A 52,370-nucleotide genomic window follows, 5' to 3' on the forward strand; every position below is an offset into this window, starting at 1 on the left:
GAACCCGCCAGCACCCGCCACCCCGGACCAGCAACGATCCGCTTCTATCCCGTAACCCGCCAACCAGCAAGATCAACTTAAGCTAAGTGGCATTGGGTGTCGCCCGGCCGTAGCCCAGGCATGTGATCAAGCCCGGGTAACCGCTCGGGCCTACGGCTGGCGCCACCCGGCCGTAGCCCAGGCATGTGATCAAGCCCGGGTAACCGCTCGGGCCTACGGCCGGCGCCGCCCGGCCGTAGCCCAGGCATGTGATCAAGCCCGGGTAACCGCTCTGGCCTACGGCTGGCGCCACCCGGCCGTAGCTCGTGCTAGCTACTAGCCGAAACATGCGTGCGCTGACCGCCCGTGCCAGCGGCTAACTGGGGGATGACGGGCTTCGCCTCACCGCGGGCGGGGCGGGAGTTGTCGCCTGCAGGACGGCTGCGGCCGCGGTCAGGGTGGCGGCCGCCGCGAAGATCAGGGTGGGGGAGGCGTGGGTCAGCGACCACGCGAAGGCGGCTCCCGCCGCTACCGGGACGGCTGCCTCCGCGAGCGCACTCAGGGCGGTCAGCGCGCCCTGCACGGTGCCCTGCTCGCCGGGGTGGATGGTGCGGGAGATCCAGGACTGGCCGGCCGCTCCGGCGATCGAGCCGAGGACGCCGATGGCCTGGCAAAGGTAGAGCGTCGGCGGGGTGGTGGCCATCGCGGTTCCGGCCAGGGCGGCCGCGGTGATCAGGGTACCGGTCACGGCGGCTCGCTTGTCGCCGAGGCGGTGGACGATCGGGCCGGCCGCGCGGTACTGGAAGAGCGCCCCGGCCAGTGCCCCGGCGGCCATCACCAGGCCGGCCTGGGTGGTGCTGAACCGGAACTGGTAGGCGAGGAAGAACGTCCACACCGACTGCTGCGTCATCCGGGCGACGTCGGAGCAGAGCCGCGCGTACGCGAGGCGCCCCAGCACGGGCCGCCGCAGAACGACGATGATCGCGCCGACGGGGTTGACGCCGCGCGGGAAAAGCCCGCTGCGCAGGAAGAGCACGCCGCGCGGGGAGAGCACACCGCGCGGGGAGAGCACGCCGCGCGAGGAGAGCACGCTGCGCGGGGAGGCCGCCGTGCCCGCGGAGGGCGGCCGCGACTCGGGCAGCACGAACCAGCCGTAGGCCGCGTCGGCGAACGACAGCCCGGCCGCGGCCAGGAACGGCAGGCGCACGTCGATCCCGCCGAGCAGGCCGCCGAGCACCGGCCCCGCGACGAACCCGAGGCCGGCCGCCGCCCCGATCCGGCCGTAGGCCCGGGCTCGCCCCTCCGGCGGGGTGACGTCGGCGACGTACGCGTTCACAACGGTGTTCGTGCCCGCGAAGGCGCCGGCCAGCGCGTGGAAGAGCAGCAGCGTCCACGGTTGCGGGCAGGCGGCGTGGGCCAGCCAGTCGACGCCCAGGCAGCCGAGCGAGACCAGCAGGACCGGGCGCCGGCCGTAGCGGTCGGCGAGCCGGCCGAGCAGCGGCGCGACGGCGAACTGCAGGACGCCGTAGGTCGAGCCGAGCAGCCCGGACCAGGTGACGGCGGTGACCGGATCGCCGGTGACAGCGGTCATCAGCGCGGGCAGGATCGGCACGATCAGGCCGAGGCCGAGCAGGTCGAGGAAGACGGTGACGAGCAGGAAGGAGAGGGCGGGCGCCCGGCGCATTGCGGCTCCTGAGGTGGGAAGGGGTGGAGCCCCTCCCGGCCCTCAGGCACGGAGGATCAGAATATCGGCGGCGTCAACCGGTTTTTCGCCCTTCGTTCACCGACTCCGTTGATCATCTTCGGGTGAGACTTGATGATCTTCGGGCGGGAGAGGTGGACTGGCCGTCCCTCGAGATGGCTCGCGGCCCGCGCGAGGAGATGCCGGCACTGTTGCGGCAGCTGTGCTCCGACGACTGGGACGAGCACTGGGCGGCCTACGAGGAGCTGAGCTTCCGGCTGCTCGCGGAGGGAACCGTCTACGAGGCCGCGGCGCACGTCGCGCCGTTCCTCCTGGAAATCGCCGCAGGCGGCGGCAGGCACGGGCCGACCGGGGCGTTCTCGATCCTGTCGGATCTGGTGTGCGGCGACGAGGAGCGCTGGTTCGCCCGGCCGCCGGACATCGCCGCGATGCGCGCCTTCCTGGCCCGTCTCGAGCGGATGAGCCCGGACGACTACCGCGATCACCTGCTGTCGAAGGCCGCCGAGGCGCGCGACGACAGTGAGCGCCGGGCGCTGGAGTTCCGGGTGCGGCTGGCCGGCCTCGACCGGCACCGGGCGTCGCTACGCTGGTGGATCGACGCGATCGACGCGGTGAGCGTCGGGATCCCGTTCTACGTCGCGACGCTCGGCCACGATAGTTTCGCGATGCGGATCTGGGCGGTCAAGCTGCTCTCCTGGTTCGGCGACGAGGAGCCCGGGCACACGATCGCGGTGCGGGCGATTGCCGATGTGCTGGACCACGAGACCGACGAGCGGGTGCTGATGAACGCGGTCATGGCGGCCGGTGTCGCCGGCCGGGCCCAGGACCACGACCTGATCGATCGGGTATGGGTCTTCCTCGACCACCCGGAGCCCCCGGTCCGGAGCGCCGCCGCCCTGTCCTACGCCGCGCTCGTGCCGCGCCCCGGCCGCCGGGTGATCGAGCAGATCTACGACTGCCTGTTCGCCGGGCCGGAGGACCTCGACTGGTTCGTCTTCGCCTATCGGGACATGAGCGCGATGGCCGCATACACGGTGGGGCGCCTGGATCCGGAGAACGCGGACGACCGGGTCGCGGCCCTGGTCGTCCGATGGACGGCCGCCGGTCCGGACGACGACGAGCGCTTCGTCCGGGCGATCCTGACCGCGGCGTTCCCCGGCGGGCCGATCGCCGAGGGCGTCACCCTGGCCGATCTGGATCCGGCGGGACGGGCCGCGGTCGAGGCGATCCTGTCCAGCGGGCGAGCGGGCAGCATGCCGGTGAGGATGCTCCTGAGGGACTACAACGTCATCGGGTGAGCCGCTGGTGGGCCATCCACTGCCAGTAGCGGCGCTCGTTGCGGGCCACGTAGATCCACGACCAGTGGCCCGGGAACGGGTGACCGTTCCAGATCACGTGGTCGTAGAGCGTCACCCGGGCGCCCGGGATCACCTCGGCGGCGTGCACGGTGTTGGGCTGCGGCGGGACGGTGTCGTCGTCGAGCGACGTCACCAGCCAGGACGGGGTGCGGATGCCGGCCAGCTCCGAGTCCGAGATCAGCCCGGTGACGATGCCGCAGATCGGGATCGAGGAGGCGAACAGCCCCGGATAGGCCACTGTCATCTTCATCGACATGTAGCCGCCGTTGCTGCAGCCCACGACGTGGATCCGGCGCGGGTCGACCGGGCGCCGGCGGGCCACGTCGCGGATGATCTCGCGGATCAGCGGGGCGAACCGGTCGCCGTCCGCCATCCAGTACGAGAAGCTCTGCGGCGCCACCACGTACGCGTCGTCGAAGATCCGCTGGGCTTCCGGGGTGGCGAAGCCGAGCGCGCCCCGGTTGGCCCGCAGCGTGGTCTCGTTGTCGTAGTAGCCGTCCGGCAGGGACGCGCCCTCGCCGCCGCCGTGCAGCCAGACGACGAGGGGACGCCTGCCGCGGCCGCGCGGGGCGTACAGGCGATATTTCATCCCGGACGCGGATTCGTGGTAGCTGAACGCGTCCACCTCGGGATTCGACAACCGGCCCTGCGAGAACTGGGAGATCGTCACCGGATGTCCGCCGCGGAGCACAAGAGGCGTGTTCTGCGTGATGGTGTAGACGAGGTCGAGCCGGACATTGCGGCCCCGGCTGACCAGATAGCCGAGCGTGCCGCCGCCGACCTGGCCCTCGGCGTGCGCCAGCTCCAGGACGATGTTGCCGCGCCGGTCGAGGCGGGCCGCGGTGACCGTACGGTCCAGGTCGTACTCACTGAAGATCGGCTCGCCGGGCGCCAGCGGGCTGGTCGCCCGGGCGTGCACGCGGAACGTGCTGGTGGTGACGCTGGCCGGGTCGATGCCGCCGAGCCGGGCGGTCCGCAGCGTGACAGCGGTGACCTGCTCGCCACCGTCCAAGGTCTCCGCATTGAGATCAAAACCGACGGCTTCGGGTACGGGCGAAGCGCCGGCCAGGGCGGCGGATGCTCCGAAACCGGCGCCCAGCCCGGTGCTCAGGCCGGCACCCAGGCCGGCGCCGAGACCGGCGGTGAGAGCGCTGCGACGGCTGATCGGCATGATAACCCCCCGGGTGGCAAGGAATCGACGAACATCGCTGCCTGCAAGGTACTGTCGCCGAAACGGCCTCGCAACAGCCCGGAAATCACTTACGATCGCGGCCGGGGGGTATACGCAGATGTCGATTCGCCGCGCCGTCGCCGTGATCCTGTCCACCGTTCTCGCCGGTACCGCCGGAACCCTGGCGGCCCCGCCCGCGTACGCCGGCGGGGGTCAGCTGCCCGCCCGGCACGCGCTGCGCGGGCCGGTCACCGACGAGAACTTCTACTTCGTGATGGCCGACCGGTTCGCCAACGGGAGCGCCGCGAACGACCGGGGCGGGCTGCCGGACGACCCGCTGGTCAGCGGGTTCGACCCGACCCGCAAGGGCTTCTACAACGGCGGTGACCTGAAGGGCCTGCGGGACCGCATCGACTACATCCAGGACCTCGGCACCACCTCGATCTGGCTGACCCCGAGCTTCCAGAACAAGCCGGTGCAGCTGGAGGACGGGCCGTCAGCGGGGTACCACGGCTACTGGATCACCGACTTCACCCGGATCGACCCGCACCTGGGCAGCAACGAGGAGCTGCGGGCGCTGGTGGACGCGGCCCACGCGAAGGGCATGAAGGTCTACTTCGACATCATCACGAACCACACGGCCGACGTGATCGGCTATCAGGAGGGCGCGCGGCAGCCCTACGTCAGCAAGGACCAGGAGCCTTATCGGACGGCCGACGGGGCGCCCTTCGACGACCGCGACTACCCGAGGGTGTTCCCGCCACTGCAGTTCCCGTACACGCCGGTGCTCGACGAGTCCGAGAAGAACCTGAAGAACCCGGCGTGGCTCAACGACGTCACGCTCTACCACAACCGCGGCGACACGACGTTCACCGGCGAGAACTCCTACTACGGCGACTTCTTCGGCCTGGACGACCTGTTCACCGAGAACCCGCGGGTCGTCCGCGGGATGATCGACATCTACCAGACCTGGATCGCGGACTTCGGCATCGACGGGTTCCGCATCGACACGATGAAGCACGTCGACGACGTGTTCTGGCAGAAGTTCGGCCCCGAGGTGCTCTCCTTCGCCCGCGCGCAGGGCAAGCGCGAGTTCTTCATGTTCGGCGAGGTCTTCGACACCAGCCGCAGCTTCACCTCGCGGTACACCACGAGCAACCGGATGCAGGCGGTCCTCGACTTCCCGTTCCAGGCAGCGGCCCGCGACTTCGCGTCGCGCGGCCACGCGACGAGCGAGCTGGGGGAGTTCTTCGCCGGTGACGACTGGTACACCGACGCCGACTCCAACGTCTACGAGCTGCCCACCTTCCTCGGCAACCACGACATGGGCCGGATCGGCAACTTCGTGGTGACCGACAACCCGGGCGCCGGCGACGCCGAATGGCTGGCCCGGGACCGGCTCGCCCACGAGCTGATGTACTTCTCCCGCGGCAACCCGGTCGTCTACTACGGCGACGAGCAGGGCTTCACCGGTCCCGGCGGCGACCAGGACGCCCGGCAGACGATGTTCGCGAGCCGGGTGCCGGAGTACCTCGACGACGACCTGCTCGGCACGAGCGCCACCCACGCGCAGGACAACTACGTGGCGTCGCATCCGCTCTACCGGACGATCAGCGGGCTGGCCGAGCTGACCCGCCGGCATCCGGCGCTGCGCGACGGCGCCCACCAGCACCGGTACGCGTCAGCGGGTCCCGGCGTCTACGCGTTCTCCCGGATCGGCCGCGACCAGCAGCGCGAGTACGTGGTGGCGCTCAACAACAGCGAGCAGCCGGCCACCGCGGCGATCCCGACCTATGCCGATCGCCAGGCCTTCACCAGGGTGTACGGCACCGGAGCACAGCGGGCGGCCACGGCGAACGGCACGCTGACCGTGACGGTCCCGCCGCTGTCGGCCGTGGTCTACGCGTCGGCGGGCCGGATCCCGTACTCGACGAAGGCCCCCGCCGTCGCGCTCAGCGCGCCCGTCGCGGCGACCGAGACGCCCAGCCGGATCCAGGTCGGCGCCGACGTCGGCGGCTCGTCGTTCTACGAGGTCACGTTCTACGCCCGCAGCGGCGGCGGCGCCTGGACGCCGATCGGCACCGACGACACCGCGCCCTACCGGGTGTTCCACGACGTCGGCTCGCTGCCGGCCGGCGCGGAGGTGCAGTACCGGGCGGTCGTGCTGGACAACCGCGGGCACACCGCGACCAGCGCGCCGCGCGCCGCCCGCGTCCCGGCGCCGCGGCTGACGATCGAGGCCCCGGCCGAGGGCAGCAACGTGCGCGGCCGCCTCGAGGTGCGCGCGGTCGCCGACCCGGAACGCGGCACCCACGTGGTCCGGATCGACCGCAGCATCGCCGGCGGCGCGTGGACCCCGGTCGGCACCGACAGCTCGTCACCCGCGTACACCGCCGTCGACGATCTGACTGCCCTGAATCTGACAGCCGGCACGGCGATCCGGTACCGGGCGGTGCTGAACGGGCGAGCCGGGGAGGTGCGCACGGTCCGGTACGCCGGGCCGCCGGTGGAGATCGCCACCCTGCGCTACCAGCGGCCGGCCGGCGATTACGCCGGATGGGGCCTGCACCTGTGGGGCGACGGCGTGGACCCGGCGCTGCTGGCCCGCATCACCTGGGACAAGCCGATGCCGCCGACCCGGATCGGGGACGACTGGGCGGAGTACGACATCCCGCTCGCCGACGACACGAAGCCGGTCAACTTCATCATGCACCTGCCGAACGGCGACACCGTGCCGACCAGCCGGGAGCCGGGCGGCGACCGGTCGTTCCTGCCGATCGACAGTCCACAAGTGTGGATCAAGCAGGGGGATCCGGCCGTGTACACCAGCCCACCGACCGGAGGATGAAAGTGCCGGCGATGAACCCCTAAGGTCGGTGTGGTGACAGCGGACTACGGCCTGGGCATCGATCTCGGCACCACCCACACGGCGGCGGCCGTGAGCACCGGTGGGCACGTCGAGTCGGTCCGGCTGGGCGCGCGCCGGATGGAGATCCCGTCCGCGGTGTTCGTCAAGGACGACGGCGAGCTGCTCGTCGGCGAGGCCGCCGAGCGGCGCGGCCGGGACGAGCCCGGCCGGCTGGCCCGCGAGTTCAAACGGCGGCTCGGCGACTCGGTGCCCATCCTGGCCGGTGGGATGCCGTTCTCCGCGCACGCGCTCACCGGCAAGCTGCTGCGCTTCGTGCTCGACACCGTGACCCGCGGCCAGGGCGGGCCGCCCGCGCGGGTGGCGCTGACCTACCCGGCGTACTGGGGTCCGTACAAACGTGAGCAGCTGGACCAGGCGATCCGGCTCGCCGACGCGGGCCCGGTGCGGCTGCTCAGCGAGCCCGAGGCGGTGGCCCGCTGGCGCAACGTCGCGTCCGGGCAGACGGTGGCCGTCTACGACCTCGGCGGCAGCGGCTTCGACGTGGCCGTGCTGCGCCGCGAGGGTGACACGTTCACGCTGCTCGGCACGCCGGAAGGGGTCGACCAGCTCGGCGGCGGTGACTTCGACGCGGCCGTCTACGCCCATGTGCTCGGCGCCCTCGACGGGGTCGATCTCGGCGATCCGGAGACCGCGCCGGCGCTCGCCCGGCTGCGGCGGGACTGCGTGGAGGCCAAGGAGTCGCTGTCGTTCGACACCGAGGTGACGGTGGCGGTCGCGGTTCCGGGGCGGCACACCCGCGTGCGCATCAGCCGTTCGGTGTTCGAGGGCTTGATCGCGCTGCCGGTCCGCGACACCGCCGACGCGACCCGGCGGGCGCTGCGGTCGGCGGGCGTGACCGCGGACGATCTCAGCGGGATCCTGCTGGCCGGCGGGTCGTCGCGGATCCCGCTGGTCCGGCGCGTGCTGGCGGACGAGTTCGGCCCGCTGGTCGCCGCGGACGCGCATCCGGAGCTGAGTGTCGCGCTGGGCGCCGCCTCGATCAGCCGCCGTGCGCCGGCCGTCGCCGACTCCGCGGGTCCGGCTTCCGCGGGTCCGGCTTCCGCGGGCCCGGCTTCCGCGGGTACGGGGAAATCTCCCGTGGACGAGCCCTCCGAGGAGCATGTCGCGGCGTCGCGGGGGAGTGCGGCGACCGCCGGCGCGGCCTCGGAGATCTCCCGCCGCGAGTCGGCAGCCGTGGTGTCCAGCGGCGGCCCGCGCACCGAGACCGCCGCCACCGAGCCGGCCGGCGGCTCCCCGGGCGCGCCGGGCGCACCCGCGCTGGGTGCGACCACCGTGCCGGCCGGGTCAGGTGCGACGACGGTGCCGGCCGGGCCCGGTTCGCCGGTTCCGGGGGAGCCGGCCGCCGCGGCGCCGGATCGGCCGCGGTCGCCGGCTGAGCGTCTCGGGTTGTCGCTGCGGGGGCCGGAGAAGCTGGACTTCACCGACCTGCGCACGCCCGTCGACCCGTGGGCCGCCGCCGAGGCCGAGGCCGCTGCCCGTGCGGCGGAGCACCAGTTCGGCGGGGTGTCCGGGGACGCTGCTCCGGCCGTACCCTCGCAAGCGGTGGAGCCGGGCACGCAGTTCATCGCGGCTGCCCCGGGGGCGGATGCCGCGCCCGGCCGGCGCCCGCCGGTGCCGGCGATGGCCGGATTCGTGGTGATGATCGTGGTGTCCGCTGTCGCCGGGGTCGCGATCTCCTCGTCGCTGTCCGACGCGCGCGAGGGTGAGGCCGCCGGACCGGGCGGATCGGCGAGCGCCGCCGGACCGGGCGGGATCCCCGAGGCCAACCTGGTGATCCGCGTCGACACCGGCGGCCCGATGGGCTCGGCGAGCTGGCAACCGACGATCCAGACGCTGAACGCGGCCACCGGCAAGCGCGAGCCGCTGACCGGCACCGAGCCGGGCGACACCCTCCCGCGCTGGTCGAACGACCGCTCGATGATCGCGTTGACGCACCGGAACCCGGACCGGACCAACGAGATCTACGTGATGGACCGCGACGGTGGCAACCGCCGCAAGCTCGTCGGCGGCGTCACCGGCGGCCGGGTCGTGTGGTCGCCGGACAACCGGACGGTCGCCTACGTCAAGGTGCGCAACGGCGTCCCGCAGATCTTCACGATGCCGATCGACGGCGGCCCGGCCGAGCAGATCACCGTCTCGGCGAACGACAAGGACGACCCGGTCTGGACCCCCGACGGGAAGTCGATCATCTATTGGGCGAAGATCGACGGCGTCCGGTCCCTCTGGAAGATCTCGGTGAGCGGCGTCTCCGACAACCGCGCCGTCACGGACCCGGGCCTCGGCGACGCGGTGGACCCGGCGATCTCCCCGGACGGCAGCCTGATCCTGTTCACCCGCAAGATCGACGACAACTACGACATCTGGTCGGTCGAACCGGACGGCTCCAACGCCAAGCCGGTCACCAGCGACGCGACCCGCGAGATGGACCCGACCTGGTCGCCGGACGGGACGTGGCTGGCCTACGTGCGCGGCGACCTCAACCATCCGGCGGTGGTCATCGAGCGGGCCGACGGCGCCGACGAGCAGACGCTGACGACGAACGGCGCCCGCGAGGGCCACCCCTGCTGGTTCTGACCTCTCAGGCCTTCCGCCGCAGGGGTTCGCCGACCTCGTGCAGGTAGCGCAGCGCCTGGCGGTAGGACTCGATCAGGCCGGTCTCCGCGTAGGGGACGCCGAGCTCCGCGCAGTACGCCTGCACGATCGGCTTGGCCCGGCGCAGGTTCGGGGTGGGCATCGCCGGGAACAGGTGGTGCTCGATCTGGTGGTTCAGCCCGCCCAGTGCCGCGTCGATCAGCCGGCCGCCTGTCACATTGCGCGAGGTCAGCACCTGTTTGCGCAGGTAGTCCTCGGTGCCGTCGGGGTGCGGCATGCCTTTGTGGTTCGGGGCGAACGTCATGCCGAGGTAGACGCCGAAGACGCCCTGGTGCACGACGAAGAACGCGGCCGCCTGCCACGGGGTCAGCACCACCGCGAGCGCGCCCAGGTAGGCGACCGCGTGCAGCGCCAGCAGGCCGGCCTCCAGCCCGCGGCGTCGCATGCCCGGCCGGCGCAGCGCCTTCACGCTGGAGATGCGCAGGTCGAGGCTGAGCAGCGTCAGCAGCGGGAAGAAGAGGCCGGCCTGGTGGCGGTTCACGAACGCGCTCAGCCCGTGCCGCCCGAGCGCCGAGTGGGTGGCCCAGATCAGCACCTCGGGCTGCACGTCCGGGTCCAGGTCGTCGTGATTGGGGTTGTTGTGGTGGCGGGTGTGCTTCTCCTGCCACCAGCCGTAACTCATCCCCACCGCGACGTTGCCGGCGATCCGGCCGACCAGGCAGCTGTACCGGCGGGTCCGGAACACCTGGCCGTGCGCCACGTCGTGGGCGAGCAGGCCGACCTGGGTGAACGCGACACCCATCAGCGCGGCGACGGCGAGCTGCCACCACGACTCACCGAGGATCACGAACGCCACCCCGACGCCCGCGAAGAGCGCCGCCACCACCGTCATCCGTACGGCGTAGTAGGCCGGCCGCCGATCGAGGAGCCCCGCCTCGGCGATCCGCCGGTTCAGGGCGGCGAAGTCGCTGCCGGCCGCTCGGGGCCGTTTCATCGCGGACGTCATGATATGTGTGACTCCCTCGCGAGGCGCTCCTGCGTCACGAACGACGAGGACAGCTCGGAGGGTACGGGGTGAGCCCGCTCCGCACCCGGAGAACGCGAATTCGGGTCACGCGGCGGTGCGACGTCTCATCGGTAGTACCTCAGGGTGACCGGGCCGAGCAGGCCGTAGGCCTGGCGTGCGGCGATGCCGAAGACGGACGGGCTGGTGGTGCGCAGCCGGTTGAGCAGGGTGGTGGCGACCTCGACCTCGATGGTGTTGACGCCGCGGCGCAGGCGCAGGTCGGCGACCGGCGCCAGCACGTCGATCGGGGGCAGCCGGCGGCCGTTGAGCCGGACCCGGCAGGTGTCGACCACCTTGCCGAGGTCGAGCAGCGCGGTCGTCGGCGACGCCGCGGTGATCGTGGTGCGGTACCGGCCGATGCCGGAGACGTCGGCCAGTTCCGGGATGGCGGACCAGGGCACCAGCTCGGTGAGCGTCACCTGGTGCTTCGTCACGCCGCTGGGCTGCCAGTCCTCGACCTCCAGCTCCCACGGCGTCGTCACCGGAGCGACATCGGTGAACGTCCGGCTCGGCACCGGCACGCGACGCCGCTCGAAGGCGATGAGACGGGACTGGCCCGGCTGCAACGCGACACGGAGGCGGACCCGGTGACCGTCCCGCTCGTGGGCGATCCCCTCCCGGGCGCCCGTCCAGGCGTTGATGACGACCGGCACCGACGACCGGGACTCGGTGGTCAGCCACACGTCGTGGTCGATCGCCGGGATCACCCGGTTCTCGGCGTGCCGGGCGTTCGCCAGGTAGTAGTAGTCGTCGTCCCCGTCGACCCGGCGCACTGTCATCAGCGACGACCGCGCGTACTCGACGTCCCGCTTCACCCCGAGCTCCTCCAGGGCGGCCGGGATCCCGGTCTGGTCGGCGACGTTGCGGACGACCGGCAGGGCGAGCAGTTGCTGCAACAGGGGCTGCAACTCCGCGGGGTGCACGTCGGACCAGTTGCCGATCACGATGGTCGGCAGCCCTTTCCGGGCGAACGACAGGAGCTGCTGCGCGCCCCGTACCGACAGGGTGTGGTCCTTGCCCCGGAACGCGTCCCCGTCGAGGATCATCGCCTTGTAGCGCGGCGGGCCGAGCCGGCCGTCGCGGACCTTCGCGGCCGGCAGCGACAGCGACGCCTCGTCGGCGAAACCGTGCGTCCAGCCGATCGGGATGCCGTCGTTGGTGGCCCAGGGCGCGCCGATCCCGGTCGCGGTCCAGCCCTTCTGCCGGAAGAACACCAGGTCGGCGCGGGCGGTTCCGGTCTGGAGCACTTCCTGGGTACGGGCGAACCACCCGGACACGTCCCGGGCGTGCCGCCACGTCGGCTGACGCGGGCCCCACGCCTCCGCATAGCCGATGCCGTTGCCGTTGTAGGGCGAGAACGCCGCGAACCCCGGCCACGCCGCACCGGGCGCGTCCTTGTAGGCGAATCCGTGCAGGACCGCCTGGTTGACCCCGCCGGCGAACACGCTGCCCATCGTCTGCAGCACCTTGTTCCAGGTGGTGCTGTAGGCGCCGTTCGCGTAGGCGGCCGCCTCGCAGGAGAGCACCTTCTTCCCGGCCATGTCCCGGGCCGCGGCGAGCACCCGGTAATCGTCCAGGTTCTTGAAGCCGAGCGACTCGCTCTCCGCCACGTCGAGCAGGGTGGCGCTGCGGATCGCGTCGGTGGAGAGCCCGTACGGCTGGGCCCGCAGCTTCAGGCCGAGCGAGTGCGCGAAGTCGCGCAGCGGGATCAGGTGGTTCTCGTGGTACAGGTCGGAGAGCACCTGGTTGAACGCGTCCCGCGCGTGGTTGGTGGGATCGGCCGCGAACGAGTAGAGGTACTTGCCCTTGGGGTTGAGCAGGATCGGCAGCAGCGGCAGCAGGTCGGTGCCGGTGCGCTTCGCGAACTCGGCGGGCATGTCCGGCGTCCACAGCGTCCAGTCGGTCTCCAGTTCGAGGGAGTCCTCGAACAGGTCGCCGCCGGCGTCGCGCAGCAGCGTGCGGATGCTCCGGGTCAGGACCAGCTCGTTCCAGGCGTCGATGATCGCCGTGGTGCCGGCTCTGCTGAAGTGGTCGACCACGTAGGAGTCCGGGTCGGTGTGCGGGCCGCCCTCCGGTTCCTGCCCGGAGCCGCGGACCGTGTACGTGAAGAGCAACCAGTTACCCTCGCCGACGGTGACCTGCACCTGGCCGCCGACCGGGGTGATCGTCTGCACGGAGGCCGGGTCGAGCGTGGTGCCGGAGACCAGCCGGGCGATCTGCACCGCGAAAACGGAGGTGTCGACCGGCGCGGTGATGCCGCCGGTGAAGGGCGTGACGGTGTGCACCAGCTCCTTCGCGGCGGCCGGCGACTCCGGCGTGATGCCGGGGACAGCGGCGGGCCAGCTCGGGCCGACCGCGAGGTCGATGGTCACGCCGCGCTTCCTGGCCTGGCGCAGCGCGGCCTCGACGGCGTCGCGCCAGGGCCGCGTGCCCCAGCCGTGCCCGGCCGGATCGAGGTCGACGCCGCCGCGGATGCTGTGGTGCACGTCCTGGATCTCCATGCCGGCGAACCCCGCGTCGGCGATCTGGTCGATCTCGCGGGCGATCTCGACCGGGTCGACCAGGCCGTGCGGCCACCACCAGCGGAACTTGGCGCCGGCCTCGAACGGCTTCAGGGCGCCGGCCTGGTGAGCGGCGGCGGCCGAGGGCCAGGGGAGGGCCGCGGCGGCGGCGCCGGCGGCGCCGAGGGCGAGAACGGAACGGCGTTTCATCGGGTCTTCTCCAGGAGGGTCGCGGTGATGACTGCTTGCGGGCGCAGGGTGACCGGTCCGGCCCGGTCCGGCCCAGCCGGACGGGAGGATCTTGTTGCGGGAGTTGGCGAGGGTGTTGGTGAGGGTCTTGGTGACGCCGACGCTGATCGTGTTGACGCCGGGCTTCAGCGCGCTGGTGACGTCAACCGTGTAGGGGCGCGGCCGATCCACGCGTCGCCGTCGGTGCGCGGTGCGGTCGGCGCGCCGGTGATCGGGTGAGCGAGGGCCGGGGTGGGGACGGCGGTGGTCGGCAGAGCTGCGGCAGTGCGGGCGGGCAGGAGGGGGCGGGGCACGGCGGCTCCAAAGTGAAATCGTTTCAAAGCGCGGCGGCGGGGCGTGTGCTCTTGACGAATCGAAGCGTTTCGCCTAGGGCTGTTAATCAGCGACAATCGGGGGAGTTGCGAATGTGAAACGTTATAAACACGGCCGTGACGTCACGTTAATATGAGTCGTGGATCACGTCAATAGACGGTGGTGGGGCTGGGTGGGGCTGGCGGTGGGCGCTGGGGGGTCACAAGTCGGGAACCCGGCGTGCGGCGCCCGGCGTGCGGCGATGTCGTTGCGTGTCACGCTGGGTTCCGGCGGTGGCGGAGCGCTGTGGGGTTTGCGTGATTCTGCGGGGCCTGGAACGTCCGCCGGTTTCCGGTAAGCGCGACGTTTACCTCGGATGCCGGCACGCAGGGTGACAACGGTTCGCGCTGACGGGCGGCCCTGGCCCTGGTCGCCGTCGGGTAGCCCTCGGCGGCGATGATGCGCTCGGAGTGACGCGCACCGAGAAGTTTGCCGCGCCCCGGCCGCTCCGGGGTTCCCGGCTGCGCTCCGGCCCACCCCCGGCCGCGCTCCGGCCCACCCGCGGCCGCGCTCCGGCGGCTCCCGGCCGCGCCCCGGCCACCCGCGGCCGCGCTCCGGCCCACCCGCGATCTTGGCGACCTACGCACACGCTGGACACACGCGCAGGACGAGACCAACTCGCCAAGGTCGCGTGGGGGCGGGGAGGCGCGGCGGCGGGTCGGGGCGGCGCGGAGAGGCAGGGGACTATCGGGTGTAGATGGTGTTGAATGGCGGCCATGTCATGGGTTCAGCGGATCGTGGAAGTGACCCGTGCTCGCCCGGAACCGCGTGACATCGCCTGGGCCCCCGTCGATTCTGAGCTTGGCGTCGCCGTTCCGCCCGACTTCCGGGAATTGTGCGCGCTCTTCGGCGGCGGCTATTTCAACGGTTTTCTCCGGCTCCTGACCCCGACGGCCGTGGACAGCGTGCTCTATTGGTTCCGGATGCACCGGAAGAACCCGCAGTTCGACCACCTCTACGCGCCCTACGGCATGTACCACGGCCCCGCCCGCCAGGCCTGCTGCGCTGGGGCGACGACTTGACCGAGGGGGAGTACTACTGGCTGGCGGATGCGCGCGTCGACCCGTACACATGGCCGGTTGTTGCCCGCAAGGACAGCCTCGAGCCCTGGCACCGATATGACATCGGCGTCGCCGAGTTCCTTCACCGGATGCTCACCGAGCATGACTTCACGCCGTTCACCGTGGCCGGCACCGTGAGCACGCTATTCGTCCTGCCCGAGGGTGTGACGATCACGAGCCCCGAGGAATGGAACTTCTGGGCCGGCGGCGATTCCTCAACCGGGGGCTGAGCACGCCGATACGACTCGTCCGCATGATGGGGAGGGGTCACCACCGTGAGACGACGGCTTGTTCTGGGTCCGGTCCTGGCCACGCTGGCAGTCCTCGCCGGCGCGGTCCCGGCGGAAGCAGCCGCCGCAGTCCCGGCGGAAGCAGCCGCCGCAGTCCCGGCGAAGGCCACGGCAGCTGTCACGGCGAAAGCCGGAGCGACTGTAACGGCAGCTGTCACGGCGAAAGCGACGGCGGAAGCCGGCACCACCTGGTCGAAGGTGATGACCCGCAAGCTCACCCTCGAGACGGCGCACGCCACGCTCACCGCGCGACTGCCCGCCATGCGCAAGACCGTGACCACGCGAAATGCCACAGTCGTCGCGGCCCGCAAGGCCGAGGCCGCCGCCACCGCGGCCCTGACCCGCGCGACGAGCGCGGACCAGGTCGCCCGGTCGAAGCACGCCGCCGCGAAGACCGTGACGGTGGCGGCGCGCAAGGCGGTGAGCGCCGCGAAGAAACAGCGCCCCTACAGCGGCAACCGGGTCGCGAAGGCGCAGAAGGCATGGACGGCCGCCGACGCGCAGATGCGGTCCCGTGCGGCCGCCGCGCGGCGGAGCGCCACGGCGCTGTCGGCCGCCCGCACCGCGTCCGGCGGGGCGAAGCGCCAGGTGACCGCCGCCGTCACCGCGCACCAGACGGCCGTCACCGCTGTCGCCAACGCCGAGGCGTCGGTGAAGGCCTGGCCGAAGACCCGTTCCGCGCTGGCCGCGCAGGCGACCGCCCTCAGCGAGCAGGTGGTCACGCAGACACGCGCCAACTTCACCACGGCACAGACCACCCGGGTGTACGGGGTGACCGTCAACAAGATCGTGGCCGTCCCGTTCCAGCGGATGATCGACGACGCCGCGAAGGCCGGCATCAAGCTGTCCGGGGGCGGTTTCCGCACGAAGCAGCAGCAGATCGCCCTGCGCAAGTCGAACGGCTGCCCGGACGTCTGGACCGCGCCCGCCTCGTCGTGCCGGGTGCCGACCGCGATCCCCGGGCGGTCCCTGCACGAGCTCGGCCTGGCGATCGACATGACGTCGGGCGGGAAGGGCATCAACAGCCGCAAGAACCCGGGCTTCGTCTGGATGGCCGCGAACGCCGGCCGGTACGGCCTCGTGAACCTGCCGTCCGAGCCGTGGCACTGGTCGATCACCGGGAGCTGACCCCCACCCGTAAGGCTTTAGGACGGCCGTCCTAGACTCTCACTCTTAGGACGGTCGTCCTAAAGGGGGATCGGTGATGGGAACGCGTGAACAGATCGTCGCGGCTGCGGACCGGCTGTTCTACGAGCACGGTTTCGAGCACACGTCGTTCGCGGCGATCGCGGAGGCCGTGCGCATCTCGCGAGGCAACTTCTACTACCACTTCAAGACCAAGGACGAGATCCTGGCCGCGGTGATCGCGTCACGGGTCGAGGCCACCCGCGAGATGCTGCGCTCCTGGGCGGACGAGTCGGGCGATCCCGCCGAGCGGATCCGGCTGTTCATCCGCATCGTCGTGACCAACGGGCCGGACATCCGTGCCTTCGGATGTCCGGTCGGGACTCTCACCGCGGAGCTGGCGAAGTTGCGTCATCCGTCGCGGCCGGAGGCGACCGCGCTGTTCACGTTGTTCCGCGACTGGCTCGGTGAACAGTTCACCGCGCTCGGGCATGAGACGGACGCCGATGCGATGGCGATGCACGTGCTCACGTTCAGTCAAGGTGTCGCGACCCTTGCCAACGCCTTCGGCGACGAGGATTTCGTACGCCGTGAAGTGGACCGTCTCGAGGCCTGGCTCGCCACGTGCTGACGCCCCTGGATCGTCACCGCGATGTCACTATGAGGGGGAATGGGATGTTCATCGTCTTACTGCGATTCGCCGAGAACAAGGCAGCCGTCGCCGAGCACATGCCCGGTCATCAGGACTGGATCAAGCAAGGTCTGCACGATCAGGTGTTCCTCCTGGTCGGCGGCATCCAGCCGGGTCTCGGTGGTGCGGTTCTGGCGCACAACACGACGCTGCCAGCGTTGCGGCAACGGGTAGCGGGCGACCCGTTCGTCGAGCATCGGGTGGTTGACGCCGAGATCCTGGAGATAGCGCCGGGCATGGCAGACGAGCGACTCAACTTCTTGATGCCGTCGAGTTGACGTGTTGCTGCATCAACCTGTCGTCGAGGAGAGCACCTGTTGACTTGACTTGACTTGACTTGCTGTTGATTCGCTACGTGTCTGACCCGGCTGTTCGGGCGGCTCGTGTGCACCGAATGCGCGGCGTCCTTCACCATCGCCGACAACCTGGCGGCGTCTCACCGTCCTGAACGCGCCGCGGAGAAGGTGGTCGTGACCTTCTGACCGTCAGTCGCGCAGGACGTTCATGGCGCGGTCGAGCAGGTCGTCCCGCGAGCCCGTGCCCTCGCCCGCACCCCACGCCTGCATGGCCGCGTTGTAGCAGGCCAGCGCGGACGCGACGAGCGCCCGGGGCGCCGGGTCCCGGTCGGCGGGCAGGTCTCCGGCCAGGCGCTCGGCGACCAGGGGGACCAGCAGGTCCTCCCAGGTCTGCTGCTTCTCCGCGTAGCGAGCCGTCATCGTCGGGCTCTCCTGGAGCATCCGCATGAACGACAGGGAACGCTCCGGCGCGTCCGCGTTCATGGCGGTGAACAGGTCGAACGTGCGGCGCAGCGAGGTCCACGGATGCTCGTCGCCGGGTCGCGCGCGGAACGCGGCCACGAGCGCCGGGCCGAGGTCCTCCAGCCAGGTCAGCACCACGTCCTCCTTGGCGCCGAAGTAGCGGAAGAACGTGGTGCGGGAGAGCCCGGCCTCGGCGGCGATCTGCTCCACGGTGGTGTTGTCACAGCCCTGCTCGGCGAAGAGCCGCGTCGCGATGGCGCTGACCTCGTCACGCATCGCCTGCCGGGTCCGCTGCCGCAGGGTCGGCCTCTTCGCTGTGTCGTTCACAACAGCATCGTACTCGGTCCTCAAGTGGGACCCAGTACCACTTGGCGTTACGGTTCCTCGTAGAGATCGTCCTGCAACGAGAACGAGGACCACATGTCGAAGCTGTTCACGCCCCTGGAGCTGGGCGCCCTGCGCCTGCGCAACCGCATGGTGATGGCGCCGCTCACCCGGCTGCGCGCCGGCGTCGAGGGCGTCCCCGGCGACCTGCTGGTCGAGCACTACCGGCAGCGCGCCTCGCTGGGCATGATCGTCACCGAGGGCACCTGGCCGGTACGCGAGGGCCGCACCTGGATCGGCCAGCCCGGCATCGAGACCGCCGAGCAGGTGGCCGGCTGGCGCCGGGTCACCGACGCCGTGCACGAGGCCGGCGGCACGATCGTCATGCAGATCATGCACGGCGGCCGGATCTCCCACCCCGAGATCGGCGGCACCGGCCGGATCGTCGCGCCCAGCGCCATCGCCGCCCCGGGCGAGGTCCGGCTTCCCGACGGCAGCAAGGCCGATCACCCCGTACCGGAAGCCTTGGATCGTGATGAGATCCCGGTCATCGTCGCCGGATTCGTCGCGGCGGCCCGCAACGCGATCGCGGCCGGTCTGGACGGCGTGGAGCTGCACAGCGCCAACGGGTACCTGCTGCACCAGTTCCTCTCGCCGGCCGCGAACACCCGCACCGACGAGTACGGCGGCTCGCCGGCCAACCGTGCCCGCCTGACCATCGAGGTCGTCACGGCTGTCGCCGAGGCCATCGGCGCGGACCGCACCGGTCTGCGGGTCTCCCCGGAGCACAACATCCAGGGCGCCCTGGAGACCGACCCGTCCGACGTCGCCGCCACCTACACCGCGCTGGCCGAGGGCCTCGCCCCGCTCGGGCTGGCGTTCGTCGACATCCTGCACGCCGACCCGGCCGGCGAGCTGGTCCAGAAGTTCCGGCACGCGGTCGGTGCCCCGGCGATCGTCAACAGCGGGTTCGGCGTCCAGACCACCCGCGAGGAGGCGACCCGCCTCGTCGACGAGGGAATCGGCGACGCGGTGGCGATCGGCCGCCCGGTCATCGCCAACCCCGACCTGGCCGTGCGCTGGGCCACCGAGGCCGGGGAGAACGCGCCGGACCCGAGCACGTTCTACGCGCCCGACGGTCGCGGCTACATCGACTACCCCACGCTCGACGTGGCGTAACGCACCTCGGTTACCCCGCAGGAACGGCCACCGCCTGCCGACAGTCGGTCCATGGCAGCTCGCAGGACCTGGCTTCTGATCGGCGTCACGGCGGTGGCCGTCGCCGGGTCGATCGTCAAGTACGACACCACCCCCGGCAACGTCCTTTACGTCGCCGTCTACCTGGCGCTGTGCGCGATCGCCTGGCACGCGGTCGCCCGGATGGAACCGGGCCCGCAGCGGTTGCCGTGGGCGCTGATCGCCGCCTCCCAGACGCTGTGGCTGAGCGGTGACGTGATCGAGCTGGCCTACTACTACCGGTCCAGCGTGCCGCCGGTCGGTCTGGCCGACGCCTGCTGGCTGGGCGGATATCCGCTGCTCGCGGTGGCCCTGACACTGATGGCCCGGCACCGGGCGCCGGGCCGGCTGCGCAGCGCCGTGCTCGACGGCCTGACGCTGACCGTGGCCGCCGGGCTGGCGAGCTGGCAGTTCCTGATCCTGCCGAACCTGAACACGGGACTGAGCCTGGCCGAGACGATCATCCCGCCGCTCTACCCGATCGCGGACATCGTGCTGCTCGCCGGGGTGCTGTTCATCGCGTTCTCGCCCGGCGACCGTGGCGCTCCGACCCGGCTGCTGCTCGGCGCGGTGATGCTGTACCTGGCCGTGGACATCGGTTACAACGTGCTGCCGTACTTCGTGGACTACGGCCTCGTGGAGCGCATCGGGCCGCTGATCATTCTCGGCAACGCGCTCATCGTCGGGGCGTGCGTGCACCCGCAGCGGGCGGAACTGACGCGCACCGGCGAACAGCTGAACCTCCTGCATCCGTCTCGGGTGCTCTTCCTGGGCCTGGCGCTGCTGACCGCGCCGACGCTGGCGCTGATGGAGAACGGCGTCGCCAGCAAGGCGATGGCCGCGCTGATCGCCACCGCCCTGAGCACCGGCTTCGTGCTCACTCGCTTCACCACTGCGGTTCGCGAGCAGGAGAAGGCCCAGGCCGAGCTGGCGTTCCGGGCCCGCCACGACGCGCTCACCGGGCTGGCGAACCGGGCCGTGCTCACCACCGAGATGGAACGGGCCCGCTCCGGGCCGGTCGCCGTGCTCTACCTCGACCTCGACGGCTTCAAGCAGGTCAACGACAGGTACGGGCATCACGCCGGCGACGTCGTGCTGGCCACCGTGGCGGCCCGGCTGTCGAGCGCGGTCCGCGGCACGGACCTGGTGGTACGCCTCGGCGGCGACGAGTTCGTGCTGTTCTGCCCGGACCTGCCCGAGGAGGAGGCGGTCCACCTCGCCGAACGGGTGCTGTCCGACGTGGCGCAGCCGATCCCGTTCCGCGGTGAGCTGCTCGACATCGGGGTGAGCGTGGGCATCGCGGCGTACGGTCAGCTCGACGGCGCCGACGTGCTGCGGACCGCTGACATGGCGATGTACGAGGCGAAGCGGCTCGGCCGGGGCCGCTGGGTGCTGGCCGGATGACGGTGCCGGCCGCAGGACGGTGCCGGCCGGAGGACAATGCCGGGCGGATAACGTAGCCGCGTGGATCTGACCGATGCCCGGGAACTCGCCACCGGCCTGATGCGCAAACACCGGCTCGCCGGTTGGAAACTGGTGTTCGACGACGCCAAGACCCGCGCCGGGGTGTGCCGCCACGACCGCAAGGAGATCGGCCTGTCCCGGCCGCTGATCCGCCTCTACGCCGCCGAGCAGGTCACCGACACCGTGCTGCACGAGATCGCGCACGCGCTCGCCGGCCCGCAGCACGGCCACGACCGGGTGTGGCGGGCGACGGCGCTGCGGATCGGCTGCTCCGGCACGCGGTGCGTCGCGGAGGACGCGCCACGGGTGGACGGGGACTGGGTGGGCACCTGCCCCGCCGGGCATCGCACGACCGCGCACCGCCGCCCGTCCCGGGTGCGGTCGTGCCTGGACTGTTCGCCCCGGTTCGACGAGTCAGCGATCTTCACCTGGACGTACCGGGGTCGGCCGGCGCCGATGCTGCCGTCCTACACCGCGGAGCTGGCGCGGATCCGGCAGCGCGACCCCGCCGGCGCACCGGCCGCCGTTCCCGCCGGCCGGGCGCTCGGCGTGGGGGAGCGGGTACGGCTGACCGGCGGCGGACGCTACGACGGGCTGGTCGGCACGATCGTGAAACGGGGCCGCACCCGGTATCACGTGCAGACCCCGTCGGGCGTGCTGGGAGCCCCGTTCGCGCTGGTGGAGCCGCTACCGGCGGGTGACCACGCGAGCCCCTAGGCGTCGTCGAGATCGTCCGCCCGGCGGTCGATCGCCTTGGCCTGCGCGGTGATCCGGTCGGCGAGCGCGTGCTGCCGCGCCTTCGTGGCCGGATCCGGCGACCGTTCGGCGGCCGCGTGCATCAGGGCCTCCGTCCGTTCCAGCTGGGCGGCGGTGTCGTGCATCGTCGAGGTGGTCCGATGCTGCGCCGTGTCGTCGTCATTCCGAGTCACACCCGGCTCTCTACCCACTCGGGTGGATCATCATTCACGAGTGCGCGAGCAGCGCGGTCATGCCGACGATCTCCAGCACCCGGCGGACCTGAGGTTGCACCTCCACCAGTTGCAGGGCGATCCGGCGCCGGGCGGCCATCGCGTACGCCTCGTCGAGCACCCGGATCCCCGACGAGTCACAGAACGTCACTCCGGCGAAATCCACGACGAGGGTACGGGTACCGCCCCGCTCCGCACCGGCCCGCAGCGCTGCCGCCAGTTCGTCGGCGGAGTCCATGTCGATCTCCCCGGTCACGCTGATCCGCGTGACGCCGGCGGGCGCCGAACTCAGTCTGATCATCGGTCCCGTCCGGTCTGGGGTGGTGGCTGTCGCCCGTACCGGGATACCCCAGTTCACCGACCGTACACGACCGTCAATTGACCGAGTTCCTGTGTGCACCGGGTCAGGGCCACGTACAGCCCGTTCCAGCCGCGGGGCTCGGCGGCGATGCCGTCCGGGTCGACGACCAGTGTCGCGTCCCACTCCAGGCCCTTCGCCTGGGTGGCGGTCAGCACCGGCACGTCGGCCAGCACCTCCCGCAGCCCGGCGACGCGTCCGGCGGGCGCGACCACGCCGACGGTGCCGCCGGTCCAGCGTTCCCGCAGCTCCCGCACCGCCTGGAGCGCCGCGCCGGGGGTCTCGTCCGGGGTTGCCGTGAGCTCCCACGGCTCGATGCCGGACGAGCGCACGGCCCGCGGCGGAGCGTTGCGGCTGCCGGCTTTCGCCAGCACCGGGCCGGTGAGCGCCATGACCTCGCGCGGTGTCCGGTAGCAGATGGTCAGCTCGGCGGCGGTCCACCTGTCGCCGAGCGCGGCCCGCACCGCCTGCGCCCAGCTGGTGTGCTGGTGCGCCGCCTCCGCCTGGTCGATGTCGCCGACCGCGGTGATGGATCGGCTGGGGCAGCGCCGCAGCACCATCTGCCACTGCATCTCGGAGAGCTCCTGCGCCTCGTCGATGACGACGTGCCCGTACACCCAGTCGCGCTGCCGCCGGGCGCGGTCGGCGACCAGCTCGCCGTCCGGTGCGGAGACCTGGTCGCCCAGCAGGTCGGCTGTCGCGTCGAGCAGCGGGATGTCGCTGGACGACCAGCCGCCGGGTTCGCCGGCGACGGCGGCGATCTCGGCCGGCGACAGCGACGGGGCGAACGTGGCCAGCAGCGCCGGGTCGGACAGCAGGCCGCGCAGCAGCCGCCCCGGCTCCCGGGTGGGCCAGAACGCCTCGACGAACCGCGCGATGACCGGGTCGGCGGCGATCCGCTCGCCCAGCTCCTCGATCTCCTCCTCGGAGAGCAGGCCGTCCACCGCGCCGCCGCCGTCGACGCCGTTGCTGCTGTCGAAGCGGGCGAGGATGTCCTCGTACCCCTGCTCCATCTCCGCCAGCAGCGTCTCACGCTGCTCCGCGATCGCCTCGGCGAGGAGGTGATGCAGCTGGTCGGCGAAGACCGCACGAGCCCGATGGTACGGGCGGCCCTGCACCGCCGAGGCGAGCGCCTGCGCGACAGCCGACTCCGGAATGACGGTGAACTCGCCCTCCCACCGCAGTCGCAGGTCGCGGGCCGGTGGGAACAGCGAGGTGACGTACCGCTCGAGCGTCTCCTGCCACACCGCCCGTCCCTTGATCTCGGCGAGGCGCCGGCTCTCGGCACGCTCCACCCGGACGCCGGGCACCAGCGTGTCGCAGGTCGCCGACACCACGGCGGTCTCGCCGAGCGCGGGCAGCACCTGGGCGATGTAGTCGAGGAACCGATCGGACGGCCCGAGCACCAGAACCGCCTGGTCGGCCATCTGCCGGTGGGTGAAGAGCAGGTAGGCGACCCGGTGCAGGGCCACCACGGTCTTGCCGGTGCCCGGACCGCCCTGCACGATCAGCGGGCCGGTCGCCTCGGCCCGGATGATGTCGTCCTGTTCGCGCTGCAGCGTGGCGATCGCCGTGGACATCCGGCCGGTGCGGCGCTGGTCGAGCGCGGCGAGCAGGGCGCCCTCGCCGACGAGGCCGGCGCCCGCGGCGCCGTCCAGGGGCTCGTCGTCGACGCCGAGGACGACGGATCCGGTGGTGCGGATGTGGCGGCGGCGGGCCTGACCTTGCGGGTCGACGGCCGTCGCGGTGTAGAACGGCCGGGCCGCGGCCGCACGCCAGTCCAGCAGCAGCGGTTCGGCGTCGGCGGCGTTGTCGGCGTCGGCGTCGGCGTTGTCGTCCGACGCCCGCAGCCCGATCCGGCCGACGTGCCGCACGGTGCCGTCCACGGCGTCGATCCGGCCGAAGACCAGGCCTTCCCGCGCCCGCCGCAGCTCCTCGTGCTGCGCGCGCAGCATCCGCTGCCGGGCCCGCTCGACCGCGTCGGTGGGGTCCGCCGCGAGCTCCGCCCGCAGATGCTCGGCGAGCCGATCGCGCCGGGCCGTGGCCCGGTCGAGAAACTCCTGCTCCTCGGCGATGGCAGACGTGTGGTGCGAATCAGAGTCCCTGCGCATCGCAGAAGGCTAAATCCATAAACGCGGAAAATGCCAACCGGAGAGACGGTTGCCTCAATTCTCTTGCGATTCCGGGCGGTCTCGCATCTCTCCTTTGAAAATCAATTCTTGACGGTACGGCCGAACTGTGATCTGACCAGCCTCCGGATGTGTTCGGCAGCCCGGTCCGCGACGATGTGCCCGACCGGGCGGGTGGTCAGGTCGCTGAGCGCGAACATGTCCAGCACATCGCCCAGGTAGGCCCAGTCCGCGGCGACCGGCAGGCTCTGATTCCCGGCGAAGCCGTCCCGGAAGCCGTCCCGGAATCCCGCGGGATAATCGTCGCTGAACCGGGCCATGTTGGCGGCGTCGGCATATGGGCTGCCGGAATAGCTGAACTCCCAGTCGAGCAGGGAACGCACTTCCCAGCCGCTGTCAAGCCGGGCCACCAGAATGTTTTTCGGATTGATGTCGGAGTGCACGAGCCGGGTGTGCCAGTCGATCTCCCGCAACGCTCGCGCGTGAACGGCGCACAGTTTCACCCAGCCGCGCCGGGTCTCGGCGTCGAGCCGCCCGGCGGGCGCCGCGCTCATGCAGTGCTCGGCCACCTCGGCGAGCTGCTCCGACCAGGGCCGCTCCTCGGCGACGTCCAGGCTCGCGCCGGTGAAGAACCCCCGCCGCCCGAACTCGACCCGCGCCACCCCGGCGACGGTCCGGCCGACTTCGGCGCCCAGCTCGGCTGCCTCGCGCCGGCCGAGGTCACCGGCCAGGACGTCGCTCAGGACGACACCCTCCACGTACTCGATGACCGTGGCCGACGGCGTGACCAGCAGAACCTCCGGAACCGGCACGTGCCGCCGGGCGGCGGCCATCACCCCGGCCTCGATCGCCGGGTCCGACCCGCCGAAGCGCACCACCACCCGTCGATCGGCGAGCGTGACCAGCAGCGTCTCGTGCGAGAACCCGCCGGCCAGCCTGGACGTGCTCACCACCCGGCTGCCCAGCGCCTGCGCCACGGACTCCAGTCGCTCGATCATGCGACAAGTCAATCAGGACGGTTGCGCGAGTACCTGCCCCGCCTCGGTGGCGATCTGACGCAACCAGAGGTGAGCCGGGTCGCGGTCGTGCATGGGATGCCACCAGAGTGTCTCCACCAGCGGGCCGAGGCTGAACGGCGGCTCGACGACGACCGCGCCGATGCCGGGTTCGATCAGCTCGGCGGCCCGGCCGGGGAGCACGCCGATGCGGTCGGTGCCGGCGACCAGGTAGGGCACCGGGAGGAAACCCTCCAGGGAGATGTCGATGCGCGGCTCGATGCCGCGGGCCCGCAGCTGGTGCACGGGCCCGGAGACCAGCGGCGCGTAGTGGTAGGGGATCACCCAGGGGCGGGTCGCGAGGTCGTCCCGGGTCAGCGCGCCCGAGCCGGCGCCGGCCGAGACGACGCACATCCAGCGGTCCTCGTAAAGGTCCAGCGCGGGCACCTTCGCCAGCAGCCCCTGCGGGAGCAGGATGCCGTCCACCGGTCGCAGCCCGTCCACGGGTCCCTGCACGATCTCCTGGTTGCTGTGCACGAACCGGAGCCGTACCCCGGGGGCTTGCGCACGCACCAGGTCGGCGAGCACGCGGCCGAACGTGGCGAGGTGCCCGTCGGTGAGCACGAGCGTGAACTCGTGGTCGGCGTGCTCCGCGTCGAATCCCGGCTGGGTCCGGAACACGCGATCGGTCCAGCTGAGCGCCTGCGCCGTGCTCTCGGTCAGGCGCTCCGCGAGGGGGGTCAGCTCGTAGCTGTTGCCGGCCCGGACCAGCAGCTCGTCACCGAAGTGCCGGCGCAGCCGGGCCAGCGCCGCGCTCAGCGTCGGCTGGGTGAGCCCGAGCCGCTGAGCAGCCCTGGTCACGCTTCGCTCGCGCAGCAGGGCATCGAGGGAGATGAGCAGGTTGAGGTCCAGGCCCACGGCGTCGGCTCCCACCGGTGATATCGATGACGTCTATGCAGACCATAGGGTATTTCGGTCTTCCCGATGGCGGTGGCGGGGATCAGAGTGTGCCGTAACGCACACGAAACAAGGAGGCGACCTTGTCGTCGCGACCGCACGTTCTCATCGCCGGTGGAGGCATCGGCGGACTCTGCCTGGCCCAGGGTCTGCGCCGGGCCGGGATCAGCTTCGCGCTCTACGAGAGCTCACCGGCTCTCGCCCAGGGCGGTTACCGCCTGCACATGAACGGCGAGGGCGGCCGGGCCCTGCGGCAGTGCCTGCCGGAACCACTCCACGAGCTGTACGCCCAGACCTCGCGCACACCGCCGCGCCGCGAGGTGATGGTCGAGCTGGACCATCAGGGCGCCGAGGTCGGCGCCCGCCCGCACATCGGCGTGGCCGACGACCCGGCCCGTCCGGACACCGCGGTCAACCGGCGCACCCTGCGCCAGATCATGGCCGTCGGCCTGGACGACGCCCTGCACTTCGGGCACACGGTCACCGGCTTCACCACCGAGGCGGACGGCGTCCGGCTGCACTTCGCCGACGGTGGCTCCGCGACCGGTGACGTGCTGGTCGGCGCGGACGGCATCAATTCCGCGGTCCGCGCCCAGCTGCTGCCCGAGGTGCCGGTCGTCGACACCGGTGTGCGCTGCCTCTACGCCCTGGCCCCGCTCACCGCCGGCCTGGCCCCCGCGCTGCCGGACGCGATGCACGACGGGTTCGCCGTCGCCGCCGGACCGGACGGCGTCATCTTCGCCTACGGCCTGTACGACCCGCGCCGCCCGGTCGCCGACGCCGCCGCCGAGCTCGCGCCGGGCGCCGCCATCGACCCGGTCGAGCCCTATCTCATGATCAACGTCAGCATCACCCCGGACAGCCCGCTGCGGCGCAGCGACGAGGAGCTCTGGGGCAGCGACGCGCCGGCCCGGCACGACCTGATGCGCGCCGCCGCGCGCGGCTGGCACCCGGACCTGGCCGGCCTGGTCGAGCACGTCGATCCCGCGTCGATCTTCCCGGCGTCGATCCGCCACCTCCGGCCGGCCGAGCCCTGGACGCCCGGCCCGGTCACGCTGCTCGGCGACGCCATCCACGCGATGCCGCCGAACTTCGGCGCCGGCGGCAACACCGCCCTGCGCGACGCCGCCGCCCTGGCCCGCGCCCTGCGGCGGGCGGCCACCGGCGAGGTGCCGCTGGTGGACGCGATCGCCGCGTACGAGGCCGACCTGCGGGCCGAGGTCTTCCCGATCCTGCGGGCCGCCATCGACCCCCGCTCGGCCGGCGCCGGCTTCCAGCCCGACGAGATCTACCCGACCAGACAGTAAGGAAAGACAGTGATCCACGAAGACGTCACGTTCCCGGTGGACGGCCTGGCCCTGCGCGGCAGGCTGTTCCGGCCCGACGACAGCGCGGGGACCCGCCTGCCGGTCGTCATCATCCAGAGCGGGCTCGGCGGCCCGGCCGAGTCGCTGTACGGCATCGCGCAGGGCTTCACCGACGCCGGGCTGGCCTGCCTGCTCTACGACCACCGCTGCACCGGTTACAGCGAGGGCGAGCCGCGCCAGCTGTTCGACCCGTGGCAGCAGTGCCGCGACCTGCGCCACGTGGTGACCCATCTGACAGTGCGCGACGACGTCGACGCCGATCGCATCACGCTGTGGGGGATCAGCATCGGCGGCGCGAACTCGCTCTTCACCGCCGCGACGGACCGGCGGATCCGGGCCGTCGTCGCGGTGATCCCGCCGGTCAGCGGCTGGTCCGCCCGGCAGCTTCAGCCGGCCGGGACGCTCGCCGAACTGGAGGCGCTCATCCCCGCCGACCGGCAGGCGCAGCTGCGGGGCGAGCCGGCCGCGACGATCCGGCTGCACGGCAAGCCGGCACCCGGCGACCCGGTGATGTTCAGCGACGAGGAGGGCCTGGAATTCGTCGAGAACATGATCCACGACCAGCCGAGCTTCCGGAACGCGATCACCGTCTCCACCCTGGACCACCTGTTCGAGATGGAGGTGCGCGCCTACGCCGAGCGCATCACCGCGCCCACGCTGATGGTCCTCGCGGCGCAGGACACCGTCGCGCCGGTCGAGGAGGCGCGCGAGATGTACGGGCGGATCCCCGAGCCCAAGGAACTCATCGAGTACCCCGGGCAGCACTACGAGATCCTCTCGCACCACTTCCCGGAGATCATCGCTCGGACCGCGGGCTGGCTCGCCGGTACCGTCAGTCGCTGACCGGCCAGGTCTTGGCGACCAGGGTGAGCACGTCGTAGGTGGCGACCGCCTCGCCGTTCTGGTTGGTCACCACCGCGTCCCAGCGGACCTCGCCGTAATCGGCGGTGTCGCGCGGCTTGATCTGCTTGACGGTCAGCGTCACAGCGATCGCGTCGCCGGCCTTCACCGGGGTGAGGAAGCGCAGGTTGTCGACGCCGTAGTTGGCGAGGACCGGTCCCGGTGACGGCTCGACGAAGAGGCCGGCGGCCAGCGACACGACCAGGTATCCGTGGGCGACGATGCCCCCGAAGAGCGGGTTGCGGGCCGCCGCCTCGGCGTCGGTGTGCGCGTAGAAGGTGTCGCCGGTGAACTCGGCGAAGTGCTCGATGTCGGCGAGGCTCACGACGCGTACCCCGGATTTGACGGTGTCGCCGATCCGCAGGTCGGCGAGGCTCTTGCGGAACGGGTGGACGTCCTCGACGCGCTGGTTCGCGCCGGCCGTCCACTGCCCGGTGACCGCGGTGAGCAGGTCGGGGGAGGCCTGGATCGCGGTGCGCTGCAGGTGGTGCAGGACCGCGCGGATCCCGCCGAGCTCCTCGCCGCCGCCGGCCCGGCCGGGACCGCCGTGGACCAGCATGGGCAGCGGGGAGCCGTGGCCGGTGGACTCCTTCGCGTCGTCGCGGTCGAGCACCAGGACCCGGCCGTGCCAGGGGGCGAGACCGAGAACGACAGTGCGGGCGACGTCCGGGTCGTGGGTGGCGACCGAGGCGACCAGGCTGCCCCTGCCGCGGGCGGCCAGGGCGACGGCCTCGTTCAGGCCGTCGTAGGTCAGCACGGTGCTGACCGGCCCGAACGGCTCGACGTTGTGCGGCTCGGCGGCGCCCGGCGCGGCCCGCAGCACGAGCGGGTCGAAGAAGGCGCCACGCTCCTCCAGGGAACCGATGATGATCTCGGAGCTGGCCCGCAGCGACTCGACCGCCTTGAACACCTCGTTGCGCTGGCCGACGCTGGCGAGCGGCCCCATCCGCACCTCGGGGTCGCGCGGGTCGCCCACGGTGATCTTCGCGAGGCGGGCGGCGAGGGCGTCCTCGACCTGGCCGGCGAGCTGCGACGGCACGATGACGCGGCGGATCGCTGTGCACTTCTGGCCGGCCTTGACCGTCATCTCGGCGACGACGCCCTTGATGAACAGGTCGAACTCCGGGTCGCCGGCGCGCACGTCGGGGCCGAGGATGGAGCAGTTCAGCGAGTCCGCCTCGACGCCGAGCCGCACCCCGCCGTCGATCACGTTCGGGTGGCGGCGCAGGATGCCGGCGGTGTGCGCCGAGCCGGTGAAGGCCACCGAGTCCTGCGTGTCCAGCTCGTCCAGGAGGCTTCCGGCGCTGCCGGCGATCAGCTGCAGGCTGCCCTCCGGCAGCAGCCCGGACTCGATGATCCGGCGGACCACCAGCTCGGTCAGATACGCCGTCTGGCTGGCGGGTTTCACGATCGTTGGCAGCCCGGCCAGGAACGCCGGCGCCAGCTTCTCCAGCATCCCCCAGACCGGGAAGTTAAAAGCATTGATCTGTACGGCCACGCCCGGCCGTGACGTGTAGATGTGCTGCCCGACGAAGGTGCCGCCCTTGCCGAGACGCTCGACGGCGCCGTCCAGGACGATCGTGTCGTTGGGCAGCTCGCGGGTGCCCTTGCCGGCGAAGCTGAACAGCGTGCCGATGCCGCCGTCCACGTCCACCGCGGTGTCCCGGCTGGTCGCGCCGGTCCGCACGGAGAGCGCGTAGAACTCGTCCTTGCCGGCCATCAGCTGCTTGGCCACCGCTTTCAGGATGGCGGCGCGCTGGTGGAAGGTCAGCGCCCGCAGCGCCGGGCCGCCGGTCTGCCGGGCGTGCTGGACCATCGCGGCGACATCCAGCCCGCGGCTCGAGATCCGCGCGACCTCCTCACCGGTGGCGGGGTCCCGCAGGGGTTCGCCCTCGTCGGCGGCGCGGAACCAGCGTCCGGCGGCGTAGCTCTCCAGCACGGCTACTCCTTCAGTTCCTTCAGTGGGCGGTTGCGTGGGAGGGGAGTCCGTGTCACCGTATTACAGACCGATCGTTAAGTAAATCCGTGCGGAGGGACCATGACGACGATGCAGGCGGCTTTCGATGCCACGATCGCCCGCCACGATCGCATCGAGCCACGTGACTGGATGCCCGACGCCTACCGCAAGACGCTGATCCGGCAGATCGCCCAGCACGCGCACTCGGAGATCATCGGCATGCAGCCGGAGGGCAACTGGATCAGCCGGGCCCCCTCCCTGCGGCGCAAGGCGATCCTGCTCGCCAAGGTGCAGGACGAGGCCGGGCACGGGCTCTACCTCTACTCGGCCGCCGAGACCCTCGGCGTCGCCCGCTCCGAACTCGTCGAGCTGCTGATCACCGGCCGGCAGAAGTACTCCTCGATCTTCAACTATCCGACGCTCTCCTACGCCGACGTCGGCACGATCGGCTGGCTCGTCGACGGCGCCGCCATCTGCAACCAGGTGCCGCTCTGCCGGACCTCCTACGGCCCGTACGGCCGGGCGATGATCCGGATCTGCAAGGAGGAGTCCTTCCACCAGCGGCAGGGCTACGAGCTGCTGATGACGATGATGGGCGGCACCGGCGAGCAGCGCGCGATGGTGCAGGAGTCCGTCGACCGGTTCTGGTGGCCGTCGCTGATGATGTTCGGCCCGCCCGACGACAAGTCGCCCAACAGCGAGCAGTCGATGGCCTGGGGCATCAAGCGCAACTCCAACGACGAGCTGCGGCAGAAGTTCGTCGACATGACCGTGCCGCAGGCCGAGGCGCTCGGCGTCACACTGCCCGACCCGGCGCTGCGCTGGAACGACGAGCGCGGCCACTACGACTTCGGTGAACCCGACTGGGACGAGCTGACCGCGGTGATCCGCGGCAACGGACCGTGCAACGCCGAGCGGATGGCGCACCGCCGCGCCGCGCACGACGACGGCGCCTGGGTACGGGAAGCCGCCACCGCCTTCGCGGCTCGCACCGCCGCTCGGAGCGCCGAGGCGGCCGGCCGATGACCGCGGACCGGCGGGACTGGCCGCTCTACGAGGTGTTCGTCCGGAGCAAGCGCGGCCTCAACCACGTGCACGTCGGCTCGCTGCACGCGCCCGACGACGCGCTCGCGCTGCGGCACGCCCGCGACGTCTACACCCGGCGCAACGAGGGCGTGAGCATCTGGGTGGTCCGCGCCGACGCGATCACCGCGTCCAGCCCGGACGAGAAGGACCCGCTGTTCGCCCCGAACGGCGACAAGGTCTACCGCCACCCCACGTTCTACGAGATCCCCGCCGACGTCCCCCACATGTGAGAGAGCCCGCGATGAACGACAGCGTCTACGACGGCCTGCTCGGCGGCGACTCGTCGCAGTGGGCGTTCGGCACCGACTTCGAGGACCCGCTCGCCGGCGTCGACACCAGCGTCCCGGCCGGGATCGACGCCACCCAGCTCGCCACCTACTGCCTGATGCTCGGCGACGACACCCTCGTGCTGTCCCAGCGCCTGGCCGAGTGGTGCAGCCGCGCCCCCGAGCTGGAGGAGGACATCGCGCTGGCGAACATGGCCCTCGACCTGCTCGGCCAGGCCCGGCTGCTGCTCGCCCGGGCGGCGGCCGCCGACCCGGCGTGCGTGCCGGCGCTGCCGGCCGGCTCACCGGTGCCGGCGGAGGACGCGCTGGCGTTCTTCCGCGCGGCGGAGCAGTTCCGCAACGTCCGGATGGCCGAGGTCCCCAACGGCGACTTCGCGCACGTCGTCGTGCGGCTGCTGCTGTTCGCCAACGCCCGCCTGGCGGTCCTGTCGCGGCTCCGCGACAGCGCCGACGCGGTGCTCGCCGCGGTCGCCGCCAAGGGCGTCAAGGAACTCACGTACCACCGGGACTGGGCCGGCCGCTGGTTCGTCACCTGCGCGCAGGGCACCGACGAGTCCCGCCGGCGGCTGCTCGCCGCGCTCGACCGGCTCTGGCCGCTGCACGACGAGCTGTTCACGCCGCACCCGGTCGAGTTGTCCCTGGCCGGCCTGGGCGTCGGTGTCGATCCGGGCAGCGTCCGCGCCGAGGCCGACGTCGTCCTGGACCAGGTCCTCGCCGTCGCCGACGTGCCCCGGCCCGGGACGCCCGGGGTGCGCGGGCGCACCGGGCGCGACGGCCTGCACACCGAGGCGCTCAGCCGGATGCTCGCCGAGATGCAGGTGGTCGCCCGCGCCCACCCGAACGGCCGATGGTGAACGTCCGGGAGCGGGCCGCCGCCGTCGCCGCCGAGGTGCGCGACCCGGAGATGCCGATGCTGACCCTCGCCGACCTCGGGGTGCTGCGCGACGTGCGGGTCGACGGTGACGTGGTGGTCGCGTCGATCACCCCGACCTACTCGGGCTGCCCGGCCATGGCCACCATGCGCGACGACCTCGTGCACCGGCTCACCGACGCCGGGTTCCCGCGGGTCGTCGTCCGGGTCGTCCTCGAACCGGCCTGGTCCAGCGACTGGATCACCGAGTCCGGGCGGGCGGCGCTGCGCGAGGCGGGACTCTCCCCACCCGGTCCCGCGGCGCACCGGACCGGGCCCGTCCCGCTCACGCTCGGGCCGTCGCGCCGCGAGGTGAGGTGTCCGCGGTGCGGCTCAGCCCGTACCCGGATCGTGTCTGAATTCGGATCGACCGCATGCAAGGCGCTCTATCGGTGCGGGGACTGCCTGGAACCCTTCGACCACGTCAAGGAGATCTAGTGACACGGTCCGCCTTCCACACGCTGCGGGTCGCGGCGGTCGAACGGCTCTGCGACGACGCTGTCGCTGTGACGTTCGCGGTGCCCGGCGAGCTGAGCGACGCCTACGCGTTCCGGGCCGGGCAGTCGCTCACAGTGCGCCGGGTGATCGACGGCCGGGAGGAACGCCGGTCCTACTCGATCTGCGCGCCGGTGGGCGCGGCGCCCCGGATCGGGGTCCGGGAGATCCCGGACGGCGTCTTCTCCAGCTGGCTGGTCCACGACGTCACCCCGGGAACCGGGATCGAGGTGCAGACACCGACCGGCGCCTGGGACGCCGACCCGGCCGGCGGCGAACGGCACCTGCTGATCGCCGCCGGATCCGGCATCACGCCGCTGCTGTCGATCGCGGCGACGGTCCTGACCCATCCGGACGCGCGGGTGTCGCTGCTCTACGGCAACCGGGCCAGCAACACCGTGATGTTCGCCGAGGAGATCGGCGACCTGAAGAACCGGTACGGGCCGCGGCTGCAGGTCACCCACGTGCTGTCCCGTGAGCCCCGGGACGTCGAACTCTTCTCCGGCCGGCTCGACGCCGATCGGCTGCGCCGGCTGCTGCGCGACGTGATCCCGGCCGAGACGTTCGACCACGTCTGGCTCTGCGGGCCGCTGGCGATGATCGAGGACGCCCGCGCCGTGCTGACCGCGCTGGGAGTGGCCGCCTCCCGGATCCACGTCGAGCTCTTCTACGTCGACGAGCCCCCGCCGCAGCCCCGCCGCGCCGCAGCCGAGATGACCGGGGCGGTCACCGCGCTCACCACGATCCTGGACGGGCGCAAGGCCACCGCCACCGTCGCGCAGAGCACCACGATCCTGGACGGCGCCCAGGCCAGCCGGGCGGACCTGCCGTTCGCCTGCAAGGGCGGGGTGTGCGGGACGTGCCGGGCGCTGGTGCGTGAGGGTGAGGTGGACATGCGGCGGAACTATGCTCTGGAGCCGTCCGAGCTCGCCGCCGGGTTCGTCCTGACATGTCAGAGCTTTCCGGTCACCGACACCGTGACGGTGGACTACGACGCCTGATCTTTCCGGTAACCGGGATGTCCGTCTGATCCCGTTTTAGACTCGCTGGAGCGCTCGCTTCGCTACAACGGGGGAAGAAATGCGAAAAGCTTTGTGTGTCATGTCCGCCATCATCGTCGCCCTGGTGGTGCCGGTTCCGGCGTCCGCCAGCGTCACCGGGTCGGGGTGCTCGGGCGAGATCCACGCGGTGTCCCGCGTGTGATCCGGGTTCGTCGCCGGGGGTCTTTCGGCCCCCGGTGTCGTTCGGCCCCCGGTTTCACCGCTTCGCCAGGCCGTCGAACGCTATCGACACGATGGCGTCCGCGACAGTGGCCGTGTCGTAGGTTCCCCCCGGGCGGTACCACTCGACCAGCGAGTTCACCATGCCGAACAGCAGCCGGCTGACCAGCTCCGGCGTGACGTCGTCGCGCAGGGCGCCCTCGGCGATCGCCGCGCGCACCAGGCCGGCGAGCTGATCGTCCAGCCAGCGGCGCCGTTTCAGCGCCGCCAGCTCGACCGGCGTGTTGCCCCGCACCCGCAGCAGCAGCGTCACCGCCGGCTGGTGAGCGGCCAGCACCTCCACCGAGCGCCGCACCACCCCGCGCAGCCGGTCGTACGCTCCGGCGCCGCCGTCGCTGACCGCCGCCGACACCACCGCGGTCAGCTCGTCGAGGGCGTCGTCCAGCGCCAGCCGCAGCAGGTCCTCCTTGCCGGCGACGTGGTGGTAGATCGCCGACTTCGTGACACCCAGCTCGGCGGCGAGATCACCGATGCTCGTCGCGTCGTAGCCCCGCCGGTTGAACAGTCCCACCGCGGTCCGCAGAACCGTCGCCTGGTCGTGCCCGGGCCGCCCGCGCCCGCGTCGGGCCGGTGCGGCCGGCTCGGATGACATCACGCCCGGAAGCTTCTCATGCCGCCCCGGAGAACGCCGATCTGACCACGGTGTTGCTGATGCACAGCCTCGAAGCCGCCGTGGTGATCGTCGCGTACCTGACCATGTACCTGCTCGGGTACGGCGGTGACACGCCCGTGTGGTGCCTGGTCTTCGGCGTTCTCGGCGCGTTGCAGCAGCAGCCGGCCGTGCAGCGCCGGCTCGCCGGTGGGGACCTGACCCGCCGGGCGAACCTGCGGATGGCGCTGCTCATGCTGACCGGCGCGGCGTTCGTCTACGGCACCGGCTGGGGTTCCGTGATGCTCTGCGGGCTCGCCCTGGTGGCGGCGTTGCAGATGCGGCTCTCCGGGCCGGGCGTGTGGCGCTCCGGGGTGCTCTGGACCATCCTCTGCGCGATCGGCGGGGAAGCCGCGACCGCCCTCGGCTGGGCCGGCACCTACCTGCCCGGCCACTCGGCGCCGGTGATCGCGATCGGGGTGACCGCGCTCTGCGTGCTGCTGACCCGCAACGTCGGCATCGCGGGGGAGCAGCGCGAACGGGCCGAAGCGGCCGCGATCGCCGCCGAACGCCGGTTCCGCATCATGATCCAGGAGTCCGCCGACATGATCGCTGTCTGGGACCGCGGCGGCGCCCTGTCCTACGTCAGCCCGGCCGTCCGCGGCCTCGTCGGCCTGGAACCGGACGAGGCCGACTCGGCGACCCTGCTGGCCCGCGTGCACCCGGACGACCGCTGGTTGATCCGGCCCGAGCCGGACGCCCTCGCCCCGCCGTTCCGGCAGATCGAGTTCCGGCTGCTGTCCCCGGACGGCAGCTACCGGTGGGCCGAGGCGCGGGTCCGCGACCTCACCACCGACCCGGAGATCGTGGGTCACCTGGCCAACCTGCGTGACATCCACGACCGCAAGACAAGTCAACAGCGCCTGGCGTACGCGGCCAGCCACGACCAGCTGACCGGGCTCCGCAACCGGGCGGCGTTCGGCCGCGCCCTGGACGACGCGTGCGCTGCGGGGGAGACCGCCGTGCTCTTCGTGGACCTCGACGGGTTCAAGCAGGTCAACGACCATCATGGGCATGACGCGGGTGACGCCTTGCTGATCGCGGCCGCGCGGGTCCTGCGGGACAACGCCGGGGAGGAGGCCTCGGTCGGCCGCTTCGGCGGCGACGAGTTCGGCGTGGTGCTGCCCGGTGACGACGAGCTCGCCCGCCGGACGGCCGAACGGATCGTCGCCGCGATGCGCGAGCCGGTCCTCTTCGAGGGCAGGGAGCTGACGTTGCGCTGCAGCATCGGGGTGGCGCTGTCCCCGGGCGGCGCCGGTGACCTGCTACGCCGCGCCGACCTGGCGATGTACGCGGCGAAGCGCGCCGGCACTCATTCCTACGAGGTGGCCGCCCCGGTCGCGGCCTGAGCCCTCCCCCCGGTGCCGTGCTCCTGCCCCTGCGCCTGCGCCGTGCCCCCGCCCCTGCGCCTGCGCCGTGCCCCCGCCCCTGCGCCGCGCCGTGCCTCGCCCCTGCTCCTTGCCGTGCCCCGCCCTGTGCCTCGCCCCTCGCCTCGCCCCTCGCCTCGCCTCGCCTCGCCTCGCAGATCTTGGAACGCGTCGGCCCAGCCGTAGCCCATCCATGTGATCAAGCCCGGATAACCGTTCTCGTCTACGGCTCGCTTTGCCCGGCCGTAGCGTGGGCCGGTAATCATGGCCGGATAACCGTTCTCGCCTACGGCTCGCTTCGCCCGGCCGTAGCGTAGGCCGGTAATCATGGCCGGATTCCTGCGCCGGCTACGGCTCGCACGGCGGTGACCAGCGACTGCGCCACCGAACGCCCCCGGCTGCGCCCTCGCCCTCGGCTGCGGTGCCGCGCTGATCACGGTGGCGTCGCTGGCGCGGGTCCCGGTCGCCCGCGCCCGGTCCCTGACGCCGAGCGCGGTGATCGGCGTGGCAACCGGAGCGGTGCTGCTGGCCGGAGCCGTGCTCTCCGCCGCCGCCGCGATCTGATCACTGCGCCGTGGCCGGCTCACTCGCGCCGTGGCCGGCTCTATCCGCGCGGGTCCTGCGCGGCGGCCGTCTCGAGGATCTGGCCGTTGCGCGGGAAGCCCGGCAGGGCCGTGGCCTTCGCCTCGCCGGTGGCCCACCGCGCGTCGATCTCGGCATCGTCGGTGATCAGCGCGGGCCAGCGCATCGGGACGCCGGCCGCCGCGGTCGGCCGCGGCGCGTCCATGAGCTGGACGTGCAGGTGCGGCTCGGAGGTGTTGCCGGTGTTGCCGACCGCCGCGAGCTGCCGGCCGGCCGGGACCCGCTCGCCGGCGCGGACCGCTGCCGATCCGCGGCGGAGGTGGGCGTAGACCGCGTAGGTCCCGTCGTCGTGTTCGACGATGATGTGGTTGCCGAGGATGCCGGAGACCCCGGCCAGTTCCCGGAGGAACGCCTCGACCGTCATCATCCAGATCAGCGCCGGCCAGGTGTCCCGGCTGCGGTGGTCGCGCTGCCGGTCGGTCACGCGCACCACGGTTCCCGGCGCCATGGACAGGACCGGGGCGCCGAAGCACGGGTACGTCCGCGGCGCGCGCGTCCGCAACGACCAGCCGATCGACGTGGCAGCGTCGGCGGACGGCTGCAGCAGGTCGACGGCGTACGTCTGCCCGTACGCCCGGACCCCGTGGCTGGGCACCGCGGTGCCGGGGCTGTTGAGCGCCACCCAGCGTCCCCGCACCGGCGGATCGAGGTCGACGGCTGGTCTGGTGGAGCGCGGGGGCCGCACGAAGGCCAGCGCGAGCGGCGCGGCCATGAGCGCCAGGTCGTACGGTTTCGGGACGGGCAGGACGGTGAAGGCGATGACGATCACGACGAAGAGCCGCCACCACCAGGTCTGCCAGCGGGCGATCGAGCGTTTCATCGGCGGGCTCCCAGCAATGTGGTCAGCAGGGGGATGACACGGGCGACCGGCACCTCGTACCGACCGCCGCCGGTCGTGTGCAGCCAGCCGGCGGCGACCAGCTGGCGCAGGTGGTGATAGACCTGCCCGCTGGTGCCCATGCCGTCGACCCGGATCAGGTCGTTGGCGGTGCTCGCGCCGCGCAGCACCTGCTGGAGCAGGCGGATCCGGGCCGGGTGCGCGAGCGCGGCGAGCGCCGCGACGTGCTGTGACCAGTCGCCGTCGACGAGTTCCTCGGTGCCGGCGCTCTCCTGCCACCGCGCGGCGCGGCCGTCGGGCAGCGTCACGTGCCCGGTGATCAGGACAGCGCCGGGGTCGCCGACCCGGGACAGCAGGCCGTCGAGCGCCCAGAAGACCTCCGGGTCGGGCGTGCCCGTGGCGCGGGGAGCCCGGAGGGTCTCCTCGAGGGCTGCCACGCGCTGTTCGAGCGCGGCGAGACGATCGGCATCACTCACACCGACAGGATAACGTAATTACGTATTTCCGTACGACTATGGTTTTTGCACTTCTCGTGCAATAACGTCGCGGCATGCCTGCTTCCTGGACCTTCGCCGTTGCTCGCGACGACCTCGGCCGCACCACGCTGGCCGAGACGGCCGTCCCCGCGCTCGCCGACGGGGAGGCGCTGTTGCGGGTGGACCGGGTCGGCCTGACCGCGAACAACGTGACCTATGCCGTGCTCGGCGAGTCCATGCGGTACTGGCAGTTCTTCCCCGGCGAGCGGTCCGGTCTCGGTCCGGAGTGGGGACTTCCGCCGCTGTGGGGGTTCGCCGAGGTGGCCGCGTCGACGGTGCCGGGCGTGGAGGTCGGCCAGCGGGTCTACGGCTATCTGCCGCCGGCCGGTCACCTGGTGGTGCGACCGGAGCGGGTCGACGGGACCGGGTTCCGGGACGCCGCCGCGCATCGGGCGGATCTCCCGTCGCCGTACAACGTGTACCGGTCGACGGCCGGCGACCCCGCGTACCGGGCGGACCAGGAGGATCTGCTGGTGCTGTTCCGGCCGCTGTTCTTCACGTCGTTCATGCTGGCGGACCAGGTCGCCGACAACGCGTTCTACGGCGCGGACCAGCTGATCCTGTCGTCGGCGTCGAGCAAGACCGGGTACGCCGCCGCGTTCGAGCTGCACGGTCGTGGCCGCCGCCTGATCGGGCTGACCTCGCCGGGCAACGTCGGTTTCACCGAGGCGCTGGGCTGCTACGACGACGTGCTGACCTACGACCAGGTCGACGCGCTCACGGTGGCGCCGTCGGTCTATCTGGATCTGTCCGGTTCACCGGAGACCCGGGCCGCGCTGCGCCACCGCCTCGGTGACCGCCTCGTCCGGGACATCGCGGTGGGGCTCACCACCCAGACGCCGAACGCCGAGGCGGCGGGCGAGGTGTTCTTCGCGCCGGTGCAGATGCGCAAGAGGCGCGGGGACTGGGGCCGGGAGGGCTTGGATCAGCGGTTCGCGGAGGCCTGGCAGCGGTTCGCCGAGGCGGCCGCCGGATGGGTCGACGTGCGGACCGGCGCCGGGCCGGAAGACTTGCGCAGTGCCTGGCTGGAGGTCTTTCAGGGGCGCACCGCGCCGCGCGTCGGGCACGTCGTCCACGCGTGAGGGCCGCGCGTCGCGGCCCTCACGGCATCGGAGACCTCAGGCGTTGCTGCGGTGCAGCAGGTGGATCTCGTCGGGCTCGGGCGGCAGGTCGCTGACCCCGGCCCGGACGGCCTGCTCGTGCCGCCGGTGCGCGGACGGCAGGGCGAGCGCGGCGGCGACAGCGAGGACCGCGACCGCGGCGCAGACCCAGAAACCGCTGGTGAAGGCGCTGTCGGTGGGCAGGCCCTGCGGGGTGGTGTTGGAGGTGATGACCGCCGCGACCACCGCGGTGCCGATGCTGCTGCCGATGGTCCGGGCGATCGTGTTGACGCTGGTGGCCTCGCCGGTCTGCGCGGCCGGGACGCTTTCGATGATCGCGTTGGACATCGCCGCGAAGGCGAAGCCGATGCCCGCGCCGGTCAGGATCCCGGATGCCAGGACCTGCCAGATCTCGCCGTGGGCGAGGGCCGGGAGGGCGAACGCGACGACCACGAAGACGGCGCCGAGGAACATCGGGAGCTTCGGGCCGTACTTGCGGTTCAGGATGCCGGCGAGCGGGCCGAACACCACCATCATGACGACGGTGGGCAGCAGGAACAGGCCGGCCTGGGAGACCGACTTGCCGAAGCCGTAACCGGTCGCCTCGGGGAGCTGGAGCAGCGTCGGGACCAGCAGGAAGGTGCCGAACATCGCGAAGCCGAGGATCAGCGCGACCAGGTCGGTGGCCCACACGCCGCGGATCCTCATGAGCTTCATGTCGATCAGCGGCTCCTTGACCCGCAGCTCGACTCCGACGAAGACGACCAGGCCGACGGCACCGAGGGCGAGCAGGCCGATGGTCTGCGGCTCGCCCCAGCCCCAGGACTGGCCCTTGCTGATCGCCAGCAGCAGCGCGACGAGCGACACGGACAGGATCGACGCGCCGACCACGTCCAGCTTGCCGGGGGTGCGTACCGGGGACTCCTTCATGCCGAAGATCGCGCCGACCAGCGCGATGAGGACCAGCACGAGGGGCAGCCAGAACAGCCAGTGCCAGGAGAGGTGCTCGACGATCGGGCCGGCGGCCACGATGCCGACACCGGCGCCGACACCGAAGATCGCCGAGATCAGGCCGACAGTGGTGGCGACCTTCTCCCGGGGCAGCTCGTCGCGGACCATGCCGATCGACAGCGGCAGGATCGCGCCGGCCGCGCCCTGCAGCACGCGCCCGGCGATCAGCACGGTGAGGTCGGTGGCGAGCGCGGCGACAACGGTTCCGGCGGCCAGGGTGGCGAGGACGCCGATCAGGACCCTGCGCTTGCCGGCGATGTCGCCGAGCCGGCCGAGGATCGGGGTCAGCACCGAGGCGGACAGCAGGTAGGCGGTGACCACCCAGCTGACGTCGCTCGTCGACGCGTTGAGCTCGTGACCGATGGTGGACAGCGCGGGCGAGACCAGCGACTGCAGGACCGCGAACGCCAGACCGCCCAGCGCCAGGTAGAGCACGAGCAGGCCGCCGCCCGTGCCCCGGCCGGCGGTTCCGGTCTCGTCGATGGTGTGGGTCATGGTGTCCTTGAGGCTAGAAGTAAACACTTGCTGACTTATTATCGGCAGGCGGCGGCTGAAGTAAACGGTTGTTTACGTCACAGCGCTGACTACGATCGATGCATGGCGGAATCGGGCAAGGCGCTGGTGCTCGGCGGTGGCGGCGTGACCGGGGTCGCCTGGGAGATCGGGCTGCTGCACGGCCTCGCCGAGCGTGGCGTCGACCTGACCGATGCGGGACTGTTCGTCGGCACGTCGGCCGGTTCCTCGGTCGCGGCGCAGGTGCTGTCGGGCGTACCCCTCAATGATCTTTTCGAGGCGCAGCTCGCCGGCCCGGGCAGTGAGGCCGCCGCCCGGATGGGTCTCGGTGGCCTGCTCGCGTTCGCGGTGGCCGGGCTCTGGCCCGGCGATCCGGCGCGCGGCCGTGCCTGGCTGGGCCGGCGAGCGCTGCGCGCCCGCACGATGCCGGAGGCGGAACGCCGGGCGGTGATCGCGCGGCGGATCGGGGAGGGCGCCTGGCCGGCGACCGGCTTGCGCATCGTCGCGGTCGAGGCCCCGACCGGGAGGGTACGGGTATTCGACGCGTCCAGTGGAGTCCCGCTGATCGACGCCGTCGCCGCGAGCTGCGCGGTCCCGCTGACCTGGCCGCCGGTGACCATCAACGGCGTGCGGCACATCGACGGCGGGGTGCGGTCGGTGGCCAACGTGGATCTGGCCGCCGGCAGTGACAGGGTGGTGGTGATCGCCCCGGTCACGGCGGCGGCGCGGCGCTCCGGGCGTCCGGCCGCCCAACTGGCCGCCCTCGGTCCGCAGGTGCGCGGCGCCCTGATCGCGCCTGATGCGGGCGCGCGCTCGGCGATCGGCCGCAATGTGCTCGACCCGGCACGCCGGCGGCCCGCTGCCGAGGCCGGTTACGCCCAGGCGGCGAAGGAGGCCGACCGGCTGCGCCCCCTATGGACCTGACCCGCGTGTCGACTTCGGGTGCGCTCCGAGCCTCAACTCCACACGCTGCGGTGGTCCCGGTCGTGCGTGTTGAGTTGGGGTGCGGAGCGCACCCGAAGTTCACACGCTGCGGTGGTCCGGGTCGTGCGTGTTGAGTTGGGGTGCGGAGCGTGCCTCAAGTTCACACGCTGCGGTGGTCCCGGTCGTGCGTGTTGAGTTGGGGTGCGCAGCGTGCCTGAATTTCACACGCTGCGGTGGTTCCTGTCGTGCGTGTTGAGTTGGGGTGCGGAGCGTGCCTGAAGTTCACACGCTGGATTCCAGGTAACGGCGATGGCGGCGGCGCATGATCAGCCAGGAGATCCAGCCGACGCCGATGATGAAACCGAAGCTGATGATCCGGTAGAGCACCACCGCCGCGATCGCCGTGGACGCGCTGATCCCACCCGCCATCAGGCCCAGGATCAGGGCGCTGTCGATGATGCCGAGCCCACCCGGGACGATCGTGATGGTCCCGGCGGCCATCCCGGCGCAGAACGCGAGCAGCAACTGCGTCGCGTTGATCGGCTCATCGCTGACGGCCCGGACGCACATCCAGAGGCAGACCGCGTCGAGTCCCCAGTTCAGCACGGCGAACACCGCGGCCGCGATCCCGCGTCCCGGGGTGAGGCGGGCCGCGCCGAGCTGGGCGACGAAACCGTGTACCGCGTCGAGGCCGTGCTCGGCGGGCCGGTGACGGAACCGGTTGAGCCGGGTCAGCGCCGCGCGGGCCGGCCGGTCGGCGATCGCCGGGTTGGCGCTGATCCGCTGCACGCCGGCGACGAGCAGGACGATGATCGCGGCCAGGCCGGCGAGGCTGTACCAGTGCGGGCTCCCGTCGGAGACCAGAGCGCCGGCCGCGGTGACCACGGCGAGCGCGGTGGTGGACAGGATGCCGGAGAGCGCGATCGTCCAGGAGGCGACCGCGGGTGTGGCGCCGAACCGGCGCAGCTGCTGGTAGTTGAAGCTGGTGGAGAACGCGGGACCGCCCGGCAGCGTCTCGTTGAGGGAGTGCGCGGCATAGGCGAGGGCGATGTTGCGGTACAACGGCACGCGCAGCCCGGCGGAGCGCAGCAGGGTGTGCTGCATGCGGGCGTAGGTGCCCATGGCCGCGAGCTCGGCGACGACCGCGGCGGCCAGCCAGCCGGGGTCGGGCGCCGTGAGCTGGCCCAGCGCCGAGGTCAGGGACGGCCAGCCGAGGTACAGCTCGACGGCGAACAGGGCGATCAGCGCCGGTACCGCGATGCGGGTGATCCGCCGGCGGCGTCGCCCGGTGGCCGGGGCGGCGGGGTCGCGGTGCGCGGTCATACCGTCTGTTTCGGCGCGCGGGACGACTGCTTGATCATTCATGGCGGCCGTCTTCCGGGGCTAGCAGCGCGGTGACGCCGGCGAGGTAGCCGGTCGTGTCGGTGCCGGCCAGCAGCAGGCGTTGCACGACGAACCCCTGCGCCAGCCCGAGCATGGCCGCGCCGACCTGTTCGGGGTCGGTCCCGGCGGGCAGTGTCCAGCGGCGGGCGACCTCGGCGAAGTTTCCGCGCAGCCGCCGGTAGACCTCGTCGACGCGGACGGCGACGGCGGGGCTGCGCAGCGCCTCGGCCCAGACCTGGACGCCGATGCGGGTGAGGTCGAAGCCGGTGGCCGGGTGATCGGCGATCCGGTCGTTTATCGCGGCCAGGATCGCGGCCAGCGCGCGTCCGGGCGGGGGCGCGGCGCCGTCGGCCAGCAGGTCCCGGAACGTCTCGTCGGCGGCGGCGAGCGCCTCCTCCGCGACCGCCGCGATGAGCTCCTCCTTGCTGCTGAAGTAGCGGTACACCGCACCGGCGGAGAGGCCGGCGGCGCCGATGATGTCCGCCATCGTGGTGGCGTGGAATCCGTTGGTGGCGAAGAGCCGGACCGCCGCGGTGATGATCTCGGCCCGGCGGGTGGCTCGGTGCTGCTCGGAGACGCGGGGCATGATCCGAGAGTAAAGCGAACGTTCATTCTTGACAACGGAAGCGAGGTGTGACCACCATAAAAAGCGAACAGTCATTCTCCTTGAGGAGTTCCGATGGATACTCGAAGCCCCTGGCCGGTCGTGACCCGGGCGGTCCTCCTGCTCACCGCCGTCATCAGCGTGCTGCTCACCGCGTTCGCGTGGCCGTCGGTGCGGTCCTCGGTGCACGACGTGCCGATCGCCGTCGCCGGCCCGCCCGCCGCCGTCCAGCAGGTCAGCGCCGCCCTCGACGAGCGCCTGCCGGGCGCCTTCGAGATCACCGCGGTCGCCGGCCCGGCCGAGGCCGAGCAGCTGATCCGCGACCGCGAGGTCTACGGCGCGATCGACGTCAGCTCCGGCGGCCCGCAGGTGATGACCGCCACCGCCGCGAGCGCCTCGGTCGCGCAGACGCTGCAGGGCGTCGCCACCGCGCTCGGCCAGGCCCAGGCGCAAGCTCAGACGCCCGGCACCGGCGCTGGCGTCGCCGTCCGGGACGTCGTCAGCCTGCCCGCCGACGACCCGCGCGGCGCCGGCCTGGCCGCCGGCGCGCTGCCGCTGGTGATGGGCGGCATGCTCGCCGCCGTGCTGCTCACCCGGTTGGTGCGTGGTGCCGGCCGGCGGATCGCCGGTGCGTTCGCCTTCGCCGTCACCGGCGGGCTGGCGATGGCCGCGATCCTGCAGTTCTGGCTCGGCTCGCTGGACGGCTCCTACCTCGCCAACGCCGGCGCGATCGGGCTGACCCTGGCGGCCACGTCGCTGACCATTCTCGGTCTGGAGTCCCTGCTCGGGCTCGTGGGTTTCGGCCTCGGCGCGGTCGCCATGATGCTCGTCGGCAACCCGCTCTCCGGCGCCGCCACCGCGCCGGAGATGCTGCCCGGCTGGTCCGGCGCGCTCGGTCAGCTGATGCCGCCCGGCGCCGGTGGACAGCTGCTGCGCTCGACAGCGTTCTTCGGCGGCGACGGCGCGGCGCACTCGGTGATCGTCCTGACGGCCTGGCTCGCGGCCGGGCTGGTGCTCTGCCTGGCCGGCGCCCGCCGTGCCGCCGCAACGGGACCCGCCACCAGCAGCGGAGCGCCGGAGGCCGTACCCGCAAGGGGGTGAGGACAATCGGGAGCTGTCGGGTTTTGAGCAGGCCACGAAGGTTTCACGATGGGCCGCATCGCTGGCCAAGCCGTCCATCGACCGGCCAGACTCGTCCTGAACGGAACCGGGCGTCCGAGGAGGTGGCCGCCGTGCTCGCCATACAGCCGGGAGACCACGTCGGTGCGCCCTTCACGCTGCCCTCGCAGTTCGCCACGACGACCGTCACGGTCGCGGAGCGGGCGCTCTCCCACCAGGCCCAGATGATGATCTTTCCGGGGGACCCGCACCGGGACGGCCTGGACGGCTTCCAGCGAGGCCTCGGCCGGCGCAGCCCGGCGATCGCCGCGGCGCTGACCACCGGCCAGGTGCGGGTCGGCGACAGCCGGCGGGTTCACCTGGCGCCCGGCCGGTTCGACAGGGAGCACCTCGAGGAGGCGTACACCGCGGCGACCCGGCGGGCCCTCGCGGACGGCTACTCCGGGCTGTGGGTGAGCATCGACATGAGCTGGGCGCGCGACGTCGCCCCGGACGCCCTGGTGAGCTTCGAGGAGAGCGCGTCCGAGCTGTTCACCACCGGGCAGCTGACAGCGGTCTGCCACTACGACACCCAGATCTTCCCGGCCGGACAGGTGACGGCGGCCTGCGCGGCCCACCCCGCCGGGCTGGAGCACGAGGCGCCGCTGCGTCACCGGCGTTCCCCGGACGGGCGGACGCTGCGGCTCTCCGGGGAGGCGGACCTGTCGAACGCGGCCGCGTTCGCCGCGCTGACCCGCACCCTGCGGCCCGGCGACGTCCTGGACATCACCGAGATGACGTTCCTCGACGTCCGGGCGCTCGCGACGATCGTCCGCGCGTATCGCGACACGGCCGGCCTGTCGGTCCGGGCCGGCCGCACCCACGCCGGCCTGCTCGACCTCGTCGGGATCGGCCGGCGGGCATCGAGTGCGACCACCAGCTGACCAGCCGGCCTGGACAGCATGCCGCCGGCGGGTCGGCGAGCAGCCGGGCGGTCGCGGCCGCGGCGACAGCAGGGCCGCACCAGGGGTGACCGCCCCGCCGCCGGGAGGCCCCGCCCCGCTGGCTGAACGGCCGACCGCGACCAGGCGAATTGCCCTCCGCGCGCTTGGGGGCGGCCGTGGCCGCACCCCATGCTGTCGTCCATGACTTCGACCCTGACCCTTCTGCCCGTTCTGCGGGGACTGGTGGCTTCTCCGGCGCGGCGCCGGTCCACGATCGGCGGGATCTGCGCCGCCGCCGTGGCCGTCACCGTCGTCGTGGCCGGGCCCGGCAGCACGTCCGAGGCCGCCACCACGCCCCAGGTGGACGCCGCCTACGGAACGGCCGGCATCACCAGCGTCACCGGCGACCTGCAATCGACAGGCGTCGACGGTTCGGGCCGCGCGCTGCTGGCCACCACTGACGCGTCCGGCGCCGGCAGGCTGACCCGGTTGACGGCGTCAGGATCAACTGACACTTCCTTCGGTACGGGCGGAGCGGTCTCCCTGCCCTTCCCGGGACTGCTGCAGACCCATGCCGACGGCTCCGCCTCGGTCTCCGCCACCACGGAGTCGCGGCGGGGGATCCGGGTCCACCGGGTGAACGCCTCCGGCGGGACGGCCGCGTCGGCGACAGTGGCCGCGAACCACACCGTCGAGATCCTCGTTTCGGTCTCCGGGCGACCGAACGGCGGCCTGCTGGTGCACGGCATCGACCAGAACACGTCACCGCGGACACACGTGCTGGCGGCGATCACCGCGGGCGGCGGCCTCGACACCGGCTGGGGCGACGGCGGCGTGCTCACGCTCGCCGAGCAGGACGAGGACGACGTGCTCGCCGTCGCGGCGGCCGGTGACCGGGTGCTGACCGTCACCGGCCGGGGCGTCCACCGCTACACCCCGAGTGGCGCCCTGGACACCTCGTTCGGCACGGTGGCGCTGCCGGCGAACTTCGAGACGTTCTCGATCAGCGTGGCCGGGGACGCGTACCTGATCAATGGCAGGCAGACCGGGTCGGCGCAGCGCATGGCAGTGGTCAGGGTGCTGGCCGGCGGCACACGGGACACCGGGTTCGGCGTCGGCGGGATGGCCACCGGCGCGGTGCACGAGTGCACGCCGACGGCCCGCCGCTCGTTCGCCACGAGCGCCGGCGTCTACCTGATCGGGCACAACGGCGACTGCGGCGCGAGCCGGGTCTACGTGCACCGTCTCACCGCCCGCGGCACGTCCGACACCACGTTCGGCGTGGCCGGCGAGGTCATCGTCGATCAGGTCGGCGCCCGCCGGAGCATGGGCGGCAGCGGCGGCGCCCCGCAGCCGGACGGCAAGCTCGTCGTCACCTTCCGGTCGGACGGCGGCACGACCAGCGCGGTCCGCCTGCTGCCTGCCGCCGTGGCCGTGCCGGCGCCGTACGTCGCGGTGCGGGCCACCCGCCTGCTCGCGCCGAAGGAGGTGGCCGCTCGCAAGACGGTCACCGTCACCGTCGGCGGCAAGGCCGGCGTCCCGGCCTCCGGGGTGGCCGCCGTCGCCGTGGACGTGCGTGTCGAGCGCACCCGCGCGGCCGGCGGAGTGATCGCCTACCCGACCGGCGGCAAGGTCCCGTCCCTGACCACGCACGCGCACGTCACCGGACAGGCCGTGACGCAGCGGATCACCGTGCCGCTGGGCAGCGCGGGCCGGATCACCCTGCAGAACGCGTCGAGCGGCGCCGCGCTCCTGTCGGCCACCGTGGCGGGCTACTACCGTTCCGGCGCGTACATCCCGGTGGCGCCCGCCCGGCTGCTGACCGCGAAGAACCTCGGCGGCGGGAAGACAGCGACGGTGGCCGTCGGCGGCAAGGCCGGCGTCCCGGCCGCCGGTGCCACACGGGTCCTGGTGAACGTGTCGGTCAGCGGCGTGAGCAAGGCGGGGAGCCTCAAGCTCTACCCGGCCGGCGCACCGGCGCCGTCAGCGGTGATCGCGGCGCACGCGGCGAAGCAGCCGGGCAGCGCCGGGGTCTCCACGGCGCTCGGCGCGGGCGGCAAGCTGACGGTGCTGAACAACGCGGGCGCCGCGGGCACCGTGACCGTGGACGTGGTCGGTTACCTGAAGAACTGACGAATTCGTGTGAAAGACCTTTCCGAGGGTACCGGACCAATGTCGCCACATTGCCCGGCAAGGGGAGGGAGCAGGTCATGACATCGCGTTCCATCGGTACGCGGCAGCCATTGGCCGAAGCAATAGTCGCGCTCGCCGAAACGCCGGACGACGTGCCCGAGCTGCAGGAGAAACTCGAGCGGGTGTCACAATTCGCCGCCGACCGGATCGGTGCGGTGGATTACGCCGCCGTGTCGGCGCGGCCGAGTGACGGCAGGTGCACGGTGGCCATGAGCGGCGAGCTCGCCGCGGCGGTCTCGGGCGCGTCCGCCGCGCCGGAACCGTCCGGCTCCGAACCGGTTGCCACCACGATGACCTGGCCGAACTTCCGCCAGGAGGCGGCCGGCATGGGGCTGAGCATCGTGTCGGTGCCGCTCTTCACCGGCAGCGGCGCGGCGCGAGCCACGCTCGATCTGTACGGCCACGACGTGGCCGCGATGGCGCCGCTGACGGTGGGTATCTGTGCCGCCTACGATCCGGATCTGCCGGCGCCCGTCGAGAGCGAGGAAATGCGGGCGCTCGACGACGGCGGCGAGGAACTGATTGCGGGATTCGCCGAGGCGCTGTCGGTGCGGGCCACCATTCAGCTCGCTCTCTCGTTGATCGAGGGACCGGAGGAGGACCCCTACTTCACCTTGCGGCTGGACGCCGCGCAACAGGGGATTTCTCTGTCCGAGGCCGCCGCCGCCGTCATTTCCAGCAAACTGCTGCCGACGTAGGGACCCGGGTCCGGCGGGCACCGTTCCCGCGCGCCGGACCCGCGTCCCCGGCCGGGTCAGCCGCGGCCCAGGGCGTCCGCCACATCGGTTCGCGAGGACACGCCGAGCTTGCGCAGGATGCTCGAGACGTGCACCGCCGCGGTCTTCGGCGAGATGTAGAGCCGCCGGGCCAGCTCCGCGTTCGTCATGCCGTCGCTGATCAGCACGGCCACCTCCCGCTCCCGCGGCGTCAGCGCCGCCGCGCCGGTCACCGCCGGCGTCGCGCCGGCAGCCGGCAGACCCAGCCGGGCCCGGACCCGGGCGAGCTGGGCCACCCGCCAGCCGGCCCACCCGGCCAGCAGCCCGGCGGCCGCCTCCACCTGCGCGGCCGCCTCCTCCCGCAGGCCGGCGGCGAGCAGGCAGCGGGCCGCGCCCACCCGGACCGTGCCCCTGGTCGCCGGGCCCAGGATGTGCGCCTCAGTGATGGCGAGATAGCCGGTCAGCGCCTCGGCGTGCCGGCCCCGTGCCTCCGCGATCTGGCACTCGACGAGCGTCCGGTAGGCGTCCCACCCGTCCGCGTCGATCAGCTCGGCGGCCATCACGTCCAGCCGGTCCGCCGGGAGACCGAGCTCCAGCGCCGCGGAGATCAGGTCGTGGGCCTGCTCACCGCTGCGCCACGTCTGGTCCGCCATGACGGTGAGCAACTCCGCCAGGCTCGCCTCGGCGCGCGGCAGGTCGCCACGCCGGCAGGCCAGATGGAACGCCAGACCGGGAATCGTGGCCTGCGGGTTGTTCGGCAGCGCCGCCAGATCCGTGATCAGCCGGTCCACCCGATCCAGCTCGCCGGCCTCCAGATAGAGCCCGGCCAGGAAGACCGCGTGATAATCGGCCCAGCGGCCCCGGCGCCGGAAGCCGCGATCCTGTTCGCGGCCCTCTTCGAGCGCGGCGATGGCGGCGCGCAAATCACCGGCGCGCAACGCGAGACGGGCCAGGCCCTGGAAGTGCGTGGCGACCGCGAGCGACTCGAAGCCGGCCCGCTCGGCGTCCACCCGCATCCGTTCCAGGGTCTCGGCGTGCTCCACCGGTGACGTCGGCGGCTCGCCGTGCACCAGGACCTTGAGCGCCTGGGCGGCGAGGACCCACTCGCCCGCCTCTTCGGCCTCGTCCACCAGCCCGGACAGGATCTTGCGGCCGTCGGCGGCGGTCTGCGGGCGCTCGCAGAGCGTCGAACCCTTCTCCACCAGCGCGGCCAGCCGCACGGACGGCAGGTCGAACTCGTCGGCGAGAGCCAGCGCGCGGTCCGCCCAGAGCAGCGCGGCGTCCAGATCGTCGCGCAGATACGCCGACTGCGCGATCGCGGTCATCGCCCATGCCTGATCAGCGCCCGGCGGGAGCTGCCCGATCAGCGTCTCGATGTCGCGCGTCGCGGCCCGCATCTCGTCGGTGTCCCGGGACTCCCAGGCGAGACGGACCAGCAGGTACAGCGACTCGGCGCGGTCCGTGGTGCTGCCGCCCAGGTCCCGCCAGCGCCGGCCGTAGCGCAGCGCGTCGTCCAGCAGGCCGGCCAGCCACGCCGCCCGGGCCGCCGACGCGAGCAGCCCGGGGTCGTCGGGCGCCTCCTCCAGACCCATCTCGGCCAGCTGCAACGCCTGATAGGCGGACCCGATCGAGAGGTAGAGCGCGGCCCCGCGGCGAGCCGCGGCGATCATGTCGTCGTACCGGCCGGCGCCGCGGGCGTGATGTGCCACCAGGGCCGGGTCGGAGCCGCCGGCGGAGAGCAGCACGTCCAGCGCGGCCTCGTGCAGCCGCCGACGCTGCCGGCCCAGCATCTGCCCGGCGATCGCCTCCCGGACCAGCGCGTGCCGGAACGCGAACTCGTCCTCACCGGACTCGGTCAGCACGCCACGGGTCACCAGGTCGCGCAGCACCGCGATCAGCTCCTCCTCGCCGGTGCCGGTCACGGCGGCGAGCAGGTCGAACGGGATGCGGTGGCCGAGCACGCTCGCTGCCTCGACGACACGATGGCTCACCGGCTCCAGGTCGTCGACCTGGCGGCGCAACACGTCGGCGAGACTCCACGGGAGCGGCTGTTCGACGAGCGCCTCCACGTCGTACCCGGGAAGTGCTCGCAACAGCTCCTCCAGGAAGAACGGGTTGCCGCCGGCGCGATGATGCAGCGCCGTCGCGGCGCGCAGCGGCGCCGGCGCGCCGGTCGCTGCCGCCAGCAACGCCGCCGTCTGCGCGGGGGTCAGCCGATCCAGGCGTACGTGGGTGACCGCGTGCCGGCGTTCCATCTGCGCCAGCAGACCCGCCACCGGCTGACGGCGGGTCACCTCCTCCGGCCGGTAGGTGCCGATCAGCAACCGCGGCCCGCGCTGCTCGGCGATCCGCTCGAACAGCGCCGCGCTCTCCGAGTCCGCCCAGTGCAGGTCCTCGAAGACGATCACCGCGGGGGAGTCGCCGATCAGGCCGGCCAGGATGGCGATGCCGGTGTGCAGACGCTCCACCGGGCTGTGCCGCGGATCCGCGAGGGCGGCGAGCTGCTGCTCGTCGACCTCCGGGTGGCCGTCGATCGCGTCCAGCAACACTTCGTACGGCCGGGACAGCGAACCGGGCTCGGCCTGCCCGACCAGCACGACGGTCCCGGCCGGCAGCGTGGACAGCAACTCCTGCACCAGCCGGGTCTTCCCGATGCCCGGCTCGCCAGCGATGATCGCGACCGCGGGCTCGGACGCGGAAGCGAGCCGCGTCAACCGGCGCAGCTCGCTCTCCCTGCCGATCATCACCGGGCTGGCACCGCCGCGGATGGTTCGCACGACGCCAGGGTACCGGCGGGCTGTCCGCGGACCGCCTTCTCGTTCCGGCGGGACCGGGACCGCAGCGCCCGGGCGAGCAGCCGTTCCCGGTCGGCTTCCGCGACCAGTTCACGGTGCCGCTCGTGCGCCAGCGCCATCATCATCTCCGGGTGCATCATGGCCTCGTCCTCTCGTCAACCGCTGATGGATCGATCGTCGGTTGAGGAGGGAGCCGGTCACATCGGGAGTGGTTGCGTATCTTGGCTGGTCGGCCGCACCTAGGAAGGGGTCGCCGGCCGTCTAGGTATACCTAGATCCGCAGCGGCGTCCGTGGCCTTGCTCCTCGGCCCGGGCGGCTTCGATCGTCGCGGCGGGTCGGATGGCCGAACGCGCTGAACGCCGCTGTGACCCAGCTCGCCGGAACCCGGCTTTGCATCCGCGGCGATCGGCCTGTAATGTTTTCCGAGCCGCCAGGGAGACGGGCGAGCGAGCGGGACTCAACAGAGGCCCGGAGCGGCCGTCCTGGAGGACCCCCGAGGAATGATCACGGTTTTCGGATC

At 72.1% G+C, this 52,370-nt stretch carries 45 protein-coding genes; 26 read left to right on the forward strand and 19 right to left on the reverse strand.

Translation table 11 applies throughout. The features are described 5' to 3' along the window. Nucleotides 1-355 precede the first annotated feature (355 nt). Nucleotides 356-1,663, reverse strand: coding sequence for an MFS transporter (locus tag AB0F72_RS38310; RefSeq protein ID WP_360442766.1), 1,308 nt, complete (start codon nt 1,661-1,663; stop codon nt 356-358). Nucleotides 1,664-1,785: 122 nt separating this feature from the next. Between AB0F72_RS38310 and AB0F72_RS38315 the strand changes: the two genes are divergently transcribed. Further along, nucleotides 1,786-2,979, forward strand: coding sequence for a hypothetical protein (locus AB0F72_RS38315; RefSeq protein WP_360442769.1), 1,194 nt, complete (start codon nt 1,786-1,788; stop codon nt 2,977-2,979). On the opposite strand, the gene AB0F72_RS38320 is transcribed toward AB0F72_RS38315, so the two are convergent. Beyond that, the gene (locus AB0F72_RS38320; protein ID WP_360442772.1) at nt 2,969-4,210 is read right to left on the reverse strand and encodes a PHB depolymerase family esterase; all 1,242 of its coding nucleotides are present in this window, start codon (nt 4,208-4,210) and stop codon (nt 2,969-2,971) included. The genes AB0F72_RS38315 and AB0F72_RS38320 overlap by 11 nt on opposite strands. Before the next feature lie 118 nt (nt 4,211-4,328). On the opposite strand from AB0F72_RS38320, the gene AB0F72_RS38325 reads away from it, so the two are divergent. Next, nucleotides 4,329-7,058: an alpha-amylase family glycosyl hydrolase gene (locus tag AB0F72_RS38325; RefSeq protein WP_360442775.1), complete on the forward strand. Its 2,730-nt coding sequence runs from the start codon at nt 4,329-4,331 to the stop codon at nt 7,056-7,058. Nucleotides 7,059-7,091: 33 nt separating this feature from the next. Continuing rightward, a complete protein-coding gene (locus AB0F72_RS38330) occupies nt 7,092-9,713 on the forward strand; it encodes an Hsp70 family protein (RefSeq protein ID WP_360442778.1) in 2,622 nt (873 codons plus the stop codon). Nucleotides 9,714-9,717: 4 nt separating this feature from the next. Here the strand turns inward: AB0F72_RS38330 and AB0F72_RS38335 are convergent, their stop codons facing one another. Together AB0F72_RS38335 and AB0F72_RS38340 are read right to left on the reverse strand one after the other, a co-directional pair. Beyond that, on the reverse strand, nt 9,718-10,737 hold the full coding sequence (locus AB0F72_RS38335; protein ID WP_360442780.1) for an acyl-CoA desaturase: 1,020 nt from the start codon (nt 10,735-10,737) through the stop codon (nt 9,718-9,720). A gap of 125 nt (nt 10,738-10,862) precedes the next feature. Next, nucleotides 10,863-13,718, reverse strand: coding sequence for a glycosyl hydrolase (locus AB0F72_RS38340; RefSeq protein WP_360442783.1), 2,856 nt, complete (start codon nt 13,716-13,718; stop codon nt 10,863-10,865). 896 nt (nt 13,719-14,614) lie between these two features. On the opposite strand from AB0F72_RS38340, the gene AB0F72_RS38345 reads away from it, so the two are divergent. From AB0F72_RS38345 to AB0F72_RS38365, 5 genes are all read left to right on the forward strand, one after another. Continuing rightward, nucleotides 14,615-14,920 (forward strand): hypothetical protein, encoded by a 306-nt coding sequence (locus AB0F72_RS38345; protein WP_360442786.1) that lies wholly within the window; start codon nt 14,615-14,617, stop codon nt 14,918-14,920. Then, the gene (locus tag AB0F72_RS38350; protein ID WP_360442789.1) at nt 14,917-15,189 is read left to right on the forward strand and encodes a hypothetical protein; all 273 of its coding nucleotides are present in this window, start codon (nt 14,917-14,919) and stop codon (nt 15,187-15,189) included. Before AB0F72_RS38345 ends, AB0F72_RS38350 begins: the two co-directional genes overlap by 4 nt. A 45-nt stretch (nt 15,190-15,234) precedes the next feature. Beyond that, nucleotides 15,235-16,377: a M15 family metallopeptidase gene (locus tag AB0F72_RS38355; RefSeq protein WP_360442791.1), complete on the forward strand. Its 1,143-nt coding sequence runs from the start codon at nt 15,235-15,237 to the stop codon at nt 16,375-16,377. 76 nt (nt 16,378-16,453) lie between these two features. Further along, entirely contained in the window at nt 16,454-17,005 is a 552-nt protein-coding gene (locus AB0F72_RS38360; protein ID WP_360442794.1) for a TetR/AcrR family transcriptional regulator, read from the forward strand. A 44-nt stretch (nt 17,006-17,049) separates the two neighbouring features. Then, nucleotides 17,050-17,343, forward strand: a complete 294-nt coding sequence (locus tag AB0F72_RS38365) for a hypothetical protein (protein WP_360442797.1) — start codon at nt 17,050-17,052, stop codon at nt 17,341-17,343. A gap of 207 nt (nt 17,344-17,550) precedes the next feature. On the opposite strand, the gene AB0F72_RS38370 is transcribed toward AB0F72_RS38365, so the two are convergent. Continuing rightward, the gene (locus AB0F72_RS38370) at nt 17,551-18,150 is read right to left on the reverse strand and encodes a TetR family transcriptional regulator (RefSeq protein WP_360442800.1); all 600 of its coding nucleotides are present in this window, start codon (nt 18,148-18,150) and stop codon (nt 17,551-17,553) included. Between the two features lie 93 nt (nt 18,151-18,243). Between AB0F72_RS38370 and AB0F72_RS38375 the strand changes: the two genes are divergently transcribed. The 3 genes from AB0F72_RS38375 to AB0F72_RS38385 are packed head-to-tail and all read left to right on the forward strand — an operon-like array spanning nt 18,244 to nt 21,564. Beyond that, a complete protein-coding gene (locus AB0F72_RS38375) occupies nt 18,244-19,326 on the forward strand; it encodes an alkene reductase (protein WP_360442803.1) in 1,083 nt (360 codons plus the stop codon). Between the two features lie 51 nt (nt 19,327-19,377). Then, on the forward strand, nt 19,378-20,787 hold the full coding sequence (locus AB0F72_RS38380; protein ID WP_360442806.1) for a GGDEF domain-containing protein: 1,410 nt from the start codon (nt 19,378-19,380) through the stop codon (nt 20,785-20,787). A 60-nt stretch (nt 20,788-20,847) separates the two neighbouring features. Next, nucleotides 20,848-21,564, forward strand: a complete 717-nt coding sequence (locus AB0F72_RS38385; protein ID WP_360442809.1) for a SprT-like domain-containing protein — start codon at nt 20,848-20,850, stop codon at nt 21,562-21,564. Here the strand turns inward: AB0F72_RS38385 and AB0F72_RS38390 are convergent. The 5 genes from AB0F72_RS38390 to AB0F72_RS38410 form a co-directional block, all read right to left on the reverse strand. Continuing rightward, nucleotides 21,561-21,776 (reverse strand): hypothetical protein, encoded by a 216-nt coding sequence (locus tag AB0F72_RS38390; protein WP_360442812.1) that lies wholly within the window; start codon nt 21,774-21,776, stop codon nt 21,561-21,563. The two genes, AB0F72_RS38385 and AB0F72_RS38390, sit on opposite strands and share 4 nt — an antisense overlap. Before the next feature lie 34 nt (nt 21,777-21,810). Then, nucleotides 21,811-22,116 carry an STAS domain-containing protein gene (locus AB0F72_RS38395; protein ID WP_360442815.1) on the reverse strand — a complete coding sequence of 102 codons (306 nt, stop codon included), beginning with the start codon at nt 22,114-22,116 and terminating at the stop codon, nt 21,811-21,813. 53 nt (nt 22,117-22,169) lie between these two features. Then, the gene (locus AB0F72_RS38400; protein ID WP_360442818.1) at nt 22,170-24,284 is read right to left on the reverse strand and encodes a UvrD-helicase domain-containing protein; all 2,115 of its coding nucleotides are present in this window, start codon (nt 24,282-24,284) and stop codon (nt 22,170-22,172) included. Nucleotides 24,285-24,385: 101 nt separating this feature from the next. Further along, a complete protein-coding gene (locus tag AB0F72_RS38405; RefSeq protein WP_360442820.1) occupies nt 24,386-25,300 on the reverse strand; it encodes a phosphotransferase in 915 nt (304 codons plus the stop codon). Nucleotides 25,301-25,312: 12 nt separating this feature from the next. Then, on the reverse strand, nt 25,313-26,230 hold the full coding sequence (locus AB0F72_RS38410) for a LysR family transcriptional regulator (RefSeq protein WP_360442823.1): 918 nt from the start codon (nt 26,228-26,230) through the stop codon (nt 25,313-25,315). A 107-nt stretch (nt 26,231-26,337) separates the two neighbouring features. Between AB0F72_RS38410 and AB0F72_RS38415 the strand changes: the two genes are divergently transcribed. Both AB0F72_RS38415 and AB0F72_RS38420 read left to right on the forward strand, forming a co-directional pair. Beyond that, entirely contained in the window at nt 26,338-27,561 is a 1,224-nt protein-coding gene (locus AB0F72_RS38415; protein ID WP_360442826.1) for an FAD-dependent monooxygenase, read from the forward strand. 9 nt (nt 27,562-27,570) lie between these two features. Beyond that, nucleotides 27,571-28,464 carry an alpha/beta fold hydrolase gene (locus tag AB0F72_RS38420; RefSeq protein ID WP_360442829.1) on the forward strand — a complete coding sequence of 298 codons (894 nt, stop codon included), beginning with the start codon at nt 27,571-27,573 and terminating at the stop codon, nt 28,462-28,464. On the opposite strand, the gene paaZ is transcribed toward AB0F72_RS38420, so the two are convergent. Further along, entirely contained in the window at nt 28,454-30,460 is a 2,007-nt protein-coding gene (gene paaZ / locus AB0F72_RS38425; protein ID WP_360442832.1) for a phenylacetic acid degradation bifunctional protein PaaZ, read from the reverse strand. The genes AB0F72_RS38420 and paaZ overlap by 11 nt on opposite strands. Nucleotides 30,461-30,568: 108 nt before the next feature. Here paaZ and paaA point away from each other — a divergent pair, with 108 nt between their 5' ends. The 5 genes from paaA (at nt 30,569) to paaE (ending at nt 34,257) form a co-directional block, all read left to right on the forward strand. Next, a complete protein-coding gene (paaA, locus tag AB0F72_RS38430) occupies nt 30,569-31,504 on the forward strand; it encodes a 1,2-phenylacetyl-CoA epoxidase subunit PaaA (RefSeq protein ID WP_360442887.1) in 936 nt (311 codons plus the stop codon). After that, entirely contained in the window at nt 31,501-31,794 is a 294-nt protein-coding gene (paaB, locus tag AB0F72_RS38435) for a 1,2-phenylacetyl-CoA epoxidase subunit PaaB (RefSeq protein WP_360442835.1), read from the forward strand. The genes paaA and paaB overlap by 4 nt, the downstream gene beginning before the upstream one ends. Nucleotides 31,795-31,949: 155 nt before the next feature. Continuing rightward, nucleotides 31,950-32,705 carry a 1,2-phenylacetyl-CoA epoxidase subunit PaaC gene (paaC, locus tag AB0F72_RS38440; RefSeq protein ID WP_360442891.1) on the forward strand — a complete coding sequence of 252 codons (756 nt, stop codon included), beginning with the start codon at nt 31,950-31,952 and terminating at the stop codon, nt 32,703-32,705. Further along, complete coding sequence (gene paaD / locus AB0F72_RS38445) at nt 32,699-33,199, forward strand: 1,2-phenylacetyl-CoA epoxidase subunit PaaD (protein WP_360442838.1); 501 nt, start codon at nt 32,699-32,701, stop codon at nt 33,197-33,199. Before paaC ends, paaD begins: the two co-directional genes overlap by 7 nt. Further along, complete coding sequence (paaE, locus tag AB0F72_RS38450) at nt 33,199-34,257, forward strand: 1,2-phenylacetyl-CoA epoxidase subunit PaaE (protein ID WP_360442841.1); 1,059 nt, start codon at nt 33,199-33,201, stop codon at nt 34,255-34,257. The genes paaD and paaE overlap by 1 nt, the downstream gene beginning before the upstream one ends. A 256-nt stretch (nt 34,258-34,513) precedes the next feature. Here paaE and AB0F72_RS38455 read toward each other — a convergent pair whose 3' ends face one another. After that, nucleotides 34,514-35,128 carry a TetR/AcrR family transcriptional regulator gene (locus AB0F72_RS38455; protein WP_360442894.1) on the reverse strand — a complete coding sequence of 205 codons (615 nt, stop codon included), beginning with the start codon at nt 35,126-35,128 and terminating at the stop codon, nt 34,514-34,516. 59 nt (nt 35,129-35,187) lie between these two features. Here AB0F72_RS38455 and AB0F72_RS38460 point away from each other — a divergent pair, with 59 nt between their 5' ends. Together AB0F72_RS38460 and AB0F72_RS38465 are read left to right on the forward strand one after the other, a co-directional pair. Further along, nucleotides 35,188-36,534 (forward strand): diguanylate cyclase, encoded by a 1,347-nt coding sequence (locus tag AB0F72_RS38460; RefSeq protein WP_360442844.1) that lies wholly within the window; start codon nt 35,188-35,190, stop codon nt 36,532-36,534. 456 nt (nt 36,535-36,990) lie between these two features. Then, complete coding sequence (locus AB0F72_RS38465; protein WP_360442847.1) at nt 36,991-37,116, forward strand: hypothetical protein; 126 nt, start codon at nt 36,991-36,993, stop codon at nt 37,114-37,116. A gap of 40 nt (nt 37,117-37,156) precedes the next feature. Here the strand turns inward: AB0F72_RS38465 and AB0F72_RS38470 are convergent, their stop codons facing one another. Both AB0F72_RS38470 and AB0F72_RS38475 read right to left on the reverse strand, forming a co-directional pair. Beyond that, nucleotides 37,157-38,014, reverse strand: a complete 858-nt coding sequence (locus tag AB0F72_RS38470; protein ID WP_360442849.1) for a M23 family metallopeptidase — start codon at nt 38,012-38,014, stop codon at nt 37,157-37,159. After that, nucleotides 38,011-38,508 carry an ArsR family transcriptional regulator gene (locus AB0F72_RS38475; RefSeq protein ID WP_360442852.1) on the reverse strand — a complete coding sequence of 166 codons (498 nt, stop codon included), beginning with the start codon at nt 38,506-38,508 and terminating at the stop codon, nt 38,011-38,013. Before AB0F72_RS38475 ends, AB0F72_RS38470 begins: the two co-directional genes overlap by 4 nt. Nucleotides 38,509-38,582: 74 nt before the next feature. Between AB0F72_RS38475 and AB0F72_RS38480 the strand changes: the two genes are divergently transcribed. Continuing rightward, nucleotides 38,583-39,650 (forward strand): DUF2855 family protein, encoded by a 1,068-nt coding sequence (locus AB0F72_RS38480; RefSeq protein ID WP_360442855.1) that lies wholly within the window; start codon nt 38,583-38,585, stop codon nt 39,648-39,650. A gap of 36 nt (nt 39,651-39,686) precedes the next feature. On the opposite strand, the gene AB0F72_RS38485 is transcribed toward AB0F72_RS38480, so the two are convergent. Further along, entirely contained in the window at nt 39,687-41,174 is a 1,488-nt protein-coding gene (locus tag AB0F72_RS38485; RefSeq protein ID WP_360442858.1) for an MFS transporter, read from the reverse strand. Between the two features lie 102 nt (nt 41,175-41,276). On the opposite strand from AB0F72_RS38485, the gene AB0F72_RS38490 reads away from it, so the two are divergent. Then, nucleotides 41,277-42,116 (forward strand): patatin-like phospholipase family protein, encoded by an 840-nt coding sequence (locus AB0F72_RS38490; protein WP_360442861.1) that lies wholly within the window; start codon nt 41,277-41,279, stop codon nt 42,114-42,116. Nucleotides 42,117-42,398: 282 nt separating this feature from the next. Here the strand turns inward: AB0F72_RS38490 and AB0F72_RS38495 are convergent, their stop codons facing one another. Further along, nucleotides 42,399-43,481 (reverse strand): YbhN family protein, encoded by a 1,083-nt coding sequence (locus AB0F72_RS38495; protein ID WP_360442864.1) that lies wholly within the window; start codon nt 43,479-43,481, stop codon nt 42,399-42,401. Continuing rightward, nucleotides 43,474-44,085 (reverse strand): TetR/AcrR family transcriptional regulator, encoded by a 612-nt coding sequence (locus AB0F72_RS38500; RefSeq protein WP_360442867.1) that lies wholly within the window; start codon nt 44,083-44,085, stop codon nt 43,474-43,476. The genes AB0F72_RS38495 and AB0F72_RS38500 overlap by 8 nt, the downstream gene beginning before the upstream one ends. Nucleotides 44,086-44,178: 93 nt before the next feature. Here AB0F72_RS38500 and AB0F72_RS38505 point away from each other — a divergent pair, with 93 nt between their 5' ends. The 4 genes from AB0F72_RS38505 to AB0F72_RS38520 all read left to right on the forward strand — a co-directional run bounded on the left by AB0F72_RS38505 (nt 44,179) and on the right by AB0F72_RS38520 (nt 49,036). Continuing rightward, nucleotides 44,179-45,204 carry a hypothetical protein gene (locus AB0F72_RS38505; RefSeq protein WP_360442870.1) on the forward strand — a complete coding sequence of 342 codons (1,026 nt, stop codon included), beginning with the start codon at nt 44,179-44,181 and terminating at the stop codon, nt 45,202-45,204. Between the two features lie 131 nt (nt 45,205-45,335). After that, nucleotides 45,336-46,145, forward strand: a complete 810-nt coding sequence (locus AB0F72_RS38510; RefSeq protein WP_360442873.1) for an MEDS domain-containing protein — start codon at nt 45,336-45,338, stop codon at nt 46,143-46,145. A gap of 201 nt (nt 46,146-46,346) precedes the next feature. After that, the gene (locus AB0F72_RS38515) at nt 46,347-48,278 is read left to right on the forward strand and encodes a hypothetical protein (protein WP_360442876.1); all 1,932 of its coding nucleotides are present in this window, start codon (nt 46,347-46,349) and stop codon (nt 48,276-48,278) included. Between the two features lie 77 nt (nt 48,279-48,355). Then, nucleotides 48,356-49,036, forward strand: a complete 681-nt coding sequence (locus AB0F72_RS38520; protein ID WP_360442879.1) for a hypothetical protein — start codon at nt 48,356-48,358, stop codon at nt 49,034-49,036. Nucleotides 49,037-49,092: 56 nt separating this feature from the next. Here AB0F72_RS38520 and AB0F72_RS38525 read toward each other — a convergent pair whose 3' ends face one another. After that, entirely contained in the window at nt 49,093-51,831 is a 2,739-nt protein-coding gene (locus AB0F72_RS38525) for an AAA family ATPase (protein WP_360442881.1), read from the reverse strand. Continuing rightward, the gene (locus AB0F72_RS38530; protein ID WP_360442884.1) at nt 51,798-51,989 is read right to left on the reverse strand and encodes a hypothetical protein; all 192 of its coding nucleotides are present in this window, start codon (nt 51,987-51,989) and stop codon (nt 51,798-51,800) included. Before AB0F72_RS38530 ends, AB0F72_RS38525 begins: the two co-directional genes overlap by 34 nt. Nucleotides 51,990-52,370 lie beyond the last annotated feature (381 nt).

The organism is Actinoplanes sp. NPDC023936 (assembly GCF_040639325.1).
Taxonomy (GTDB): Bacteria; Actinomycetota; Actinomycetes; order Mycobacteriales; family Micromonosporaceae; genus Actinoplanes.

Excerpts from the sequence above, each read along its gene's own strand:
- paaC (WP_360442891.1), top strand. The coding sequence starts at position 31,950 with ATGCTCGGCGACGACACCCTCGTGCTGTCCCAGCGCCTGGCCGAGTGG.
- AB0F72_RS38345 (WP_360442786.1), top strand. The coding sequence starts at position 14,615 with ATGTCATGGGTTCAGCGGATCGTGGAAGTGACCCGTGCTCGCCCGGAA.
- AB0F72_RS38470 (WP_360442849.1), bottom strand. The coding sequence starts at position 38,014 with ATGAAACGCTCGATCGCCCGCTGGCAGACCTGGTGGTGGCGGCTCTTC.
- paaD (WP_360442838.1), top strand. The coding sequence starts at position 32,699 with ATGGTGAACGTCCGGGAGCGGGCCGCCGCCGTCGCCGCCGAGGTGCGC.
- AB0F72_RS38320 (WP_360442772.1), bottom strand. The coding sequence starts at position 4,210 with ATGCCGATCAGCCGTCGCAGCGCTCTCACCGCCGGTCTCGGCGCCGGC.
- AB0F72_RS38455 (WP_360442894.1), bottom strand. The coding sequence starts at position 35,128 with ATGTCATCCGAGCCGGCCGCACCGGCCCGACGCGGGCGCGGGCGGCCC.
- paaB (WP_360442835.1), top strand. The coding sequence starts at position 31,501 with ATGACCGCGGACCGGCGGGACTGGCCGCTCTACGAGGTGTTCGTCCGG.
- AB0F72_RS38480 (WP_360442855.1), top strand. The coding sequence starts at position 38,583 with ATGCCTGCTTCCTGGACCTTCGCCGTTGCTCGCGACGACCTCGGCCGC.
- AB0F72_RS38405 (WP_360442820.1), bottom strand. The coding sequence starts at position 25,300 with ATGATCGAGCGACTGGAGTCCGTGGCGCAGGCGCTGGGCAGCCGGGTG.
- AB0F72_RS38310 (WP_360442766.1), bottom strand. The coding sequence starts at position 1,663 with ATGCGCCGGGCGCCCGCCCTCTCCTTCCTGCTCGTCACCGTCTTCCTC.
- AB0F72_RS38515 (WP_360442876.1), top strand. The coding sequence starts at position 46,347 with ATGACTTCGACCCTGACCCTTCTGCCCGTTCTGCGGGGACTGGTGGCT.
- AB0F72_RS38490 (WP_360442861.1), top strand. The coding sequence starts at position 41,277 with ATGGCGGAATCGGGCAAGGCGCTGGTGCTCGGCGGTGGCGGCGTGACC.
- AB0F72_RS38400 (WP_360442818.1), bottom strand. The coding sequence starts at position 24,284 with ATGCGCAGGGACTCTGATTCGCACCACACGTCTGCCATCGCCGAGGAG.
- AB0F72_RS38395 (WP_360442815.1), bottom strand. The coding sequence starts at position 22,116 with ATGATCAGACTGAGTTCGGCGCCCGCCGGCGTCACGCGGATCAGCGTG.
- AB0F72_RS38460 (WP_360442844.1), top strand. The coding sequence starts at position 35,188 with ATGCACAGCCTCGAAGCCGCCGTGGTGATCGTCGCGTACCTGACCATG.
- AB0F72_RS38380 (WP_360442806.1), top strand. The coding sequence starts at position 19,378 with ATGGCAGCTCGCAGGACCTGGCTTCTGATCGGCGTCACGGCGGTGGCC.
- AB0F72_RS38500 (WP_360442867.1), bottom strand. The coding sequence starts at position 44,085 with ATGCCCCGCGTCTCCGAGCAGCACCGAGCCACCCGCCGGGCCGAGATC.
- AB0F72_RS38520 (WP_360442879.1), top strand. The coding sequence starts at position 48,356 with ATGACATCGCGTTCCATCGGTACGCGGCAGCCATTGGCCGAAGCAATA.
- AB0F72_RS38335 (WP_360442780.1), bottom strand. The coding sequence starts at position 10,737 with ATGACGTCCGCGATGAAACGGCCCCGAGCGGCCGGCAGCGACTTCGCC.
- AB0F72_RS38375 (WP_360442803.1), top strand. The coding sequence starts at position 18,244 with ATGTCGAAGCTGTTCACGCCCCTGGAGCTGGGCGCCCTGCGCCTGCGC.
- AB0F72_RS38360 (WP_360442794.1), top strand. The coding sequence starts at position 16,454 with ATGGGAACGCGTGAACAGATCGTCGCGGCTGCGGACCGGCTGTTCTAC.
- AB0F72_RS38505 (WP_360442870.1), top strand. The coding sequence starts at position 44,179 with ATGGATACTCGAAGCCCCTGGCCGGTCGTGACCCGGGCGGTCCTCCTG.
- AB0F72_RS38365 (WP_360442797.1), top strand. The coding sequence starts at position 17,050 with ATGTTCATCGTCTTACTGCGATTCGCCGAGAACAAGGCAGCCGTCGCC.
- AB0F72_RS38495 (WP_360442864.1), bottom strand. The coding sequence starts at position 43,481 with ATGAATGATCAAGCAGTCGTCCCGCGCGCCGAAACAGACGGTATGACC.
- paaA (WP_360442887.1), top strand. The coding sequence starts at position 30,569 with ATGCAGGCGGCTTTCGATGCCACGATCGCCCGCCACGATCGCATCGAG.
- AB0F72_RS38325 (WP_360442775.1), top strand. The coding sequence starts at position 4,329 with ATGTCGATTCGCCGCGCCGTCGCCGTGATCCTGTCCACCGTTCTCGCC.
- AB0F72_RS38485 (WP_360442858.1), bottom strand. The coding sequence starts at position 41,174 with ATGACCCACACCATCGACGAGACCGGAACCGCCGGCCGGGGCACGGGC.
- AB0F72_RS38530 (WP_360442884.1), bottom strand. The coding sequence starts at position 51,989 with ATGATGCACCCGGAGATGATGATGGCGCTGGCGCACGAGCGGCACCGT.